The organism is Oribacterium sp. oral taxon 078 str. F0263 (genome assembly GCF_000469565.1).
Taxonomy (GTDB): domain Bacteria; phylum Bacillota; class Clostridia; order Lachnospirales; family Lachnospiraceae; genus Oribacterium.
Genome location: NZ_KI273116.1, coordinates 71,995 through 129,665 on the forward strand (window position 1 = coordinate 71,995; position 57,671 = coordinate 129,665).

The 57,671-nt window shown below is 55.6% G+C and carries 48 protein-coding genes, 1 other RNA gene, 1 pseudogene and 1 other annotated feature (1 of these 51 running past the window's edge); of the genes and pseudogenes, 19 read left to right on the forward strand and 31 right to left on the reverse strand.

What is annotated here, in order from left to right; all coding sequences use genetic code 11:
• Nucleotides 1–316, forward strand: a 316-nt coding sequence (locus tag HMPREF1986_RS13395; RefSeq protein ID WP_207636980.1) for a hypothetical protein, incomplete at its 5' end; no start/stop codon positions are given.
• A gap of 51 nt (nucleotides 317–367) precedes the next feature.
• Here the strand turns inward: HMPREF1986_RS13395 and ilvD are convergent.
• From ilvD to HMPREF1986_RS13150, 5 genes are all read right to left on the reverse strand, one after another.
• Nucleotides 368–2,044, reverse strand: coding sequence for a dihydroxy-acid dehydratase (gene ilvD / locus HMPREF1986_RS06265; protein ID WP_021773964.1), 1,677 nt, complete (start codon nucleotides 2,042–2,044; stop codon nucleotides 368–370).
• A 53-nt stretch (nucleotides 2,045–2,097) separates the two neighbouring features.
• The gene (locus tag HMPREF1986_RS06270; protein ID WP_021773965.1) at nucleotides 2,098–3,081 is read right to left on the reverse strand and encodes a bile acid:sodium symporter family protein; all 984 of its coding nucleotides are present in this window, start codon (nucleotides 3,079–3,081) and stop codon (nucleotides 2,098–2,100) included.
• Between the two features lie 86 nt (nucleotides 3,082–3,167).
• Nucleotides 3,168–3,406 (reverse strand) — a binding site (T-box leader).
• A gap of 95 nt (nucleotides 3,407–3,501) precedes the next feature.
• Nucleotides 3,502–5,382 carry a threonine--tRNA ligase gene (locus tag HMPREF1986_RS06275; protein WP_021773966.1) on the reverse strand — a complete coding sequence of 627 codons (1,881 nt, stop codon included), beginning with the start codon at nucleotides 5,380–5,382 and terminating at the stop codon, nucleotides 3,502–3,504.
• A gap of 118 nt (nucleotides 5,383–5,500) precedes the next feature.
• Nucleotides 5,501–7,279: a 1-deoxy-D-xylulose-5-phosphate synthase gene (locus HMPREF1986_RS06280; protein WP_021773967.1), complete on the reverse strand. Its 1,779-nt coding sequence runs from the start codon at nucleotides 7,277–7,279 to the stop codon at nucleotides 5,501–5,503.
• A gap of 108 nt (nucleotides 7,280–7,387) precedes the next feature.
• Nucleotides 7,388–7,702 (reverse strand): hypothetical protein, encoded by a 315-nt coding sequence (locus HMPREF1986_RS13150; RefSeq protein ID WP_021773969.1) that lies wholly within the window; start codon nucleotides 7,700–7,702, stop codon nucleotides 7,388–7,390.
• Between the two features lie 102 nt (nucleotides 7,703–7,804).
• Here HMPREF1986_RS13150 and HMPREF1986_RS06290 point away from each other — a divergent pair, with 102 nt between their 5' ends.
• Nucleotides 7,805–9,088: an O-acetylhomoserine aminocarboxypropyltransferase/cysteine synthase family protein gene (locus tag HMPREF1986_RS06290; RefSeq protein WP_021773970.1), complete on the forward strand. Its 1,284-nt coding sequence runs from the start codon at nucleotides 7,805–7,807 to the stop codon at nucleotides 9,086–9,088.
• A gap of 317 nt (nucleotides 9,089–9,405) precedes the next feature.
• Here HMPREF1986_RS06290 and HMPREF1986_RS12590 read toward each other — a convergent pair whose 3' ends face one another.
• The 8 genes from HMPREF1986_RS12590 to HMPREF1986_RS06340 form a co-directional block, all read right to left on the reverse strand.
• Nucleotides 9,406–11,745, reverse strand: a complete 2,340-nt coding sequence (locus tag HMPREF1986_RS12590) for a hypothetical protein (protein WP_051273885.1) — start codon at nucleotides 11,743–11,745, stop codon at nucleotides 9,406–9,408.
• A gap of 236 nt (nucleotides 11,746–11,981) precedes the next feature.
• On the reverse strand, nucleotides 11,982–13,184 hold the full coding sequence (locus tag HMPREF1986_RS06310) for a glycoside hydrolase family 88 protein (protein ID WP_021773973.1): 1,203 nt from the start codon (nucleotides 13,182–13,184) through the stop codon (nucleotides 11,982–11,984).
• 185 nt (nucleotides 13,185–13,369) lie between these two features.
• Nucleotides 13,370–14,791, reverse strand: coding sequence for a sulfatase family protein (locus HMPREF1986_RS06315; protein ID WP_021773974.1), 1,422 nt, complete (start codon nucleotides 14,789–14,791; stop codon nucleotides 13,370–13,372).
• A 27-nt stretch (nucleotides 14,792–14,818) separates the two neighbouring features.
• A complete protein-coding gene (locus HMPREF1986_RS06320) occupies nucleotides 14,819–15,700 on the reverse strand; it encodes a carbohydrate ABC transporter permease (RefSeq protein WP_036599622.1) in 882 nt (293 codons plus the stop codon).
• Between the two features lie 60 nt (nucleotides 15,701–15,760).
• Entirely contained in the window at nucleotides 15,761–16,669 is a 909-nt protein-coding gene (locus HMPREF1986_RS06325; protein ID WP_021773976.1) for a carbohydrate ABC transporter permease, read from the reverse strand.
• Nucleotides 16,670–16,699: 30 nt separating this feature from the next.
• A complete protein-coding gene (locus tag HMPREF1986_RS06330; RefSeq protein WP_021773977.1) occupies nucleotides 16,700–18,034 on the reverse strand; it encodes an ABC transporter substrate-binding protein in 1,335 nt (444 codons plus the stop codon).
• Between the two features lie 302 nt (nucleotides 18,035–18,336).
• Nucleotides 18,337–19,437, reverse strand: a complete 1,101-nt coding sequence (locus HMPREF1986_RS06335; RefSeq protein ID WP_021773979.1) for a substrate-binding domain-containing protein — start codon at nucleotides 19,435–19,437, stop codon at nucleotides 18,337–18,339.
• A gap of 444 nt (nucleotides 19,438–19,881) precedes the next feature.
• Nucleotides 19,882–20,904 carry an Abi family protein gene (locus HMPREF1986_RS06340; RefSeq protein WP_036599574.1) on the reverse strand — a complete coding sequence of 341 codons (1,023 nt, stop codon included), beginning with the start codon at nucleotides 20,902–20,904 and terminating at the stop codon, nucleotides 19,882–19,884.
• A gap of 349 nt (nucleotides 20,905–21,253) precedes the next feature.
• Here HMPREF1986_RS06340 and HMPREF1986_RS06350 point away from each other — a divergent pair, with 349 nt between their 5' ends.
• A complete protein-coding gene (locus tag HMPREF1986_RS06350; protein WP_021773983.1) occupies nucleotides 21,254–22,390 on the forward strand; it encodes a radical SAM/SPASM domain-containing protein in 1,137 nt (378 codons plus the stop codon).
• Between the two features lie 294 nt (nucleotides 22,391–22,684).
• Entirely contained in the window at nucleotides 22,685–23,842 is a 1,158-nt protein-coding gene (locus tag HMPREF1986_RS06355) for an acyltransferase family protein (protein WP_196806115.1), read from the forward strand.
• Between the two features lie 131 nt (nucleotides 23,843–23,973).
• On the opposite strand, the gene HMPREF1986_RS06360 is transcribed toward HMPREF1986_RS06355, so the two are convergent.
• The 3 genes from HMPREF1986_RS06360 to HMPREF1986_RS06370 form a co-directional block, all read right to left on the reverse strand.
• Nucleotides 23,974–25,338 (reverse strand): MATE family efflux transporter, encoded by a 1,365-nt coding sequence (locus HMPREF1986_RS06360; RefSeq protein WP_051273886.1) that lies wholly within the window; start codon nucleotides 25,336–25,338, stop codon nucleotides 23,974–23,976.
• A gap of 147 nt (nucleotides 25,339–25,485) precedes the next feature.
• Nucleotides 25,486–26,526 carry a LacI family DNA-binding transcriptional regulator gene (locus HMPREF1986_RS06365; RefSeq protein WP_021773987.1) on the reverse strand — a complete coding sequence of 347 codons (1,041 nt, stop codon included), beginning with the start codon at nucleotides 26,524–26,526 and terminating at the stop codon, nucleotides 25,486–25,488.
• Between the two features lie 63 nt (nucleotides 26,527–26,589).
• Nucleotides 26,590–27,456, reverse strand: coding sequence for a MerR family transcriptional regulator (locus tag HMPREF1986_RS06370; RefSeq protein ID WP_021773988.1), 867 nt, complete (start codon nucleotides 27,454–27,456; stop codon nucleotides 26,590–26,592).
• A 339-nt stretch (nucleotides 27,457–27,795) separates the two neighbouring features.
• Here HMPREF1986_RS06370 and HMPREF1986_RS06380 point away from each other — a divergent pair, with 339 nt between their 5' ends.
• Nucleotides 27,796–28,284: a hypothetical protein gene (locus HMPREF1986_RS06380; RefSeq protein WP_036599625.1), complete on the forward strand. Its 489-nt coding sequence runs from the start codon at nucleotides 27,796–27,798 to the stop codon at nucleotides 28,282–28,284.
• 52 nt (nucleotides 28,285–28,336) lie between these two features.
• The gene (locus HMPREF1986_RS06385) at nucleotides 28,337–29,476 is read left to right on the forward strand and encodes a C45 family autoproteolytic acyltransferase/hydolase (RefSeq protein ID WP_021773991.1); all 1,140 of its coding nucleotides are present in this window, start codon (nucleotides 28,337–28,339) and stop codon (nucleotides 29,474–29,476) included.
• Nucleotides 29,477–29,618: 142 nt separating this feature from the next.
• Here the strand turns inward: HMPREF1986_RS06385 and HMPREF1986_RS06390 are convergent, their stop codons facing one another.
• From HMPREF1986_RS06390 to HMPREF1986_RS06440, 11 genes are all read right to left on the reverse strand, one after another.
• Entirely contained in the window at nucleotides 29,619–30,632 is a 1,014-nt protein-coding gene (locus tag HMPREF1986_RS06390) for a Gfo/Idh/MocA family protein (RefSeq protein WP_021773992.1), read from the reverse strand.
• Nucleotides 30,629–31,639, reverse strand: a complete 1,011-nt coding sequence (locus HMPREF1986_RS06395; protein WP_021773993.1) for an ABC transporter permease — start codon at nucleotides 31,637–31,639, stop codon at nucleotides 30,629–30,631. Before HMPREF1986_RS06395 ends, HMPREF1986_RS06390 begins: the two co-directional genes overlap by 4 nt.
• A gap of 3 nt (nucleotides 31,640–31,642) precedes the next feature.
• Entirely contained in the window at nucleotides 31,643–33,136 is a 1,494-nt protein-coding gene (locus tag HMPREF1986_RS06400; protein ID WP_021773994.1) for a sugar ABC transporter ATP-binding protein, read from the reverse strand.
• 148 nt (nucleotides 33,137–33,284) lie between these two features.
• Nucleotides 33,285–34,412, reverse strand: coding sequence for a sugar ABC transporter substrate-binding protein (locus tag HMPREF1986_RS06405; RefSeq protein WP_021773995.1), 1,128 nt, complete (start codon nucleotides 34,410–34,412; stop codon nucleotides 33,285–33,287).
• 128 nt (nucleotides 34,413–34,540) lie between these two features.
• Nucleotides 34,541–35,563 carry an inositol 2-dehydrogenase gene (iolG, locus tag HMPREF1986_RS06410; protein ID WP_021773996.1) on the reverse strand — a complete coding sequence of 341 codons (1,023 nt, stop codon included), beginning with the start codon at nucleotides 35,561–35,563 and terminating at the stop codon, nucleotides 34,541–34,543.
• Nucleotides 35,564–35,624: 61 nt separating this feature from the next.
• Nucleotides 35,625–36,521 carry a myo-inosose-2 dehydratase gene (gene iolE / locus HMPREF1986_RS06415; RefSeq protein ID WP_036599628.1) on the reverse strand — a complete coding sequence of 299 codons (897 nt, stop codon included), beginning with the start codon at nucleotides 36,519–36,521 and terminating at the stop codon, nucleotides 35,625–35,627.
• Nucleotides 36,522–36,768: 247 nt separating this feature from the next.
• Nucleotides 36,769–37,554: a 5-deoxy-glucuronate isomerase gene (locus HMPREF1986_RS06420; RefSeq protein ID WP_021773998.1), complete on the reverse strand. Its 786-nt coding sequence runs from the start codon at nucleotides 37,552–37,554 to the stop codon at nucleotides 36,769–36,771.
• Between the two features lie 15 nt (nucleotides 37,555–37,569).
• A complete protein-coding gene (gene iolD / locus HMPREF1986_RS06425; RefSeq protein WP_021773999.1) occupies nucleotides 37,570–39,501 on the reverse strand; it encodes a 3D-(3,5/4)-trihydroxycyclohexane-1,2-dione acylhydrolase (decyclizing) in 1,932 nt (643 codons plus the stop codon).
• Nucleotides 39,494–40,540, reverse strand: coding sequence for a 5-dehydro-2-deoxygluconokinase (iolC, locus tag HMPREF1986_RS06430; RefSeq protein WP_021774000.1), 1,047 nt, complete (start codon nucleotides 40,538–40,540; stop codon nucleotides 39,494–39,496). Before iolC ends, iolD begins: the two co-directional genes overlap by 8 nt.
• A gap of 17 nt (nucleotides 40,541–40,557) precedes the next feature.
• Nucleotides 40,558–41,412, reverse strand: a complete 855-nt coding sequence (locus HMPREF1986_RS06435; RefSeq protein WP_036599579.1) for a class II fructose-bisphosphate aldolase — start codon at nucleotides 41,410–41,412, stop codon at nucleotides 40,558–40,560.
• Between the two features lie 185 nt (nucleotides 41,413–41,597).
• Complete coding sequence (locus HMPREF1986_RS06440) at nucleotides 41,598–42,359, reverse strand: DeoR/GlpR family DNA-binding transcription regulator (RefSeq protein ID WP_036599632.1); 762 nt, start codon at nucleotides 42,357–42,359, stop codon at nucleotides 41,598–41,600.
• 469 nt (nucleotides 42,360–42,828) lie between these two features.
• Here HMPREF1986_RS06440 and HMPREF1986_RS06445 point away from each other — a divergent pair, with 469 nt between their 5' ends.
• Both HMPREF1986_RS06445 and ssrA read left to right on the forward strand, forming a co-directional pair.
• Nucleotides 42,829–44,346, forward strand: coding sequence for a CoA-acylating methylmalonate-semialdehyde dehydrogenase (locus HMPREF1986_RS06445; protein WP_036599581.1), 1,518 nt, complete (start codon nucleotides 42,829–42,831; stop codon nucleotides 44,344–44,346).
• Between the two features lie 605 nt (nucleotides 44,347–44,951).
• Nucleotides 44,952–45,294: a transfer-messenger RNA gene (gene ssrA, locus HMPREF1986_RS12865) on the forward strand.
• A gap of 457 nt (nucleotides 45,295–45,751) precedes the next feature.
• Here ssrA and HMPREF1986_RS13845 read toward each other — a convergent pair.
• From HMPREF1986_RS13845 to HMPREF1986_RS06470, 4 genes and pseudogenes are all read right to left on the reverse strand, one after another.
• Nucleotides 45,752–46,720: pseudogene (locus HMPREF1986_RS13845) on the reverse strand (recombinase family protein); the annotation flags it as partial.
• On the reverse strand, nucleotides 46,720–47,157 hold the full coding sequence (locus tag HMPREF1986_RS06455) for a hypothetical protein (RefSeq protein WP_021774006.1): 438 nt from the start codon (nucleotides 47,155–47,157) through the stop codon (nucleotides 46,720–46,722). The gene HMPREF1986_RS06455 and the pseudogene HMPREF1986_RS13845, both read right to left, overlap by 1 nt.
• Nucleotides 47,158–47,438: 281 nt before the next feature.
• A complete protein-coding gene (locus HMPREF1986_RS06465; protein WP_021774008.1) occupies nucleotides 47,439–47,696 on the reverse strand; it encodes a hypothetical protein in 258 nt (85 codons plus the stop codon).
• Nucleotides 47,686–48,093, reverse strand: a complete 408-nt coding sequence (locus HMPREF1986_RS06470; RefSeq protein WP_021774009.1) for a helix-turn-helix transcriptional regulator — start codon at nucleotides 48,091–48,093, stop codon at nucleotides 47,686–47,688. The genes HMPREF1986_RS06465 and HMPREF1986_RS06470 overlap by 11 nt, the downstream gene beginning before the upstream one ends.
• Before the next feature lie 156 nt (nucleotides 48,094–48,249).
• On the opposite strand from HMPREF1986_RS06470, the gene HMPREF1986_RS06475 reads away from it, so the two are divergent.
• The 11 genes from HMPREF1986_RS06475 to HMPREF1986_RS06525 all read left to right on the forward strand — a co-directional run.
• Nucleotides 48,250–48,465: a helix-turn-helix transcriptional regulator gene (locus HMPREF1986_RS06475; RefSeq protein WP_036599583.1), complete on the forward strand. Its 216-nt coding sequence runs from the start codon at nucleotides 48,250–48,252 to the stop codon at nucleotides 48,463–48,465.
• Nucleotides 48,466–48,539: 74 nt separating this feature from the next.
• Complete coding sequence (locus HMPREF1986_RS06480; protein WP_021774011.1) at nucleotides 48,540–49,145, forward strand: hypothetical protein; 606 nt, start codon at nucleotides 48,540–48,542, stop codon at nucleotides 49,143–49,145.
• A gap of 312 nt (nucleotides 49,146–49,457) precedes the next feature.
• Entirely contained in the window at nucleotides 49,458–49,676 is a 219-nt protein-coding gene (locus tag HMPREF1986_RS06485; RefSeq protein WP_036599584.1) for a hypothetical protein, read from the forward strand.
• Nucleotides 49,673–49,924, forward strand: a complete 252-nt coding sequence (locus tag HMPREF1986_RS06490; protein ID WP_021774014.1) for a hypothetical protein — start codon at nucleotides 49,673–49,675, stop codon at nucleotides 49,922–49,924. Before HMPREF1986_RS06485 ends, HMPREF1986_RS06490 begins: the two co-directional genes overlap by 4 nt.
• A gap of 16 nt (nucleotides 49,925–49,940) precedes the next feature.
• On the forward strand, nucleotides 49,941–50,342 hold the full coding sequence (locus HMPREF1986_RS06495; RefSeq protein ID WP_021774015.1) for a hypothetical protein: 402 nt from the start codon (nucleotides 49,941–49,943) through the stop codon (nucleotides 50,340–50,342).
• Entirely contained in the window at nucleotides 50,332–51,495 is a 1,164-nt protein-coding gene (locus HMPREF1986_RS06500; RefSeq protein WP_021774016.1) for a DUF2800 domain-containing protein, read from the forward strand. Before HMPREF1986_RS06495 ends, HMPREF1986_RS06500 begins: the two co-directional genes overlap by 11 nt.
• 3 nt (nucleotides 51,496–51,498) lie before the next feature.
• A complete protein-coding gene (locus HMPREF1986_RS06505) occupies nucleotides 51,499–52,050 on the forward strand; it encodes a DUF2815 family protein (RefSeq protein ID WP_021774017.1) in 552 nt (183 codons plus the stop codon).
• 16 nt (nucleotides 52,051–52,066) lie between these two features.
• Nucleotides 52,067–54,031, forward strand: a complete 1,965-nt coding sequence (locus tag HMPREF1986_RS06510) for a DNA polymerase (protein WP_021774018.1) — start codon at nucleotides 52,067–52,069, stop codon at nucleotides 54,029–54,031.
• Between the two features lie 86 nt (nucleotides 54,032–54,117).
• A complete protein-coding gene (locus HMPREF1986_RS06515) occupies nucleotides 54,118–56,568 on the forward strand; it encodes a virulence-associated E family protein (RefSeq protein ID WP_021774019.1) in 2,451 nt (816 codons plus the stop codon).
• A gap of 274 nt (nucleotides 56,569–56,842) precedes the next feature.
• Nucleotides 56,843–57,190 carry a VRR-NUC domain protein gene (locus HMPREF1986_RS06520; RefSeq protein ID WP_021774020.1) on the forward strand — a complete coding sequence of 116 codons (348 nt, stop codon included), beginning with the start codon at nucleotides 56,843–56,845 and terminating at the stop codon, nucleotides 57,188–57,190.
• A 139-nt stretch (nucleotides 57,191–57,329) separates the two neighbouring features.
• Nucleotides 57,330–57,671, forward strand: partial view of a DEAD/DEAH box helicase gene (locus tag HMPREF1986_RS06525; protein WP_021774021.1) — the 5' end (the start) only. Its footprint extends 876 nt past the window's final position; only the first 342 of its 1,218 coding nucleotides appear in the window; it begins with the start codon at nucleotides 57,330–57,332; the stop codon falls past the right edge of the window.

Sequence of the window (57,671 nt, forward strand, 5' to 3'; positions counted from 1 at the left end):
GTCCCCTTCGGGGATATCGGTTCTTCTAATTATAATCTGGGTCTGCTTTGTTATCTCTTCCCGGTTTCCGTCCCCTTCGGGGATATCGGTTCTTCTAATCCTGTCCTCTGCAATGCAGCATTCATGCGGTGGAAAATGCAGTTTTGCGGCGCAAAAATATTTTTCTGCATTTTTATCGCCTGCCGCGGAAGAAAAGCTCTCCTTCCCCGCATATTTCCTATTGCGGCGCAAAAACCGGCTTTTCTCCTCTCCAAAATATTATACAAAGATTTCGGATGGGAAGAAAGGTCCTCCCATCCGGCATATTGTACTTTAAAAACACAAAGATCTCGAAACTATCAGGAGCTAGGAGCTTCTCCGCGCTCTCTCACTCCCACCCCTTCGGCAGCTCCAGGATCGCGCCGCGGTTTCCGCTTGTGACGAGTGCCTGGTAGCGGGCGAGGTAGCCGTCCGTGACCCTCGGCTTTCTCGGCTTCCACGCGGCTCTCCTCTTTGCAAGCTCTTCTTCTGAGACCTTCATGTTAAGTCGGTTTCCGGGGATGTCGATGGAGATGATGTCTCCCTCTTCCACCAGCGCGATCGGTCCGCCGACCGCGGCCTCCGGAGAGACATGACCGATCGCCGCTCCGCGGGAGGCGCCGGAGAAGCGGCCGTCCGTGATCAGCGCGACCGTGCTGCCGAGTCCCATTCCGACGATCGCAGAGGTCGGATTCAGCATCTCCCGCATTCCCGGGCCGCCCTTCGGGCCCTCGTAGCGGATCACGACGACATCTCCCTCATGGATCCTGCCGCCCTTGATCGCCTCGATCGCATCCTCCTCACAGTCGAAGACCCGGGCCGGTCCCTCATGCTGCATCATCTCCGGCGCGACAGCGGAGCGCTTCACGATGCCGGTATCCGGCGCGAGATTTCCCTTCAGGACCGCGATGCCGCCGTTTGGCAGGAACGGATTTTCAATCGGGCGGATGATCTCCGGGTCCCGGTTCACCGCGGAGCGGATATTCTCCTTCATGCTCTTTCCCGTGACGGTGATCCCGTCCAGCCGGAGAAGATCCCTCTTGCTGAGCTCCTTCATGACGGCGTAGATGCCGCCCGCCTCGTTGAGATCCTCCATATAGGCGGGGCCGGCCGGGGCGAGGTGGCAGAGGTTCGGCGTGCGGTCCGAGATCTCATTGGCATACTCCATGTCAAGCTCGATGCCGCACTCATGCGCGATCGCGGGGAGGTGGAGCATCGTATTGGTGGAGCAGCCGAGCGCCATATCGACCGTCAGCGCATTCCGGAAGGCATCCTCCGTCATGATGTTCCGCGGGCGGATATTCTCTCCGACCATCTTCATGATCGCGTAGCCCGCCTCCTTCGCGAGGCGGATCCGGGAGGAGTAGACCGCGGGGATCGTGCCGTTTCCGGGGAGTCCCATGCCGATCGCCTCCGTCAGGCAGTTCATCGAGTTTGCGGTGTACATACCGGAGCAGGAGCCGCAGGTCGGGCAGACATTTTCCTCATAGCAGCGAAGCTCCTCGAGGGACATCTTCCCCGCCTCATAGCTCCCCACCGCCTCGAACATCGAGGAGAGAGAGCGCTTCCTGCCCCTCACATGTCCGGCGAGCATAGGGCCGCCCGAGACGAAGACGGTGGGAATGTTGACCCGCGCGGCCGCCATTAAGAGGCCCGGGACATTTTTATCGCAGTTTGGAATCATCACGAGCCCGTCGAACTGATGCGCCCTCGCCATGCACTCCGTCGAATCCGCAATCAGATCCCTCGTCACCAGGGAATATTTCATGCCCACATGTCCCATCGCGATGCCGTCACAGACCGCGATCGCGGGAAAGAGCACCGGCATCCCCCCGGCCTCCGCGATGCCGAGCTTCACCGCATCCGCGATCTTGTCCAGATTCATATGTCCCGGCACGATCTCGTTGTAGGAGCAGACCACGCCGATCATCGGCTTCCGCATCTCCTCCTTCGTATAGCCGAGTGCGTTGAACAGACTCCTGTGCGGCGCCTGCTGGATTCCCTCCCGTACCTTATCACTGTTCATCAGAAATCTCCTTTATCTTCCTTCTCTTATCTTATATCTTATCCCATTTTATCTTACGCGAGGCTTTCCTTTTGGGCCTCCCGGAGATCCGGGCTCTTCTTCCTTTCACTCATATCGTTAAAGAAATTCGCGAGCAGGGCTCCGGAGATATTATGCCACACGGAGAAGACCGCTCCCGGGATCATCGCGAGGGGATACTGCGAAAAATGCGTGTGCGCAAGTCCCGTGGCGAGTCCGGAATTCTGCATGCCGACCTCGATCGAGATCGCACGGCACTTCGTCGTGTCCAGGCGGAGCGCCTTCGCAACGCCGTAGCCCGCCGCATAGCCGAGAAGATTGTGGCAGATGACGACGACGATGATCAGAAGTCCGTTGGAGAGGATCTTCTGGGAGTTCACCGAGACCACCGCTGCGATGATCAGGATGATCGCGAGTGTCGAGACCAGGGGAAGCGCCTTCACCGCCCTCTGCGTGAATCGCCCGAAGAAGTAATTCACGACAAAGCCCAGGAGGATCGGAAGAAGCACGACCTGGAGAACCGAGATGAACATGCCCATGACATTGACATCAACCGTCTTTCCCGCATAGAGCAGCGTGAGAAGCGGCGTCATAAACGGCGCGAGCACGGTGGAGACCGAGGTCATGCACACAGACAGCGCCACATCTCCGTGGGAGAGATAGGTCATGACATTGGAAGAGGTTCCTCCCGGACAGGTCCCGACGAGGATGACGCCGACCGCAAACTCCGGCGGAAGTCGGAAAAGCTTCGTGAGCAAAAAGGCGATGAGCGGCATCAAAGTGAACTGGCAGAGCGCGCCGATCACGACATCCTTCGGGCGCCGGAGGACATCCGTGAAGTCGGAGGGCTTCAGTGTGAGCCCCATCCCGAACATTACGACACCGAGCAGATAATTGATCCACTTCGTGCTGATAAAGCGCACCGCTCCCGGGAAAAAGAGCGAGACCGCCGCCGCGAGTATGACAAGGAGCGCCATCCATCGACTCACAAATGCGCTCAGCTTTTCCAAAACCTTCATAATCCTTCCCCTTTCTGTCCCCGCCTCATCTCTTTCACAGAATAAGAGAGAAAAAGGCCTGAACCCTGCCCCTTCGGCTTACGCCGATAAGAGACAAAGGTTCAGACCTCTGCGGTACCACTCTTATTGCCATCCTGAGATGGCCGCTCTTTCGCATCCATGGGAATGCGCTGCCCGTGATGACGGGGGCGTCCGTCCGCGCTTACTGCTGTTTCGGCGCGGCAGCTCGGAAATGATTTTCAAAAGGCGTTCCGCACTGACTCGCAGCTACCGTCAGCTCTCTTGAGCATCCCGCCTTCCTACTCCTTTTCGTCAAAGCCTTTTTCTCTGTGAAATTTTCCCTATCCTAAGGCCTGCCGAAAAATATGTCAATAGCACCCGCCATTCCTTTTTCCTATGAGAGCTATGTCAGATGGATCCTCAATCCGCGCTCTCTAAAAGCTCCAGGCTGTGCTCCTCATTCATCCTCTCGCACATCGCGAGGAAGCGCTCGATCGGGATATTATTGAGCTGTCGGTTCGAGCCCCTCATGTTGATGGAGACGGTATTCTCCGCTGCCTCCCGGTCTCCGAGGACGAGGATGTACGGGTCCTTGAAATTCTTGTACTTCTTGATCTTCTCCTTCATATTGCTCTCGGAGTAATCCGCCTCGACGCGGATGCCGTGCTTTTGCAAAAGCGAGAAGACCTTCTTCGCGTAGGCATTATGCTCCGTTCGGATCGGGACGATGCCGACCTGCTCTGGGGAGAGCCAGAAGGGGAAGACGCCCTTGAAGTTTTCGATGATAATTCCGATGAAGCGCTCCAAGGAGCCATAGATCGCCCTGTGAATGACGACCGGCATAGCCGATACGCCCTCCGCGGTCTGATAGCTTAAGCCGAAGTTATGCGGGAGCTGGAAGTCGAGCTGGATGGTCCCGCACTGCCATTCTCTCCCGAGCGCGTCCTTGATCTGGAGGTCGATCTTCGGCCCGTAGAAGGCCCCGTCTCCCTCATTGATCTCGAAGCCTCCCTCGCCGTACTTATTCGTGAGGATCCGCTTTAAGGCCGCCTCTGCCCTGTCCCAGACCTCGATATCTCCCATAAAGTCCTCGGGTCTTGTGGAGAGCTCCGCGCGGTAGCTCACGCCGAAAGTCGAGTAGATCTCATCCGCGATGGAGATGATATCCTTGATCTCATCCTCGATCTGCGACTCCATGACGAAGGTATGATCGTCGTCCTGCCGGAATTCCTGCACGCGGAAGAGACCGTTCATCTGCCCGGACTTCTCCTTCCGGTGGAGCACATCGTACTCGGAGTAGCGGATCGGAAGCTCCCGGTAGGAGCGGTTCTTCCTTTTATAGGTGAGCATGGCATTCGGACAGTTCATGGGCTTTGCCGCCATCGTATCCATCCTCTCCCGGTTATAGAGGACGGAGCCCGCCTGAATCTTTATATTCTTCGGCTCTTCTCCCTGCTCCGCGAGATTCTCCAGGATTCCCGGAATCTCCGCGTCCGCCTTCAGCCAGCCGGATACGCCGGGCACCATAAACATATTGTTGATGTAGTGCGCCCAGTGTCCGCTGATCAGCCAGAGCTTCTTGTTGTTGATGAGCGGTGCGGCGATCTCCCTGTAGCCGTGTCTCTCCTGTACCTCTCTCGAATACTTGAGGAGGGCCTGATACATCTTCCAGCCTCTCGGGAGCCAGTAGGGCATGCCGGGAGCGGTCTCGTCAAAGAGGAAGAGCTCCAGCTGGGCTCCGAGCTTCTTATGATCCCTCTCCTGCGCCTCCTTCACGAACTTAAGATGCGCCTTCAGAGCTTCCCTGTCCGGGAAGGCGTAGAGATAGATCCTCTGGAGCTGGTCCCGGTGCTCATCCCCTCTCCAGTAGGCCCCGGAGGTTGACTTGATCTGGAAGGCTGCATTCAAAAGCTCCTTGGAATTCTCCACATGGGGGCCGCGGCAGAGATCCACGAAGTCATCCCCTGTATGATAAGCGGTGATGACGGCGTCCTCCGGCAGATCCTCGATGATCTCCTTCTTAAAGCGCTGATCCTTAAAAAGCTCGAGCGCCTCCTTCCGGGAGAGCTCCTTTCTCGTCCAGGGCTCCTTTCTCCGGATGATCTCCCGCATCTTGTCCTCGATCTCCTTGAAGTTCTCCTCCGTCACAGGCCTCGGGAACACAAAATCATAGTAGCAGCCGTCCTCGACCTCCGGCCCGATCGCATACTGCACATCCTTCCCGTAGAGCTCAATGACCGCCTTAGCCAGGATATGTGCGAGAGAGTGCCTGTATACTAAAAGATATTGTTCCTTGTCCATGCTTTCCTCCTCATAAATAGATCAGGACGCTGCCGCCGGGGCTCCTGTCCCCATAAAAGCGTCCCCGGTCCTATCTATATATCATAAATTCTTCCGAAAATACAGAGGGGGCTTTTTCTCAAAGCGGACTCCGATCATTAAGCTCCTTCAGAATTCTCTCCGCGATCTGCTCCGGCGTGAGCTGCCGCTCCCTAAGGAGAGCTTCGATGTCATAGCGGTCATAGAACTTCTTTTCCAGCCCGAACTCCAGCACTCTCATATCGGAATCCGCGTAGAAGGAGCTGATCTTCGGGGCGAAGCCGCCCTCCAGGATTCCATCCTCCAGCACGGCGGTGATCCTGTGCTCCTTCTTCAGTCCCTCCAGCATCGCATAGTCGATATGAGAGACATAGCAGGGATCGATCAATGTGACCTCGTGATGAAGCTTCTCCCGGAGGACGTCGGCCGCTTTTTCTGCCGTCTGATAGAGCGCGCCATAGGCGAGGAGCGCGGCCTCTCTTCCGCTTCTCGCCATGCAGAATTCCCCGAGCCTTCCGTAGTCTTTTCGGACCGGATGATTCGTCGGATGCAGATCGTCCGCCGGGATCAGGATCACGACGGGCCTCTCCCTCTGCTCGATCGACCATTCCAGCATCGCGAAATACTCCTCCTTTCCCTCCGGCGCGAGCACGGCGAGCTCCGGGATATTGGAGAGCATCGGAAGGGCGTAGAGACCGAGGTGCGTCTTGTCCCGCATCCCGTAGATGGAAGCGCTCCCGGCGAGGATCGTCACCGGCGTATGGTTGATCGCGACATCCTGTGAAAGCTGGTCATAGGCCCTCTGGAGGAAGGTCGCGGAGGTGAAGTAGATCGGCTTTCCGCCGTTTTTTGCGATGCCGGAGGCTACCGCGACGCCGCTTTGCTCCGCGATCCCGACATCCATATATTGCCTTCCGGCTCTCTCCCGGAGCTCCTTCGTAAAGCCCAGCACGCCGGGGACGGCGGAGCTGACCGCGATTACGCTCGGGTCCTTCTCCATCTTTTCGAGGAGGAATTTTGCGGTCTCGCTCTCATAATCCTCCCCCTCATCCCGATACTCCTCCTTCGTCTCCCCCGTCTCGATAACGAAGGGGAGATGCCAGTGCCATTTCTCCTTGTCCCTCTCCGCCGGGGGATAGCCCTTTCCCTTTTCGGTATTGATGTGGAGCACAATCGGATGCCCGATATCCTTCACTTTCTCGAAGGCCGCAGCGAGAGATGCGATATCATTTCCATTCGAAAGATAGAGGTAGTCCAGTCCCATCGCCCGGAAGAGGTTATTTTCCGCCTTTCCCTCCGTATCCCTAAGCTCCTCGAGATTTCGATAGAGTCCGCCGTGATTTTCCGCGATCGACATCTGATTGTCATTTACGAGGATGATGAAATTCGTCGAGAGCTCCCCCGCGATATTGAGTCCCTCCAGCGCCTCTCCGCCGGAGAGGGAACCATCTCCGATCACCGCGATGATATTCTCCCTCTCTCCCTTCAGATCCCTGGCCTTCGCAAGTCCCAGGGCCAGGTCGATGGAGGTCGAGGTGTGCCCGATCTCAAAGAAATCATGGGGGCTCTCCGCGGGAGAGCTGTAGGGGGAGACATCATCGTAATGCTCCTCATAGAGATAGGCGTCCTTCCTGCCGGTCAGCATTTTATGGGGATAGGTCTGGTGCGAGACATCGAAGACGATCTTGTCCTTTGGAGAGGAGAAGACATAGTGGAGGGCCACCGTGGCCTCGATGAATCCAAGATCCGGACCCACATGTCCCATATGAATGCTGGCTCTTCGGATCAGAGCCTTCCGCATCTCCGAGGCGAGCTCCGGCAGCTCCCTTAAGGACAGCTTCTTCACATCCTCCGGTCCGTTGATTTTTTCAATATACATCTTGTTCGTTCTCCCTTCCTGCTTCGCCTGCCGTTTGATCCATCTCCCGAAGGGAGGTCGGCTGAGGCCTCCCAGGCGAAGCCGAGTCCCTAGCGCAGAAGTCTGCCATCAGGCAGACTCGGAGCGTTCTTGAGTCTTCTCGAAGAGAAGTGCCTCCCGGGCGAAGCCGAGTCTGTGAGCTTCGGACAGCGCGAAGCAGCACAAAGACTTACGGCCCGCGGTAAGCGCCGGGGCGGAAGACGCACGGTACGCAGAACGATCAAACGGCAGAGCAGCGGCATATGAATGCGCGATCAGGTACATGGCATCGCGCAGGATGGCGCAAGTAAACATCATGCCTGACAATATGTCAAGTATTTTTTTCGATCTCTTTTCGATCTCGCTTCTCGCAAGGGAAAAGCTGTGATAAGATGTTTCCTGCATTAAAGGTCTGCCCTCCGCTTCCCTTCCCGGGATGCGGAATTATGAGAAAACGCCCGGGAATGCGGGCATGGGCGTTTATTTTATTAAGGAAAGGAAGAGAGCATGAGCGATTATTCTATCGGCACCCGTTGCGTTCAGGCCGGCTATACTCCGAAAAACGGAGAGCCCCGCCAGGTCCCGATCATCCAGTCCACCACCTTCCGCTACGACAGCAGTGAGGCGATGGGGCGGCTCTTCGATCTGAAGGAGAGCGGGTATTTCTACACTCGTCTGCAAAATCCCACCAATGATTTCGTCGCCGCAAAGATCGCGGCGCTCGAGGGCGGCTGCGCGGCTATGCTGACCTCCTCCGGGCAAGCCGCGACTTTTCTCTCCCTCTTCAACATCTGCGAGTGCGGCGCTCATATCGTGGCATCCTCCAGCATCTACGGGGGGAGCTTCAATCTGATCGCCGTGACCATGAAAAAGATGGGCATCCGCGCAAGCTTTGTCTCTCCGGACTGCACGGAGGAGGAGCTGAACGCCGCCTTCTGCGAGGATACCTGCGCTGTCTTCGGGGAGACAGTCGCGAACCCGGCTCTCACCGTGCTCGACATCGAGAAATTCGCGAAAGCCGCTCATGCCCACGGTGTTCCTCTGATCGTGGACAATACCTTCCCGACCCCGATCAACTGCCGCCCGATCGAATGGGGCGCCGATATCGTGATCCATTCCACGACGAAGTATATGGACGGCCACGGCGTCGCCGTCGGCGGAGCGATCGTGGACAGCGGAAACTTCGACTGGCTCGCTCATGCGGATAAATTCCCGGGTCTCTGCACGCCGGATGAGTCCTACCACGGAACCTGCTATGCGGAGAGCTTCGGAAAGGAGGGGGCCTTCATTACCAAATGCACCGCGCAGCTGATGCGCGACTTCGGCTGCATTCCGTCCCCCCAGAACGCCTTCTACCTGAACCTCGGCCTCGAGTCCCTCCATGTCCGTATGCCAAGGCATGTGGAGAATGCCCAGGCCGCGGCGGAATTCCTGGATGCACAGGACAAGGTCCTCAAGGTAAACTATCCCGGACTCCCGGGGAACCGCTATCACGGACTCGCGGAAAAATATCTGCGTGGGGGCGGCTGCGGGGTCGTCTCCTTCGAGCTCTCCGGCGGGAGGGAGGCCGCGGAGCGCTTTATGGGAAAGCTGAAGCTCATCGCGATCGAAACGCATGTCGCGGACGCCCGCAGCTGCTGCCTGCACCCGGCGAGCTCGACGCACCGCCAGCTGAACGACTCTCAGCTTGCGGCGGCCGGTGTAGCCCCCGGTCTCATCCGCGTCTCCCTGGGACTCGAGGACAGGGAGGACCTGCTCGCGGATCTAAAGCATGCCCTGGAGGCCGTCTAAGCTTCGGCCCCTTCCGATTCCCCCGCGGGATAAGGTCCTGTCAGAAATATCCGAGGGCGGCGCTCTTTTCCTCACTGGGAAGGCAAAGCGCCTTGTGGAGATCGCGCGGAAGGAAGATGACGGAAGGCAGCGCTCTTCGCATCACTTGGGGAGCTGTGCTGTAATGCTGTAAACTGCGGCCGATGTGAACCGCGGCGAATCGAAACAAAAGGCTTCGGCCTCCCGACGGAAAATCGGGGGCCGAGGCCTTTCTCTTATCTTATCTCATCTCATCTTATCTTATCTTAACTTATCTTATTGTCTTAACTTATCTTATTTCAGGCTGTCCACTCTCCGTTGGAGTTTACCGTATAGCCTCCGATTACGGTGCTGACCGCGAGGGAGCCCTTTGTCCTTCCCCCCTCTGTCTTCTCATAGAGGTAGTACCACTTTCCGCTTATGAGCTGCCAGCCGGTCTGCATATAACCCTCGGAGTTAAAATAATACCAGTCCTTCTTCCCGTTGTATTCCAGGGAGAGCCAGCTGGACTTCGGGTAGGAGCGGTCCGGATTTCTGTACCACCAGCCCTTTTGATCCTGAATCCATTCTCCCTTGCTCCCGCTTCCTCCGTTTGCCCCTGTCCTTCCCGAGGCAGAGGCTCTGAGCGACCCGGATCCCTTGCCGGAGGACCCTCCGGAACGGGATCCGCCTCCCGATGATCTGCCGGAGCCTCCTCCAGAGGATCTGCCGGAACCTCCGCCGGAGGAGCCTCCCCTCTGCTTTGACGATTCCTCCTCCTTCGGGGGATTTGGCTTCGGTACGCTGCCCGGGGTTTCGGAAGCGTTCCCGGGATTTCCGCCTCCCGGTGCCATGGAGCCGGCATTTCCATTTCCGGAATTCTGATTTCTATTCCTGTCCGGTGCCGCTGTCCCCGGATTCTGATTTCCGTTTCCGCCCGGCGCCGCTGCCCCCGGATTCTGGCTTCCATTTCCGTCCGGCGCCGCTGTCCCCGGGTTCTGGCCTCCGTTTCCGCCCGGTGCCGCCGTACCCGGGTTCTGATTTCCGTTCTCCGCCGCCTTCACAAGGAGCTTCCCCTTTACGACGGCATTTGCCCCGTCTGCCCGGTAATTCTCCCGATAACTAAGAGGAGAGAGAGCTGTGATCTCGAATTCTCCCGCTGTCCTTCCATCCGTGGATGTCGTAAGGACCGGGCTCTGCTGAAAGACCTCCGCGCTCCCGTGCCCCGCGGCCTGTCCTTCCAGGCGGAAGCCAAAGCTCGGGAGAGGCTGTCCCGCCGTCATCGTCCGATCCTCGATCAGAAGACGGACCGGCCTCTTTGCGATCTCAAATTCCCCGAGCGTAATGGCATCCTCCGAGTAGGCCCCGGCCCCGCTTATGATGGCATGCACGAGGTATTTCCCGGCGTCTGACGGAGCTTCCTCCAAAAGTCCCGCCTCATTTTCCTTTTGGTATTTTATCGCGATGCTTTCTCCACCGGGAAGAGCAGCGGGCTCAATATGAGCTGTCCCCGTACAGGAAGCCGCGCTCCCGTCGTAGACCTTGTTCTCCGGGAGGGAAATCCCCTTGAGCTCTCCGATCTGCATGCCCGGAAGCTCACGGAAGCAGCTTCCGGAGCTTCCATTGATCTCGATCCCGGAATGTCCGTTTTCCGCGCCCCAGACCGCCTTTGCCGAAGCGGGCAGAACGGAAAGGTTCCGCTTTGAGCCTTTGAGATAATGCGTTCTCCCTGCTTCCGCGTATTTGTCGAAGGCGACAAGTGCGCCTCCGTCGATCTCTCTTCCCTCCCGGGCATCGACGAGAGCCTCCGCACTGCTCCCGTGCCCAAAGAGGAAGCCTCCGGAGATCCGGACCTTCTTCGCCGAAATCCCCTTCCCGCAGTGCGCGGCATCCTCGCTCCCGCTGAAGATCTCTCCTCCCTCGATCACGACATCTCCGCTCGAGTAGATCCCGGTCTTCTCTCCCCCTTCGGCGTCGATCCGTCCGCCGATCATATGAAGCTTCACATCATCCGCGGCATCCACCACATTTAACTCCGGATGATTTGAGGCAGAGGAGATTTCTCCCCCCGTGATTTCGACCTGCAGCCGGTCCTTAAAGCTGCAGACCGACATATCATGATTTCCGGAGCGGTCCGCCACAGCTCCTCCCTCCGCAAGCTCAAACACGCTGCCGGAGCCCCCGGATACTGTCAAGATCGCCTCCCCATCCTCCGGATTTGCGGATTCGATCTTCGCCTTCCAGACAAGCCTCCTCTGATCGGGGATGGAAAGCTCCAGGGAATGGATCCCCTGCTTGCTTCCGATCACAGTGACATCCTTCCCCGCAGTCAGAGCACTCTCTATCCCGGCCTTCACCGCGTCCCGGTCGGCAAGCCCCGTGATGTCGATCGTCTCGGTCTCCGACGCATAGAGCGCCGCCCGCGGCATCGGAATATTGCTGAAGCTCGCAGGCAGCAGATCCCTATCCGCTTCGGAAGAAGGAAGATCCTCCTCCATCTCCATGCTGTAGCCTGTTTCCCTTTGGATTCCTGTTTCCACGGAAGTCCCTCTTTCCCTGTGGAAATCCTGACTCCCGTAAGCGGACTGATCCGCGGCGGAAAGAAGCAGACAGGCCGCAAGCACTGCCGCTCCCGATCCCTTTCTCTTTTCTGATTTCACCCTACACCCTCCATACACAAAACAACCCTCCTGCCGCATTCCTCAGCAGCAGCATGCAAATCCGTCCCTTATTATACATATTTTTTTATTCTTTTCAACTTTTAATCATGATAAAATCTTTTCCGTTTCTTCCGCCGTCTCCCACAAGGCGGCAATAGCCCTTCCTCCGGCGGTATCCGAAGCATTAAAAAGCCGCCCGCAGAACGCGGGCAGCGAGAAGAGCGAAGCGGCAGCTCTTAAAAGTAGCTCATGCTCTCCGGTCTTAGAATTCGGTTCAGAGCCTCCATGAAGAAGTAATCCCCCCAGATGACGCACTCGTCCACTCCGCTGTTTTTACAGGTATTAAAGGGAGTTTTCTTCGCATAAGTGCCGTGGAGGAGCTGTCCGTCGGACTGCCGCCTGTCCTTCACCTGGTAGTGATCGATCAGGCTCTTCAGCAGCTTCTTCGAAAGAGAGCTGTAGTACTCCGCCTCCTCCCGGGGGAGATATTTGCTCATCTCCAGAAAACCACAGGCCGCGATCGCAAGAGAGGAGGAATCCCGCGGCTCTTCCTGATCCCCGTCTCCAAAGAAGAGATCCCAGTAGGGACAGAGGTCCTCCGGAAGGTGAGAGAGAAAATACGCGGAAATCCTTCGAAAATCCCGAAGATAATCGGCATTTTTCGTATTCCTGTACGCAATCGCCGTGCCATAGATCCCCCAGCTCTGCCCTCTCGCCCAGGCCGAGCCGTCCTGATAGCCCTGGCAGGTCGCGCCGTGCGAAAATTCCCCGCTCTTTGGGTCAAAGAAGAGGGTATGCCAGCTGGACCCGTCCTCCCGGAGGATGTGCCGCATGGTGGTTTCCGTGTGCATCTCCGCGATCTCCCGGTATTCGGCTCTCCCGCTCTCCTCGGACGCCCAGTACAGAAGGGGAAGGTTCAAAAGGCAGTCGATGATCAGCCTGGCATTTCCCTCGCTCCGCATCTCTCCCCAGGCCTGAATGTATCTCCCCTCCGCGCGGTAGCGGGATTTCAGCTGCTCCGCTGCAAGGAGTGCGGTCTCCCTCGCTGTCCTGTTTCCCGTTAAGCGCCATGCGTAGACACAGGAAGGAAGGAAGAGGAAGCCCATATCGTGATGATCGATATAATGCCGCTCCTCCATCCTGCGGGAAAAGGAAAGAACCGCCTTCTCCCCCTCCGAGAGGAGAAAGTTCTTTTTCTCCGGATCCTTCTCGTAATCATAGGAGATCCAAAGCTCCCCTGTCCAAAAGCCGCTCGTCCAGTCCGTATTTTTCCCCGTCGGGTAGAATCCGCCCACGCTGTTGGCCTCGGGAAAGGCCCCCTGATAGAGCCGGAGATTATCCTCTGTCTGCTTTACGGCCCTGTCCATGGCCCCTTCCAGCTCCTCGAAAGAGGCCTCCTCCCGCTCCCTGAGCGCCGCTTCCCCGATCCACTTTTCCATTCCTATCCTCTCCTCACTCTCTGTCCTTCTTCGTCCTTCTCTATGCTTTTCGCCCCGCTTCGCATGAGGATCAGATCTAAAGCAAAAGGACGATCGAATTTATCTCACTTCCCGTTTTCACAGGCTATCACAGGGCATTTTCCAGCTCCTATAGAGAAGGGTCGATTTTATCTCACTCCCAGCTCTCAAAGGCTGTCACAGGCTGTCTCCCAGCTCCTAGAGAAGCCGTCCTGCTGTCGGCGGAGCCAGTCCATGACCTGCCCCTCCAGCTCCTTCATCAGATCCCGTCTCTCCTCTTCGCTCTCCTCCCTCTCCTCCAGGGGATGCTTTCTGAGGTCATAGAGATGCCGCCTCGCCTTCTCCCCCGGATGATAGCCGAGCTCCATGATATAGGTATAGTCCTGCGTCCGGATCCCCCTCCAGCCAAAGTCCTGAGGGCGCAGGCTCTCCCGGGCAAATTCCTCCACAAGCTCCAGCCTCCCGGGGCAGGCGCAGAGAAAACAGACCCGCTCCCTGTCCTCGAGCTCCTCCGTCAGATAGCGGGAGAGGTCTCCCCCCTCTACCGTATCCGGAACCGGGATATCCAAGAGGGAGAGCACCGTCGGCATGATGTCCTGACTGCCGATGCAGGTACGGCATCTGTCCTTCCGGTTCTCCGGGATATGTATCACAAGCGGAATCCTTATGGCCTCCTCGTACCAGACGTGCTTTCCCATCAGGCCGTGCGAGCCCATCATATCACCGTGGTCTGCGGAGAGGACGACGATGCTCTTCTCGTAGAGACCGCTCTCCTTCAGGAAATGAAGGATCCGTCCGAACTGTTCATCCAGCCCCGTGATAGCCGCGTAGTACTGCCTTGTGGTCAGGCGGAGCTCCTCCTCGCTCATCTCGCTCCTCTCCCCCGTGTGGTGGTGGAGTCCCTTCAGGCTGATATTCTTTTTTAGAGCCACATCGTCGTACTGCTTCAGATAGCGCTCCGGGACCTCCGAATAGATGCTGTGGGGCGGATTCCATGAGAGGTAGAGAGCAAAGGGCCTTTCATCCTTCCCCTGCTTCTCAAGATACGAAATCACTTCATCCGTCTCATACTCCGGAGACCACTTTCCGGGACAGATCATTGTATCGTCATCTCTCCAGTAATGGGGTGAGAGATGATGATCGTAGGTCCCGTAGGAGCACCAGTAATCAAAGCCGTGCCTTCGGATCCCCGGAGGCGTGTAGGCATCCCAGTCCCTCGCGCCGGAGGCGGGAGCGGGGCAATGGTTTTGCTCCGGCTCATCCAGATGCCATTTCCCGATATAGGCCGTCCGATAGCCCTGCCCCTTCAGAACCTGTGCGATGCAAAGCTCCTCATCCCGAAGCCTCAGCGGAAGCCCCCTCTTGCAGTTTGTATAAAAGCCTGCGCTGAGCGGATATTTCCCCGTCATCAGACTCGCCCTGTGCGGGGAGCAGACGGGAAAGGTGCTGAAGGCGTGGTCGCAGTAGGTGGACTCCTCGCAGAAGCGGTCCATATTCGGAGTATATACCGGATCCTCTCCGGCAAAGCCCATCGCACCGGCTCTCCATTGATCCGCGAAGATAAAGATCAGATTCCTTCCGTTTGCCAAGATAAGACCTCCTCTCCTCTGCTTCCTCTAGCCCTTGATGCCTCCGCTGATCCCGCCGATGATCTTCTTCGAGAGGAAGAGATAGAGGATAAAGGTCGGCAGGAAGACAATGATGACCGAGGCGAAGAGACCGGCCCATTCCCCGCTGTACTTCATCCCGTTGATCATGGAGAAAAGTCCCAGTGCCACCGGACGGAGCGCATCGGAATTCACGAAGAGGAGCGAGAGAAAATATTCGTTCCATATCGCGATGAAGTTAAAGATCGTCACCGTGCTGATCCCGCCTCTTGCGAGAGGAAATACGATCCTCCAGAAGGTTTCGATGGGGTGACAGCCGTCGATCGCCGCGGCCTCCTCATAGGATTTCGGAATATTGGAAAAATACGTCCCGAGAAAGGTGGTCGTATAGGGGATCTTCGCCGCGACAAAGAGAAGAATCAGTATGATTCTATTGGAGGAGGGGTGCTTCAGCAGCCCCGCCCTCGCCACAACAGTATAGATCGGAATGATGACCATGACGATCGGAACCCCCATCGCCGCGGCGAGGGAGGAGCGGATCCAGCGCCTTCCCGGGAACGTAAAGCGCTCCAGAGCATAGGCGTAGGGGGCGCTGATCAGGATGAGAAGCGCGCAGGACACGCAGGCATAGAGAAGGGAATTCCCGAAGAAAACGGAGACATTCGAGCTGACCCACGCCTTGACATAGTTTTCGAAGTGAAAGCCCGTCGGAAATTTCAGCACCTCTCCGGAGAAGATCTCCGCCGTGGTAGACAGGCTCGCCGCGAGGACCCAAAAGAGCAGCGCCGCGGTAAAAAGAACCCAGGCGATGAGCACAAGATAGCCCGGTAAAAGTCTCAGCTCCCTCCCAAGATGAAGAGTCGAACCCCCTTTTTTCTCGATCGCTCTCATTCCCGTTTTCTCCATTTTTCCCCTCTCTTCCCGGATCTCCTCCGATGGGCAGTCCCCGTCTTAATACTCCAAATCATCATCCTTCAGCAGGCGGTTCGTCAGCTGGAATACAAAGAGAACGAAGAGACTCAGTATGATCCCGATCGCTGCGCCGCTTCCGGCGTCCCTTGAGATGGCATCCACGCTTTCCGCACCGAAGAGCTTGACATACAGATAGACCATGGGCACCACCGTGGAGGTGTCCGGCGTCAGAGGCGAGAAAAGCTGTGACCAGACGAAGAAGCCGGAGATGCTGATCGACCACATCACGATATTGGTCTTCAGGATCCCCCGGAGGAGGGGCAGTGTGATATGGAAAAACTGCTCTCTCCTCCCGGCCCCGTCAATGCACGCTGCCTCGTAATATTCCCTGCCGATCCTCTCGATTCCGCTGATCCAGATCAGCATATGATGCCCGATCATCCCAAAGCAGTAGGACAGAAGGAGAGCCCAGAACTTATGCTCCCCGTCCAGCCATTGGAGCTCCGCCAGCTGCTTCAGGCCGACCGCCCGGAAAAAATGAGTCAGGAAGCCGTAGCTTGGGTTAAAGACATACTGGATCCACATCGTCGCCATCGCGACGGCGCTGATGACATTGGGAAGGTAGATGGCCGCCTGGAAAAAGGACTTTCCCCGGATCCCGCTGCTCAGGATGACCGCAAGGAGCAGGGATATCGTCAGGGTGATCAGCCCTCCCAAGGTCCAGATTTTCAGTAAATTCCAGATCGACTGCCGAAAGAGGCTTGCCGAAAAAAGCGAGCGGTAATTCCCGAGGCCGTTGAAATGCCAGCGGGAAACCGGATCGGTGATTTCCATGATGGAGAAAAAGCTCATGAACACCGTCCGGATGAGGGGATACACGAACATTCCCAGAAAGAGTATCGTCCCCGGAAGCGTAAATGCCAGAAGCATCGCCCTGTTTCGTTTCATCTGTCCGTCCCCCTCTTCCCGCGGCCTTCCTTATTTCGCCGCAGCCTCCATATTCTTCGCAAATTCCTCCGCCGTGAGCTTCCCGGCGTAGAGCTTCATCAGATTTTCCTTGAGCGCCGGCGTGAGCTCGGGATTGTTTTCCGCACCGCCGGAGATCGCGAAGATCTCTGTGCAGTTCTCAAAATACGGCTTTACATCCTTGAGCTGCTCCGGCCAGGACTGGTTTTCCTTGTCCGCCGGAAGTCCGATCGTCTCCTTCGCGAGCATCGCATCGTACTCTCCCCGCGTGATCTTTTCGATCAGAGCGAAGGCCGCCTCCGGATTTTTGCACTTCGAGGTGATTCCGAAGCTCTGCGCCCCGATCACCATGGCGTTCTCCCCGTTGATCCCGTCCGGGACCTCCGGATAGTTGAAAAATCCCCACTCAAAGTCCGGCCCCGTAATGCCCTTCACCTCGTTGGGAAGCCATGTTCCCACACAGTACATTGCGACCTTCCCCGTAGCGAACTCCGTGTTCTGTCCCGTCGGCCAGACATTGGAACCGACCATGGAGGAGAAGTATCCCTTCGATGCCAGATCCTGGAAAGCGCCCGCGGCCTTGAGCACCGCCTCCTGATCCCAGCCTCCGTCCTTGACGAGCTTCTTCACCTGATCTGTCCCGATGAGCCTCGCCAGATGGATTCCGAAGGCCTGCGGCGCGTAGGCGTCGTCTGTGGTCAGCGGCGTGATGCCGGCGGCCTTCAGCTTCTCACAGGCGTCGAGGAACTCCTGCCAGTTCTTTGGAACCGTCTCGATGCCGGCCTGCCGGAAGAGCTTTTTGTTGTAGAGATATCCGTTCGCCTTGAACTGATAGGGAATCTCCCTCAGCTTTCCGTCCTCATAATAGCTTCTGCTCAGCGCCATCATGGTGGGATTCGTGCCCGCCTCATAGTTATGGGACTTAACCAGCTCCTCAAGGTCAATCACGCGGTCTCCGTAATTGCTCTTATTGCCCTGCCCATCGAAAAGATCCACCTGCTGGTCCGCGTCCAGAGCGGGGATCAGACCCTCCTTGATTCCCTTCCGGCCCTTAAATTCCAGGTCGACCTCTATGCCGCTCTCCTTCTCATAGGCCTCCACCGCCTTTGTGATGACCACGCCCTGCGGCTCTGTGGCCTCCCAGTTCGACCAGTAGACGAGCTTCTCTCCCTTTCCGGACTGCGCGGCCTCCGACTTTTCCGTCCCCGCCTCTCCGGAAGCGGCATCCGTCTTCGCCTCCGTCGTCTTTCCGCTCTGCTCCCCGCTGCCTCCGCAGCCGGAAAGCAGGTTCATGGCGAGCACGGCACAAAGCAGCGCTCCCGCAAATCTCTTTTCATTTTTTTTCATAATAACTCCTTCCTTATAGATAATCCCGGAGAATTCCGGGCCCTCCGCATCCGCTTTCCTTTTTTCTGACTTTATTCCTTTTTTCCTGTTTGCTCACTTCTCTGTTCCTTATTCCCAGCTCTTTTTTTTTCTTTTCCTGCCTTCTTCTCTTACTTCCTTCTTTTTTCCTGCTTTCTTCTTTTCTTACTTTCTTGCTTTTTTACTTTTTACTTTTTCCCCTGCTCCCCGTTCCCTTACTCCTTTTTTATAGCTGTCGCTCGATTTCCTTACTCTCTCCGCGGCATTCTGCCTCCGATATCCTCTTACTCTCTCAACCTCCACGGCGTGTGGAAGTCCAGATTTGCCTTCATAACGATGTCGATCGGCTGAGGGGAACAGCGGCGTCCCGGAAGGCCCTTCATGATCTGATCGCTGATCAGCTGAAAAGCGCGGTAGCCCTTCTGATAAGCCGCCTGATCGATCACCGCGTCCATCCGCCCCTGCCGAAGCAAAAGGATGCTCTCCTCATTGAGATCGGTCCCCAAAAGCCGGATCTGTCTTCTCCTTCCGCTCTTTTCGATCGCCTCTACAATGGCCCGGTTATCGTGTGAAGTCAGGGCATAGACCGCGCTGACCTCCCCCTTTTCCCGGAGCCTCTTCGCCATATTTTCGCAGAGCGGCACATTGGATTCCCGCTCTCTCGAATATCCCTCAATGATCTCCTCTCTTAAGTCCGGCCTCCTCTCCCGAAGAGCCGCGATAAAGCTTTCCCTCTTCCTCTCGTGAACCGCAGAATCCAGTCTTCCGCTGGAGAGAAGAACGGAGGAGTTCTCCGCGGCGACCAAAGAGACAAAGTCCGCCGCGACAGCACCGCTTATCGTCTCATTCGACGGAATGCAGCTGACATCGCTAAGCTCTTCGGGATCATCGTCGATCACGAGGACGGAGACTCCCGTCCCGGAAATCCTCCGCACAAGATCGAAAATCCGCTCATTCCTCGTAAAGAAAAAGGTAATAAGCCCGGCGTATTCCCCGCTCTCCGAATGCAAAAGCCTCTCCAGGATCCGCTCCTGCTCTCTCTCATCCTCGCAGATCAGCCTCTCCGTCTCTATATTCAGATAGCGGAGCTCCTCCGCACTGTCGGAAATCCCGAGCCAGAGATAGTTAAAATACAGGTTGAGCGTGCCGTGATCCCTCGGAAGAACGATGCCGATCCTTGAGATCCCTCTCTTCATGCTGGCCGCGGCATAATTTCGGATATAGCCCATCTCATCCGCCGTCCGGATCACCTTCTCTCTGAGGCTCTCACTGACCCCGCTCTTCCCGCTGAGCGCCCGGTGGACAGAGACCGCGGAAACACCGAGGCGCCTGGAAATATCCTTAAGCCTTATCTTCCCCCCGCGTTTATCCTCTCTCTGCCTCATCCAGCCCTCTCCGCACTCACATCAAGCTTTATCTCTATCAAATACTTAGATTTACTTGCATCAGCATCAGCACTAATGTAAACATCCGCATTAACGTAAACGTTTACGTTAATTGTATTGTCATTTTCCCCTCATGTCAATTCATTTTTTTAAATTTTGAGATATAATTCCAGTGTCGAAAGTCCTTCCTTCACGACGTGCCTGCACGGGAGGGAAGGAAGGACTTTATGACACGCCTCTCTATGAGCATGAAGCGGGGATACCCCGCGAAATGCGAATAGAAGGCTGCATGGTGTGAGCTGCTCCGCAGCGAACCCATGCGGAATTATCCTTTCAGGCCGAGCTCGAAAGTCCTCCCTTCACGACGTGCCTCTGCACAGGAGAGAAGGAAGGACTTTATGACAGCTCTCTTGGAAATTATATTTTGGTTTATAGAGTATTAAGCTATTTTCCAATATACGCCTTCAGCGCTTGAATTTTATGGTTATTATCGGTATGTATTATCTGACTATATGCACTCGTAGGAATCGCTGATCTCAGCCGCTCCTGCGCTTCAGAAAAGCCGGATATCAGTTTGCGCAGTTCTGTCTTGCTTATGCCAATCAGTTTTAACTGATAAATCAAAAGTACCAGATAATCTGTTATCGTATCGAAAGTAATCCCCGAGACATTCACTGCATTTGAAATGGCATTGCTCATCTGTTTATCAATGCTACCAGTCTTAAATCTTGTATCAAACACCACATCATTATGTGCAATGGCATTCCTCAGATCCTTAGTGGTATAGATTAGGCGCTGAGTCATCATTGAATTTGTGTCATCAGACTGTTGAATCCTGAGCTTAGTTGAAATTCTCTTTCTGCAGTGTTTGTTCAGGCAAGAAACAAAATGCCCAAACTCCCCGAGGCTAAGTAATTCAAAAATCCCCCAGATGGGAAGTGGTTTATCTTTCGACAAGAAATGATGGGCGATCTTATTATCATTTTTGAAAGCATTAGCCTGGACACCATAAATTCTGTTTCTCAGGTCAAGGCGCCTTTGAAGCTCTTTTTTGAATTTATCCTCGGCTCGTTTTCTATCTTGAAGCGTACGATATTTTGTCCCAGTTGTTGAATAGCACTTATAATTATCCAGCAGTTTAGAATAGACATCAGAAAAGCTGTCCGATTGTACGCTCTCAACAATAACCTCCAACACGTAGTTTTTTAAAGCCGTTTCAATCTGCATTACATATGGATAAAACAAAGCCTTTAGCTGCATATCGAAATCATAAACTGCAATTAGTTCCTCAAATTGCGTAAAAGGAGCACGATTAGCAGGTTTATCTATATAGCGATAACCTTTATATCCATGATAATAGCCTATATTCATCAGTTTTTGCTTCTGGGAAGAACCAGAAATATTGAGTCCCTTCGTATCACGAAGATACTTCATCAAACCATTTATTGTTTTAGGTTTATTTGACATCGAAAAACCTCTCAGTAATTTTTAGCAAAAAAGAAGGCCGGACGCATCCAACCTTCCTAAGTACGCTCCGCAGAGACGCACCGCAATTCACGTTTATAGTATAATGCAGGGCAGGCAAAAAGGCAATGGGAATCTCTCTTGACAGCGAAAGTTTACTGTAGAGTGCGATAGCGGAAAATCCACCAACGATGCGGAAAAGTGTCTGCGTAATCGCGATAAGCATAATCCTCTGAGCGTCTTCTTGCGCTCTTCGCAGCTCATGAATATAATTAGATTCTAACTGCAATTTATGCCATAATTCAGCTTATGAACAGCGCATCCTAAGGCAAAGATCTCCGGAGGTAATGTCATGCTCTCCCTTTTGCTGAAGCCGGTCTCCGGCCTTTGCAATATGAACTGCTCCTATTGCTTCTATCGGGATGAAATCTCCCAAAGAAACTCCGGGAATTCCGGAATCATGTCGGAAAAAACACTGGAAAATATCCTGAAAAGGGCACTGGACTACAGTCCGGATGCCCTGCTCCTCGGCTTTCAGGGCGGAGAGCCCCTGCTCCGGGGGCTTCCCTTTTATGAAAGGCTGATCGAGCTGGAGGAAAAGCAGGGAAAAAAAGGCCGGAGGATTCAGCACAGCCTCCAGACAAACGGCCTTTTGCTGGATGAGGCCTGGTGTCGCTTTTTCAAAAGGCATCATTTTCTCATCGGCCTGTCCCTGGACGGAGTCCGGGAGAGTCACGACAGATACCGAAGAGATCTCTCAGACGCCCCCAGCTATCAGCGTATCCTCGAGAGACTCCGTCTGCTGCAGCGCTGCAGTGTGGATTTCAACCTCCTCACCGTCATACATGAGGACAGCGCCGCCCGGATCACGGAAATCTATCAAAGCTATCGGAAGCTGAACTGTCTCTACCAGCAGTATATCCCCTGCCTGGACCCTCCGGCAGCTTCACATAGGGGATGCGGCTCTTACCTGAGCCCGGAATCCTACGGAAGGATGCTCATAGAGCTCTTTCAGCTTTGGTATGACGATTTTAAGAAAGGAGATCCCCCCCATATCCGAATCTTTGAGAACTATCTCTCTCTCCTCCTCGGCGCCCCTCCGGAGGCCTGCGATATGCTGGGGCACTGCAGCCTGCAGTACACCGTCGAGGCGGACGGCTCTGTCTATCCCTGCGACTTCTACTGCATGGACTCCTATTGCCTCGGGAACCTGAATCGGGATTCCTTCTCCGATCTGAACCGGCGCTTCCGGGATACGGATTTCGTCCAACGCTCTCTTCCCATACCGGAGGAATGCAGACGCTGCTCCTTCTATCCGCTCTGCAGGAACGGCTGCTTTCGCCAAAGGTGCATAGAGGGGGAAGACCCCCGCCCCAGAAACCGTTATTGCAGGAGCTTTCGAATCTTCTTTGAGGCCTGCCTTCCGCAGCTGATCGAGCTCTCCGAGCTTCTGATAGCACAAAGCGAAGGCATGCATAAAGTCCCATAGGACTGCCTAAGCCTCAGGGAGAGAGTCTATCACTCCCAAAGGCTTAGCCTGTGACAGCCCGAAGTCCGGAAAATCGGTATCCGGGACAGCTTCCCGATATCCGTTCCATCCTGCAATACCTCTTCTCCCTTGACTGTCTCCGGAAGAATAAACTAAGCTCTTTATAAGAAAAACAGTCATGCCGGAGATACCGATGCCGCAACAAGTATAAATCCCATGCGGCAGCCGGGGTGGGGACCGTCTCATCTTGCTCGGCAATGCTCCGCCAAAAAGGAGCAGAGAGGCAGAGGCATCATGAAGAAAAGAAGCTCTAATATTGAATTATTGAGAATCACAGCGATGATTATGATCATCGCTTATCACCTGTTCCTTCACTGCATCAAGGCGCAATTAACAGATTCAGGGTCCATTGCGGCTCCGGAGAATGACTGCTTCTGCCATCCCTATTTTTCAAAACGATTATGCATACTGGCTCTCATTTCCCCGATGGGACAGGCGGGAAATGCCATTTTCCTGATGATTTCCGGATATTTCATGGCGCATAAGGACTCGATTGATCTGACCAAGATCTCAAAGAAATTGCTGCTTCAGCTTGGCTTTGCGGCAATGCTGCTGGGCCTTTCATCGATATCCCTTTATACGAATATACATCCCTTTCCGCCCAGGCTGATACCCTTCTCTGTGTTTAACAGCCTGGCCTGGTTTGTCGGATATTATTTTATTGTAATGGTGACCGCGAAGGTATTTTTGAATCAATTTCTGAATAAGCTGGATCGGAAAAATTATCTTATGTTCCTGCTGGTTTTGTTTTCTCTTCTTCAGTTTGGCTGGAGTGCGATCATCCTTTCCAATTTATGCGGAGGGCTGGATGTCATAGCCACCGGCATATTTTTGTACTCCCTGGGCGGCTATATAAGGAAATATAATCCGTTTGAAAATATCCGCTTATGGGCCGTCCTGGCCGTCATCCTCTTGACGGATCTTATCGTTATCGGGAATTTCTATATTCAAACCGCAAGCAATATCCTGGAATACGATGCGGCAGGCGGCGGCGCATTTATCCAGTCCATTCCGGAATATGCGAACAATCATCTCTTCCCGCTTCTTCTCGGGATCGCTGTCTTCGAATTATTCCGAAGAATAAAGCTTCCGAGGAATGGCGTGATTAACTTTATCGGAGCTTCAACATTTATGGTATATCTTCTCCATGACAATGAGTTCGTCTATAAAGCCTGGTGCAGGCAGAATTGGATCACCCTCCTGCATGAAAATGTGATCTCATTTCTGATGATCTACATCATCTGGATCCTGATCACATTTTCGGCCGGCAGCTTATCCTACTGCATATTTTTATTGGGAGGAAGGCTGTTAAAGTTCTGCAAGCCTCTTACGCTAAAAAGAGCTGAGGCAAATGCGGAGAAAGCGTCTCCCGAAAAAGACGCGAAAATATAACCTGATCTAAAAGCATAGCCTGACCTAAAAGCATATCCTGATCTAAAACTACAGCGCGATCTTCTAAAATCTGACAGCCTGCCGTCAGGTATGAGTCTCAATGTCATCCCCCGGTATTGGGATTCCCTCCCCTAGCCGGACGGCTTTAAGCTCTGCATCCACCTCTTCTTCCGGAATACAAGGACAGAGATTCCGAAGCGGACGCATTCCTCCAGAGAGAGGATGAAATAGACATACGGGACCTCAAGCTTCAGGGTGAAGGCCGCAAAGAGTCCGAGGGGAACCCCGAAGATCCAGGTTCCGATGATATCGATGAACATGACATACTTCGTCCTCCCCCCGCTCCGGATGATTCCGCCTCCCAGTATCATATTGAGCACCTTAAAGGGAGCGACCAGCGCATAGGCGATCAGGATCTGAGCGGTGAGAAGCTTCACGGAGTCCCCCACCTGATAGATCCCCGCATAGAGGCGGCTTGTCAGGATAATCAGGACGGAGAGAAGCAGGGAGCCGCTCAGCCCGTAGAGAAGCAATCTCTTCGAGGCGGCGTAGGCTCCCTTATAGTCCTTATTTCCCAGCCTCTTTCCGACGATGACCCCCGCCGCCTGGGACAGGCCGCAGAGCGCGCCGATCATCAGGCCTTGTATGGGTCCGGTTAAAATCATTGCGGCGCTCGCCTCCGTTCTCATATGACCGTAGATCGCGGTATATACATTCTCGCCGAGACTCCACAGAAATTCACAGACCAAAACAGGGAGAAGCATGGCCATATACTGCTTCCAGCGAAAGCTCCCTCTCCGGCGGCTTCCCTTTTCTGTCTGCCCCGCTGCCTCGGCTCCCCTCAGCCGGAAAAACATAAAAAGCATCAGAAGAAAATTCATACCTTGCGAGAGCAGCGTCGCGGCGGCGGCCCCCCTTTCGCCCATCGGGGGAAATCCTGCCTTTCCGAAGATCAGAAGATAGTTCAGCGCGGTATTGAGAAGCGCGGCCGCAATACTCGCATACAGCGGGAGGCGCGCCTTTTCCATACAGCGAAAGAGGACGGAAAGCAGCGTCGCGCCTGCGAGCGGCAGGAAGCTCCCTCCGATGATGAAGAGATATCCGGCTGCCGCTCTCCGGACCCCGGGATCCTTTGTATAAAGCCCCATGATTCTCTCCGGAAAGAAAAGGCAAAGTCCGGAAAAAAGGACTGCCATGCCAAGGCTCAGAAAAAGATTCAGGAGAAAGCTGCGTCTTACCTCAAAGCGGTTTTTCTGACCAATGTATTGAGAGATCATGATCCCCGCGACAGTCCCGACGGCGGAGACCACAACGGAAAAAATAGAGGCGAATTTTCCCGCTATCCCAACAGCTGCGACGCTGACATCGCCGAGCTGTCCGATCATGATCTGATCCACGGCGGAAAAGGAGGACTGCAGGATAGACTGTAAGGCCACCGGCACCGCAAGGCGGCATACCGATGCGAAAAAGGGATGTTTTTCTTTTCTGTCTCTCATAAAATATCCTCCCGGCAGCATATCCCGCCGTTCCTTCTTCTCGTCCTTTTATCCTCTTGTTCTCTTATCCTCTTTTCATTTTACCTTTCCGAATGACAAAGCACAAAGGTTAAGCGCGTAACCACAGCCAAAAATGCGCGCGAAAAATCAGAGGAAATGACGAAATCCCTGCTGTCCGTCCTCTCTCATTCCCCCGCTGCTCTCCCGCTCGATCAAATGCACGGGAATCCGGATCTCCGGCTCCCGAATCCCGCCCTCCTTCAGAGCCAGGAGCTCCTCCAGGGCGAGCCTCGCCCGAAGCGCGGCGTCCTGCCGCAATGTCGTGAGAGAAGGGGAGATCATTTCGGAGAGCGGGATATCATCAAATCCGGCGAGAGCGAGATCCTCCGGGATCCGAAATCCCCTCCCCTTCAGAAAAAAGAGCAGCTCTATCGCATAGTAATCCGATACCGCAAATACCGCTGATGTCCTCCGAAAGCGCTCCTCCATGAGGAGATAGGCGTTACAGCGCTCCTTCTTTCGGATCGGAACCCGCATAAGCTCCGCTCTTCCGGGAGAAAAGCCCTCCTGAAAGCCGTCGATCCTCTCCCGGTCGATCCCGATTTCATTATCGGAAATGCAGATCGCTCTTCTGTGCCCAAGCCTCCGGAAGAGCTCCCCCGCCTGCCTTCCCCCTCCGAAGTTATCGAGACTGATATTGACGATCCGCTCTGTCTTCTCACATAGGCCGTCGTAGACCACAAAGGGAATCCGGATATGCTCCCTCAGATATCGGTAGTCCTGACGGCAAAAGCCGATCACCACCATACCGTCCATATTCCACATAGAGGAAAAGCGCAGGATTTCCTCCGCCCTCTTCGCCTTCTTCACCATCATGAACTGTCCCCGGCTCTCGATCTCCGCAGAGAGATGATTGAGGGAGGAGGCGATAAAGGCATCCTCCAGTGTATGCCCCTCGTACTTCTCATGGTCGTTGAGGAAAACGCCGATGATCCGGGAGGAATTCTGCGAGAGAAGGATTCCGGCCATGCTGGGGATGTAGCGCCGCTCCTCAAGGAGCGCCTGCACTCTCCTCTGCGTCTCATCCGAAACCTTCTTTGTCTTCCCATGGATCACATTGGACACCGTGGCGCTGCTAAGTCCAAGCTCCTCCGCGATATCGCTGATCCTCACTCGCCTTCCTTCCATGACGGAGCTCTGCCTCCTCTCTTTCCCTACTGCCGCTCCCGCTCCTCCGGGGAAAATGCGGATTTATCTTCTTCCTTGCCTCCTGCGGAGATCCTTTCCGTTCCTTCTTATGGGATAGCAAACCTCGACGACCGCCTCCCGCTCCGCTTTCGGCGCGACATGATAGATCGAAAACATGGGGCCGTCCGGCTCATAGTCATTTTCCATCAGCCAGCGAGGGAGGAACCGATTCAGCCCGCGGTAAAAGGACAGCTCCCCCCGCATGGTCACCGTCGCAGCGAGCACCGGGCCCCTGACAGAGATAAAATCCGCGGGAAGCTCTGCCCCGCTCTCTCCCTTTCTCTCCAAAAAAGACGCGGAGATCCCTCTTTGGACCTCGACATCGACCTCTCCTTCCCGGAATTCTCCGTCGTGATAGACCGCGATATTAAAAGGCGGAGAGGAGAAGGAGATGCGCTGCTTCGCGGCATAATCCGAAAGTCTTCTCCAAAGAGCGGATTCCATCTGATAGGAGGCTATCCTCCTACGGAGCCGGACGATCCTCCTCCTCGGAAATTCCTTCACCGTGATATTGAACGCATAGCGACAGCCTTCGTCCTCCAGATGCTTCGACGCCTCCTTCAGAAGCTGAAGCTGCTCTTCTTCCTTTAAGATCTCCGACTCCTTTCGCGCGATCCTCCGAAGAAGAAGCTCTCTGAGTCTCTCCTCGCTTTCATAGTCCTTTAAGATGTCTCCGATCTCCCGAAGACTAAGACCCATGGAGCGGAGCGCCTCGATCCTGTTTGCGAGCACCAGCTGCTCCTCCTTATAATAGCGGTAATTGCTCGCTTCATCGATATAGGCGGGCTCCAGAAGTCCGAGCGCCGCATAATAGCGAAGCGTCCGTATCCCGATATTGGATAATGCAGAGAATTTCCCGATCGGCAGCATGGCGTCCTCCCTCCCTGGGCTTTTATATCCTATAAAATAAAAAGCATAGTCCCGGGAACTTGTCAAATCCTTTCCGCTCGCCTCCGAGCTTTTCCGCCTGAGTTCGAGTTCTTTTCTCTCAGAATCGGAAGTATTTTAAACTCCGAGGCTTTTCCGCCGATCCCTGTCGTTTCCGCTTGACTCTACATCGGATGCAGAGCTTAGAATATTTCCCGAGAAACAAAATATTCCCCGGCGAACAAAAGCTTATGTGAAAGACAAAATCCTTCTCGGAAGGAAAGGAGAGGTCCAGCGCCTTCTTTATTAAAAAATGCGGAAAGGAGAGAAAAGATGAGTACAATCTGCGAGGAATGCTATTCCGAGAGGAGACGAATCACACCTTTGATCGAGCCCCGGCACTGTCTGGAAAAGCATCTACAGTACATCTGCGGATCCTGCGGCAGATGCATCTGCATCGACCGGGATGAAAAGAGGGGACTACAGCGATGGAACTTCCCCTTCCGCTCCCTGGAAATCGCAGGGCTCTATCTCCGCACTGCGGATGTGAGCCGAAAAAAGTCCTGCGGGATTTATGAGATAACTTCTCCCGGAGGCAGAAGCTCCTTTAAGATCTTCTGCGACTCTGAGGATCTCCGGGAATATCTTAGAAAAAACAAAGGGAAGCACTGTAAATCCATGGAGGCGCTGCTCACGATGAGCCCCTATCGGGAATTTCCGGACTCCCAAATCAGAAGGCTCTCTTCGGAAGAGGTGGAACGGTATCTGAAGGAGCAGCAGGAAGAGAAAAAGACGGATAAGACGGATAATACAAGGAGAAGAAAAGGATAAGAGAAAGGGAAAGGAACAGCGGAAAAGAAGAGGAGAGAAAGGAGAAGAAGAAATGGAGCAAAAATTCGTCTCTCACTGCACGGAGCTAAAGGGGAGTCATTATGCGATAGGCTACCAGCTCGGCCTTCTGGTACATTCTCTGGCCCCCTTAAGAGAGCGGCTTCTCTCCGAGAGCAGGCCGATCAGCGAGAGGAAACTAAAGCGCCTGAAGGATATCTTTCGCTCGTATTGCCCGGGGCTAAATGAAGAGCTGCAGGGCTTTTCGGATGCCAATGAGATTTGCAGCTCCCAGGTTCTCTATTATGCGGCAAGCTGTATCTCCCCCGGATGCAGCCAGCTCGTCCTGTCTCCAAAGCTCACGGAAAACGGCCATGTCTATCTGGCTAGGAATTATGATTATTTTCCGGAAATGGATGATTGGGTCCTCTGCAGGACAATGGTAAAAGGGCGCTATGCTCATCTTGGGACAAATATCATGCAGTTTGGCCGGGGAGAGGGCATCAATGAGCACGGACTCGCCATAGGCTGCAGCGCACTTCCCCCCTTCGATAAAAAAGAGTTCGCGGTCGAGGGACTGCAGTTCTGGGCCGTCACCCGAACCATCCTGGAGAATACAAAAAATGTCGAGGAAGCGCTGTGCCGAATGAAAGAGATCCCCATCGCCTGCAATGCCAACTTTCTCCTCGCTGACAAAGACGGAGAGCTGGCGATTTTTGAGAGCTTTGAGGGCCGGAAGGCATTTTTCCGCATGGAAAGGGAAAATCCCGAGGGCTTTCTCGCCGCCGCAAATCATGCCCATCTTGACGCCATAATCCGCCTTTCCCCCTTCGCCATGAAGCATTCCGTTCAAAGGATGAGGATCCTCCGGAGCTATCTCGAGAAAAAGCCTGTCTCTTCGGATAGACTTCGCTCTCTTCTTTTGACGGATTTTCCGGACGGATGGAAAATGAGCTATTATCCATGCTCCTTTGGGACATTAAAGAGCATGATCTTTGATTTAAATGAGGCCTCCCTGGAGATCTGCTGGGGAGGGCTCTCCGAGAATCGCTGGGAGCGCCATTTCCTGAGGGAAGAGCTCCCGGATTCCGAGCGGGAAATCAAAATCATCGACCGCCCCTGCCCGGAGGATTTCTCCGAGTCCGTGCGGCTTTCTCCTAAGGACGAAGGCTTCTCCCTTCCGCCGCGCAGTTAACCGCTCAGAACCCCCGCCCGACAAGACGAGCTCCTGATCGCTGTAAAACGGGAACGTGCTACCACAAAAAGGTAAAAACGAGCACTGCACAGGGCCGCGAAAAGGGAAGCTGCAAATATCCCCTTTCGCGGCCTTACTCCTCCTACAGCGCCACGGGCCTTTTCTCCCGGAAGGACTTCGTCGTCGCGAAGCTGAGCTCTGTGGCTCTCGTCCCGTCATAGACGGAGACCTCCGGCTGTTCCCCGCTCCTCACGCAGCGGATAAACTCCTGCATCTCATTTCGGTAGGCCTCCCGGAACCTCTCCGGAAATCCCTCGACGCACTCCGTCACGACGCCGCGTTTATCGTAGAGAAGCGCGAGATTCTTCGCCGGTGTCGGGCTGATCCGGATGCTTCCCTCCGTCCCGACGATCTCCGTCTCGATATGGTAGCCGTGGGCGGCTGTCCTCCCCACGTGCAGCATACCGATCGCGCCGTTTCGAAACTGGTAGAGCGCGCAGCCCGTCTCCACATCCCCCGCCTCCGGAAACTCCGGATGCTTGAAATTCGCACCCAGGGCATAGACCTCTCTGGCCTCGCTCCCCAAAAACCAGCGCATAAGATCGATGTCATGAGAGGCCATGTCGATATACAGTCCTCCGCTTGTGGGAGCGAAGCGGATCGCGCCCTCCACAGCGCTCTCCGGATCGATGCCGGTGGCTTTCACCAAATAGGGCCTTCCGATCGCGCCCTCCGAGATCTTTTTCTTCGCGTAGAGATAGGAGGGATCGAAGCGCCGCATGAAGCCGAGGAAGAAGATCCGGTCCGGATGCGCCTCCACGGCCTTCTCCGCCTCTTTGCATTCCTCTACATTGACACCGAGGGGCTTCTCCGTGAAGACATGCTTCCCGCACTCCAGGGCCTTTTTCAGCTCCTTGCAGTGGAGAGGACTGCTGGTCACGATGACCACGGCGTCCAGCTCCGCCTTGGAAAGCATCTCGTCGTAGTCGGAAAAGACGGACTCTGCCCCCAGGCGGTCTCTCGCAAAGGAGAGCTCCTCCGAGACGATGGAGCAGGCCGCTGTGAGCCTGACCCCGGGGATATGGAAGGCCAGATTCTCCGCGTGGACCTTCCCGAGTCTCCCGAGCCCCGCGATGCCGACTCTGATCTCCTTCATGCTTTTTTCCCTCCCTTCTCCTGTCCTGCCTCCTTCTGCCTCTTATTCCGCTGCATTCTCTCCCTCGTCACATCCAGAAGGACCGCCCCGATAATCACAAGGCCGAGGACCAGATTCTGCCACGCGGACGGCACGGAGAGCAGGGTGAAGCCGTTTCGGAGCACCGCGATGATCAGCGCGCCCAGCATGGTCCCCACCATGGTTCCCTTTCCGCCCATAAAGGAGGCGCCTCCGATGATGCAGGCCGCGATGGCATCCGTATCGTAGGGCTGGATCGCATTCGCTCCGTTGCAGATCCCGGAGCGCCCGATGGAGACGATCCCCGCAAAGCCCGCCATGAGGCCTGACATAATATAGCAAAAGGTCAGCACATTCTCCGCATGAATGCCGGAGAGCCGGGTCGCCTCCATATTTCCACCCGCGCAGTAGATCGACCTTCCGAGCGCCGTCCTGGTCAGGAGGATATGCATCAGGATATAGATGAAGAGGACTACCAGAAAGCTGATGGGAAATCCCCCCAGGATCGTCGCTGAACCGAGGAGCATGATCCCCTCCGCTCCGGTATTGCTGAAGCTGATCATCTGAGAGGCCGTGATGATGAGGGCCGCTCCCCAGAGCACGTTCTTCATGCCAAGCGTCGACACAAAGGGGTGGGGGAGATGAAGTCTTGTGAGAAGCAGCCCGTTGATCAGTCCTATCGTCCCGCTCACAGCGAGGACGGAGAAGAACAAAACGATGGGATTATGCACGCCGAGCCTCACCATCGCACCGGCCACACAGGCGCCGAAGGTCGCGGTAGCCCCCACGGAGAGGTCGATCCCCGCCGTAATCAATGTCAGGAGCATCCCGGTGGAGAGCAGCGCGTTAAAGGAGGTCTGCTTCAGGATGGACATCAGATTCGTCTTGTCCAGAAAATTCGGCGAAGCGATGGAGAGCGCCGCACAGAGGATGATCAGAGCGGCAAAGGTTCCGATATAATTCGTAAGTCCGTTCCATTTATTTTTCATCACTTATACCTCCCACGCCGCCTTCATCACATCTTCCTGATTAAAGGCATCGGTTTCCCGTCCCATCTCCCCGGTGATTCTTCCCTCTCTCATCACAATCACCCGGTCGCTCATTCCTAGGATTTCCGGCATCTCGGAGGAAACCATGATGACGCATTTCCCCTCCTTTACCAGCTGATTGATGACCTGATAGACCTCCACCTTCGCCCCGACATCGATGCCGCGGGTCGCCTCGTCAAAGATATAGATGTCCGCATCCGTGTTGATCCACTTCCCGATCACGACCTTTTGCTGATTTCCTCCGGAGAGCTGGCTGACCCTTTCCTCCTGCCCTGTCGCCTTGATGCTGAGCTCCGACATCCTCTTTTCTCCCTGCGTGCGGATCTTATTTTTGTTCAGAAAAAGCCCTCTGGAGAAGCCCTTAAGATTCGCTAGGATCAAATTGTTCTGGATGCTCTCCGCGAGAACCAGCCCCTGTCCCTTCCGATCCTCCGTCAAAAACGCGATCTTCTCCCGGATCGCATCCCTGGGGGAGCGGATCTTTACCTTCTTCCCCTTCACGAGGATCTCTCCGCTGTCGATGGGGTCCGCGCCGAATATCGCTCTCATGGTCTCGGTCCGTCCGGCCCCCACGAGCCCGGAAAATCCGAGCACCTCCCCGCCGTAGGCGCGAAAGGAGATGTCGTGAAGGACGCCGCTTCGGCTTAAATTCCGGACCTCGAGCATCGGCTTTTCGCTTCTTTTCCCATACTCCTTCGGAAACTGGTTGTCCAGAGAGCGCCCCACCATGGCCTTTATGAGCGCATCGTTGTCCCAGTCCTTCGTCTCCCTGGTATCCACATATTTTCCGTCCCGGATCACGGTGACGCGGTCACAGAGGAGGAAGAGCTCCTCCAGCTTGTGGGAGACAAAGAGGATCCCGATCCCCCTCTCCCGAAGTCCCCTGCAGATTTTCAGAAGCTGCTCCACCTCCTTCTCCGAGAGGGAGGAGGTGGGCTCATCCATGATGATGCACTTTGCATCTGTCAAGAGAGCCTTGGAGACCTCTATCATCTGCTGCACGCCCATGCCGTAGAGCCCCGCCGCTTTATGCACATCGACGTCCAGTCCCAGGCCCCTTAAGAGTTCCGAAGCCTTTTTGTGCATGGCGGCATAGTCCAAAAGAGCTCCCTTTCGGATCCACTTATTGATGAAAATATTGTCTGTGACGCTCAGAAGCTTCTCGATATTGAGCTCCTGGTAGACACAGGCTATCCCCGCCTCGATCGCCTGCTCCGGATTTCGGAATACCCTCTCCCTCCCGTCCACGATGATTTTCCCGCTGTCGGGGCGGTGAACGCCGGTGAGCACCTTGATCAGGGTGGATTTTCCCGCTCCGTTTTCGCCGATCAGCCCGAGAATCTCCCCCGGCTTTACGCCGAGCTTCATGGCATCCAGTGCGACTACACCGGGAAAGCTCTTCCTCACATCTCTTAATTCCACGATATATTCACTCATCGGCAGTCACCCTTCCGTATCGCTCCCTCTCAAGCGGCAAAGCTGAGGCCGCGCTCCCTTTTGCCGCCGATTCCTCCGTTTCGTCCGTCCTTCTCCACATCGCCCGGCGATTCGGCTTTTCTCATCGCCGGGCAGATCCGGATGCCGCTTAGCCTCCGAGGTAGGAATTCAGAGAATCCAGCCTCTCCTTTGCATTGTCCGCGGTGATGATGGATACCCCGGAGTTGATGAACTTCGGGAGCTCCTTCCCGTTCAGCTTCGCTACCGCGGCGGCCACAGACTTATATCCCATCTCATAGGCCTCCTGCGCCACGGACATCGTCTCGCTTCCCTCAAGGATTGCATCGCAGGCGGACTTGATTCCATCAAAGCCCATGAATACCGTATTCTTATAGGCCTCATTTCCCTTGGCCGCTCTCGCCGCGGCGATGGCCATGTCGTCATTGTTGCAGCAGATGATCGCGATCCCCTCCGGGTGGTTCTGCATGATCGCCTCCATGGAGGTGACAGCCTTATCCGCCACTGCATCCGCGTATTGGATCTCCGCCTCCAGGAAGCTGCCTCCCGCGGACTCGATCCCCGCCTGGTAGCCCTTTAAGCGGTCTGTCGCGGTGCCGTCTCCCTGCACGCCGGAGATGGAGATCGCCTCGATCTTTTCCCATCCGGCCTTCTTCGCGGCCTCAACCGCTGCCTTTCCGCCCTCCTCCGCCGCCGTCTTATTGGAGGTTCCGACAAAGGACAGCACCTCCGGCGCGTCGATATTGGTATCCACCGCGATGATGGGCTTCTTCTGCCCCGAGATCAATGTCTTCACAAGATCCGCCTGCAGAGGCGCGATCACATAGCCGTCGTAGGTCCCGGCGTTTAAGTCGGTCTCGATGATATTCTGCTGCTCGTCATAGGCCGTCTCGGAGCTCGCTCCCTTGACATCGACCTTTATATTGCTGTGTTCCTTTTCGAAGGCCTTGGCCCCCGCGACGACATAGCTCCAGTACTCCGAGGAGGTCGTCTTAAGAATCACGTCGATCTTGTAGCTTCCGGAAAGGTCCGCTCCGGCAAGAGGATCCTCTCCCTCCTGACTCTTTCCCTCCGCCTTCTCCGCGCTCTGTCCGGCGGAGCTCTCGTCCTTCTTCTCCTCCGTCATGGCCTCTGTCCCGGCCTTTGCCTCCGTCCCGCTCGTTCCCGCCTTCTCCGCGCCGCTGTCCTTGTCGCAGGCTGCGGCAGAGCCCAGAAGAAGCACCGCCGCCGCTATCACACAAAGTCCTCTCCTAAACATATCTCATCCTTTCTGTCCTCCCGGACCTTCCGCCGGCCTTCCCCCAGGAAATGCGGATCGATTTCCCATCTCCTGTCCCGGTGAAAAACGCCGCTCTCCCCGGGAAAGCCGGTCTTCTTCCTCTTTCGCTATGCCTCTATCTCCGACAGCTTCACGGCTCTCCCCTCTGAGAGAGACCTTCCCGCTGCTATTGCGACTCTCACGGACTCAAGCCCGTCCCGGCCTCCGACCGGAATCTCCCCTCCCTCCCGGACGGCCCGGATGAAGGCCCTGAGCTCCTCGATGAAGGCATCATTATATCGCTCCAGGAAGAACCAGGTCGGCTTCGCGGACTCCACTCCGGCGGAGGAGCTGATGAAGGCCTCATTCTCCAGGTGGTTTTTATCCTGCACACAGCCTTTCTCGCAGTGCACCTCCACTCTCTGATCGTAGCCATAAGGCGCCTGCCTGCAATTATCGATCACTCCGATCGCGCCATTTTCGAACTTCAGCGTCACGACCGCAGTGTCCACATCCTTGTACTTTGAGAAGTCCGGATTGATGAGGCAGGCTCCAAACGCGGAGACCTCCTCGATATCGCTCCCGGCCAGGTAACGCGCCATATCGAAGTCATGGATCATCATATCCAAAAAGATTCCCCCGGAGACCTCCACATAGGACATCGGAGGGGCCTCCGGATCTCTGGAGCAGACCTTGATTACGCAGGGCTTTCCGAGCCTCCCGGAGGCGACGATATCCCGGACCTTCTTATGGCTTTTGTCAAATCTTCTCACAAAGCCGAGCTGAAGCCTGACCCCCGCCTTTTCCACGGCGGAAAGTGCCTCCTTGATCTTCGAAATATCTGTGTGAATCGGCTTCTCACAGAAGATCTGCTTCCCCGCCTCCGCCGCTTTAACGATGAAATCCGCGTGCGTATCCGTCGAAGAGCAGATGAATACGGCGTCGATCTCCGGATCCGAGAAAATCTCCTCTGTATTTTTCGTGCATCTCGGAATGCCGATTTCCTTCGCAAAAAGCTCCATTTCTTCATTCAGAAAGGGGTCCGCCGCAAGCGTGATCTCCGCATCCGGGATCGCATTCTGAACATTCGCGGCATGCAGCTTCCCGATCCTCCCCAGTCCGAGAAGCCCGATCTTCAGCTTATCCTTCATCCTATTCCTCCCTTTTCATTGTATAGACGATATCGGCTCTGTCTTTCCTGCCCCGATCCTCTTATAGTCCCGTATGCTCCGCAATATACTTTCTCGCCTTGATTGCGTACTCCAGCGGATTCGCCCTTGCGGGATCCTGCTCCGCCTCCACGAGCACCCAGCCCTCATAGCCGGACTCCTCTATGATCTGAAAGAGCGGAGCGAAATCGACGTCCCCGTCCCCGGGCACCGTAAAGCAGCCCTCTCTCACACCCTTTAAGAAGCTCCACCTCTCCCTCGCGGCTCTCTCCGCGACCTTTTTCCTGAGATCCTTTAAATGGATGTGCCGGGTCCTTCGGATATATTTTTTCAGGACCTTCGTCGGATCAATCCCGGCAAAGGAGCAGTGTCCGCTGTCGAAGAGAAGAAATACAAGCTCCGGATCCACGCTGTCCATAAAGCGGTCGATCTCCTCCTCCGTCTGCACCACCGTTCCCATATGGTGGTGATAGCAGAGCTTCATGCCCCTTTCCTCCGCGAGCTTCCCGAGCCTGTTTAAGCCCGTGACGAGCCTCTCCCACTCCGCCTCGCTCATGACATACTTTCCCTCCAGTATAGGCTGATCCAGTATGCCCTGGGTGCTGTAGCTTTGCTCCGATACGCCGATTCGCTCCGCACCGACCGCCTTTAGGAAGGAGAGCTCCCTGAGGAAGGCGGCCTCCGTCTCCTCATACGGTCTGCTGATCAGAAAGGAGGAAAACCAGCGGTTGCAGATCCGAAGTCCTCTGAGATCCAACGCCTTTTTCAAAACGATCGGGTCGCTCGGATAATGACTCCCCACCTCTGTTCCCTGAAAGCCCGCGAGGGCCATCTCGCTCACGGTCTGCTCAAAGCTGTTTTCCTTCCCGAGATCCGGCATATCGTCATTTGTCCAGCCGATCGGCGCGATTCCCAGTGAAATTTTGTTCTTGTCCAGCATATCCTCTCTTCCTCCTCCTATCCTTTCTATCTCCCCGAAGAGACCTGCTGCCGCCTTCTCCGGCATCTGAGCGCCCGCCGCAGGGCGGTCTTAGTCTCGCCCCGGCTCTCCTGTACAGCGATGCGCGGGCACCCCGAAAGATCAAATCACAAAATGCCGGGACGGCAGACAGTCTGCTCAGGATCCGCAGCGGCGATGAAGTCTCCGGCATGGCCGTCTCCCGCATAATCCGACCGGAGACATATGTCTAAAACTTCGCATCGTGGAGCCAGGTATATCTTTCGTCCTCGCAGCGGTCTGTCTGAAGCCAGGGCCTTCCATCCAGATGCCGGATCATCCAGCAGGTATACATCTGAAAGCCCGGCGCGGCCGCCTGCGGATGGAGCTCGCCCCCCGGGATCGCGGAAAAGCTCCCGTCCACGCTCTTAAATACCCGGTCCCCGACGAAGCTCGCCCCGAAGCCCTCCGGCCTGTCAAACTTAAAATAATAGGTCTCCGGCTGCGCGTGCCGGTGCGGAAGATATCCGGACCAGTTCCCCGGATCATTCAGAACCTCCCCCAGCACCATATTGGACTTTGGGGAGATCTCATGGTCGAAAATCGTATTCACCCGCCGCTTCGCTGTATTTCCGAATTCTCCCACACAGCTGTACTTCCAGGGTGCCTCCTCCGGGCGGTAGAGATGAGACGGAAATTTCGCTTCATTCTTCGTGCACTGCACCAGGATCTCTGCCTGTGTTTCGGCCCGGACGCAGACCGGCGTCCCTCCGGGCACATGCAGGGCAAAGGGTCCCTCGTGGAAAACGTCCTTCCTCGATGCGATCTCCTCCCTTCTCTCCCAGAGATAGCGGATCTTCCCGGAGAGAAGGAGGATTGCCGTCTCCTCCCCCTCCCTGTGGAATTCTCTCTTCGATCCCTCCTTCATCCGGTAGACGCGGATGTCCATCAGCATATCCGCATACTCATTGTCATAGCTTGTGAGAAGCTGCTCTCCATTTTCGTCAAATTCCGGATATCCAAAGACCTTTTTCATGATGAGCTCCCTTCCCTAGTATTTTCTCGCCTCTTCCCGACAGCGTGAAAGCTCCCGATAGGCCTTCCTGACGCTCTCCTTTTCCGAGACCTCGGCCAGCCCGGTATCCCACCAGGCCTCATAGCCGTCCGTCATGGTCTTCGGGAGGACCTTCAAGTCGAAAAGGCAGCTCCCGCTCTCCTTCTTCGCATCCTCCAGCGCCGCCGTAAGCTCCGGGATCGTCCGGCAGCAGTAGCTCTTTAACCCATAGCCTTCGCCGATCTTCTTATAGTCCACGAGGATCAGCTCTCCGTCCGGCTTTCCCCCGCCGCTGTAGCGAAACTCCGTCGCGAGGCTTCCGATCCCCCTCGTCATCTCAAGGTTGTTGATGCAGCCGAAACCGCAGTTATCAAAGATCAGGATATTGACCTTCCTCTTCTCCTGCTGTATCGTCATGATCTCACTGTGAAGCATCTGGAAGCTCCCGTCTCCCACCACGCAGTAGACCTCGCAGTCCGGCTCCGCCATTTTGACGCCGAGTGTCGCGGCGACCTCGTAGCCCATGCAGGAGTAGCCGTACTCCGCGTGATAGGCTCCGCGCTTGTCCGTCGTCCACATCCTCTGCATGCAGCTTGGGAGAGATCCCCCCGCCGTGATGACGATGCCGTCCTCCGGCATGAGTCTTCTGAGTGCCGCTATCGCCGCGGTCTGCGTGATCTGCCCTCCTGTCTTTTCCAAGAACTCCGGAATCGTGCGGGGATCTCTCTCCCGTATCATCGGTTCAAAATCAGGGCCGGTACAGCGGATGCCGGAGAGTCTCTCCATCTCTCTCTCCCACATCTCCTTGGCCTCCCGGATCTCTGTCGTATAGGAACTGTGATATCCCCTCTCTCTCAGCTGTTCCGAGAGCAAAAGCAATGTCCGCTTCGCGTCTCCGACCGCCTTTACAGCGTCCATCTTGCAGGCATGAAAGCGGCTGTTGTTGATCGTCACGATGCGGATATCCCGCCTCCCGAAGAGCCACTTGGATGCGGTCGTGAAATCGGACAGACGGCTTCCCACCGCGATGACACAGTCCGCCTCCGCCGCAATTCGATTCGCCGAAAGAGTCCCCGTCACGCCGATTCCTCCGAGGCAGTTCTCATCCGAGGATCGGCACGCGCTCTTTCCCGCCTGCGTCTCCCCGAAGGGGATACCGAATTCGCGGCAGAAATTCTCCACCGTCTCCCCGGCCTCGGAATATTTCACACCTCCGCCCACGATCAGGATCGGCCTTTTCGATGCGGAGATCGCCTCCGCAATATCCGTAAGCTCCTCCTCCGCGGCGACAGGCCTTGTGATGCGGTGCACTCTTTTCCGGAAGAAATACTCCGGAAAATCATAGGCCTCCCCCTCGACATCCTGGCAGAGGGCGATCGCGCAGGCCCCGGTATCCGCGGGATCCGTCAGGACACGCATCGCCTGGATCAGCGCCGTCATGATCATCTCCGGGCGAGTGATCCGATCCCAGTACCGGCACAGAGGCCGGAAGGCATCATTTGTCGTAAGAGCGAGGCTGGACGGCTGCTCCAGCTGCTGCAGTACCGGGTCCGGACGGCGGCTCGCGAAGCTGTCGGCCGGGAAGACGAGAAGGGGGATATTGTTCACTGTGGCAGTCGCACAGGCCGGAAGCATATTGGCAGCCCCCGGTCCGATGGAGGAGGTACAGGCGATGATCCTCTTTCTGTTGCTCTGCTTTGCGAAGGCAATCGCCGCATGACACATCCCCTGCTCATTCCGCCCCTGCATCACGCGAAGAGAGCCCGGATCGCTGTCCAGCGCCTCCCCCAGTCCCACCGCGATCCCGTGTCCGAAAATCGTAAAGAAGCCCTCGACGAATTTATTCTCTGCTCCGTCCATCAGGATGTACTGCTGGTCCAGGAACTTTACGATGGCCTGCGCCACTGTCATGCGAATCGTCTTATCCATTGTCCTCCCCTCTCGCGATCCTCTCCCCGTAGACTGCCTTTTCTTCCTTAATGAAGCGCTCCAGCTCCTCCTCATCCGGAAGGTCGAGGGAACAATTATTGCTCCTCACCATCATCGCCGCCTCGGCGGAGCCGTACTCCAGGCAGTCCATGATCTCCCTTCCCTTAAACAGGGAGGAGAGAAATGCCGCATTGTAGCCGTCACCTCCGCCAAAGCCCTTCCTCGCTTCCACCGGGAACGGCTTTACACTGTAGCTTCTCCCATCGTCCGTGTAAGCGCTGGAGCCCTCCATGCCATGCTTTATGACGACAATTTTCGCAGTATGCCTCATCCAGTACGCGGCGCTCTCCCGGTCCGTCATCCCCTCCCGGATCAGGCGCTCTGTGAGGTCAAACTCCTCCCGGGAGCCGATGATGAGATCCGCCTCCTTTGCGACCGCGGCATAATAGATGGAGATCTCATCCTTATTCTTCCAGTTATAGGCCCTGTAATCGATATCAAAAAAGACCTTCACCCGATTCCTCCTGGCGAGCATCACAGCCTTTAAGGCGGCCTCCCGGGAGGGGCTCTCCGAAAGAGCCGTGCCGGAGATCAGGATCGCCTTTGCCTTTTTCAGATAGTCCTCGTCGATATCGGAGACATCCAGCTGCAGGTCCGCCGCCCGGTTCCGGTACATTAAAATCCTGCTCTCCCTGGAGGAAAGCATCTCCGTAAAGGTAAGCCCTATATTCTCCCCGTTTTTGCAGCGCCGGATATGACTGACATCAATCCCTCTCTCCCGAAAGAAGTGAAGCACGAAATCTCCGAGCTGATCCTCCGAGATCCTTGCGAAAAAGCCCGCCTTCAAGCCGTGCTTTCGGACACCGCAGGCGGAATTTGCCGGAGAGCCTCCCACAAACATCTCAAAATAATGCACCTCTCTGAGAGGCTTGAAGCCCTCCTTCACCTTCTCGCTGTACGCCGGATTGAAATCGACGGCGATGCGCCCGAGAAAAATGATATCCAGCTCCCTGTCTCTCTCGAAATCAAGATATCCCATGCCAGAACCTCCCCTATTCAAAGCTCTTCCCCATTGAAGACCCGGATATGATGCTCCGCCACCTCGCGTACCTCCTCCGCGATCCTTCCGCTCATCCGGTAGAAATCCGCCCTTCCATCGCACTTTACCGAAGAGAGATAGTCTCCGGAGGCCCGCACCACGGCATCCGCAATCGCCGTCGCGATATTGATCTTTGTGATTCCCTCCTTGATCGAACGCTGAAAATCCGCATCGGAGATCCCGCTCCCTCCGTGCAGTACCAAAATCTCATCCGGAATTCTTCTGTGGATCTCCCGGAGGATATCAAAGCGGAGCTTCGGCTCCCCGGTATAGTTCCCGTGCTTATTCCCGATCGCGATTGCCAGGGCATCTACGCCGGTCCTCCTTACGAATTCCTCCGCATCCTCCGCCCTCGTATAGAGAATTCCGTGGTCCTCCCCCCCTCCTTCTCCCTTTCCGATCAGCCCAAGCTCCGCCTCCACATCGGCATCAAAGCCCCTCGCCATCTCCACCGCTCTCCGGCTCCCCTCCACGTTTTCCTCAAAGGGAAGGAGGGACCCGTCATACATCACCGAGCGAAAGCCCAGCTCCAAGGCTCTCTGAATCGCGGAAAAGCTGGTCCCATGGTCCAGATGAACCGCGATCTCAAGCTCGGAATTCTTCGCTGCCGCGATCATCATGGGGCCCATCAGCTCCAGGGGCGCCGTCCCGAATCTCGCCTCCGCAAGCTGCAGGATGAGAGCCGTCCCGCTCTCCTCCGCCGCCCTCATCACGCCGATCAGAGACTCCATGCTGTAGACACTGAAGGATGCACAGCCTCTTCCATCCCTCCGAGCACGCAAAAGCAACTTACTCATTTTCACCAATGGCATGGTTATTTTTACCTCTATTTTCGCCCGACCAACTCTGATTTACGTTAATATTATCTGGAATACCCCTTTTTGTCAAGCAAGTTATGGGTATATATTTGTATTATATTTGTATTTATTGGGTATATTATGGATCTGAACGCAAAAAATCCCCCACTCCGTGCCTTCACGAATGTGGGGGGGAAGTCCTATGACAAAAGCTCTATATTCTGACTTCGGAAGTAGTCCCGATACTCCGCCGCCGGGGGCATATCCGTGATTACGGCGTCCAGATTTTCGAAATCGCAGAAGGTGTAGAGCGCCGTCTTTCCGAACTTACTGTGATCCGCCATCAGAAATCTTTTCCGGCTTCTGGAAATTACCTCCTTCTTGATATTATACTCGTAGACCGAGGCATTCGTCAGACCGCGGTCCAAAGAGAGGCCGGTCGCCGCCATGAAGGCCTTGTCGATATTATAGATCCGGAGCCGCTCCACCGTCTCAATCCCCACAAAGGACATGGTCTCTCTCCGAAGCGTCCCCGGCAGCATGATAAGCTGGAGCTTCTCGTAGGGCTGTGCATTGCATGCCACCCTGAGACTGTTGCTGACGATGCTGCAGGGGATCTTTCCGATATATTTCACAAGATTCGTGCAGCTCGTCCCTGTATCAATAAATATCGTATCCCCCTCCTTCACGAGGGCGGCCGCCTTCTTGCAGATCAGATCCTTTTCCTCCCTGTGTGAGATCGTCCTTTCATCGAAGGCGGAGAGCTCCACCCTCCCCGCCGCGTCTCCCGCGAGCTTAACCCCTCCATATACCTTTCGGATATTGCCCCGGCGGCTAAGCTCCTCCAGATCCCTCCGTATCGTATTCTTGGAGACCTGGAACTCCTGACAGAGAAGATCCAGACTTGCATTCTTCTTCTCAAAGATATATTGCTCTATCGCATCCAGCCGCTTCTCTCTCATCTCCTCTTTGTTCCATCCTTTCCGCCGTCCGATCTCCATTCCTCGGGAAAACGTCCGAAGACATACCGTAAAGTCCCTCCTCGTAGTGAAGTCCAAGCCTTGACGGCGTTCTCATAGGCTTCCTTTTCTCCTGCTCTTTCTATCATTATAATTTTCCTTTCGGAAAACTCAAGTTAATTTCCGGAACAAGGCTCTTAATTTGCTCATTTTTTTATTCTTTTATTGTTAAATTGTGCTCTTATTTTGCTATTTTATTCGAAAAATATTGACATATGACCATTTTATGATAATATTATACCCAATAAATACTCATTCCGGAATTTCCGGCATCACAAATATGGATAAGTCCCACGCGCGCCTGTGCAGGCAAGGCTGCTTCGCATTTACCCGCCGGGCAGGGGCTTATACACTTATATCCATGGCCGCCTTCTCGCGGTCAAAGGCTCTGTTTCATAAGGAGATCTGTGCTATGGGAGAAGTAAAACGATTAAAGTACTGCATCGACGGAGAATGGCTGGAATCCAAGGCGGAACGTTATATGCCGATCACCGACTCCAGCACCGGAGAGCTGATCGCCGAGGCGCCGTGCTGTACGAAAGAGGAGGCAGAGGCGGCCATCGAATCTGCGGACCGCGCCTTTCCGGCCTGGAGCTCCCTCTCCATCTCAAAACGCCAGCAGTATATGTTTACCTGGAGGGATGTCCTGGTCCGGCATAAGGAGGAGCTCTCCCTGCTCTGCGCAAAAGAGCTCGGAAAAACCATAGGAGAGGCCCGCGGCGACGTGCAGAAGGCCATTGAGCCGACAGAGCTTGCCTGCAGCCTCCCGGCCCTCATTCAGGGCGACGCCTCCATGAATGTGACGACAGGCTATGACAGCACAAGCTACCGCTTCCCGCTCGGCGTCGTAGCCGGAATCGTGCCGATGAATTTCCCGGCCATGATCCCCTGGGGCTGGATGGTCCCTCTCGCCATCGCCACCGGAAATACCGTAGTACTGAAAGCGAACAGTCAGACTCCCCTCACCTCCATCCGCATCCTGGAGCTTTTCTATGAGGAGGCGGGATTTCCGAAGGGCGTCGTCAATCTCGTGACCTGCGGCAGACAGGAGGCCGAGATCTTCCTCACGGACCCGCGCATCAAGGCCGTGACCTTTGTCGGGACCACCGGCGTCGGAAAGAAAATCTACTCCATCGCAGCAGAGCACGGAAAGAGAGTTCAGGCTCAGACCGAGGCGAAAAACCACGCCCTTCTTCTCGAGGACGCCGATCTCGAGAGTGCCGCAAATGCCATTATCAATTCCACCTATGGCTGCGCCGGGATGCGCTGCATGGCTCTCCCCGTGATCTGTGTCCAGGAATCCATCGCAGACCGCTTTGTCTCGCTCCTGAAGGAGAAGGCCCAGGCCATGAAGGTCGGCTGCGCCTATGAGGAGGATACCAGGCTCGGCCCTGTCGTCTCCGCCGCGCATCGAAAAAGTGTCTGCGACTGGATCCAGAAGGGAATCGATGAGGGAGCTAAGCTCGTCCTGGACGGAAGAAACTGTAAGGTCCCCGGCTATGAAAACGGCTTCTTCGTCGGTCCTACCATTCTCGATCATGTCACAGCGGAAATGTCAGTCGGAGACTGTGAGATCTTCGGGCCGGTCACCTGCATCAAACGGGTTCGGGACTATGAAGAGGGCGTCAGAATCATGAATCGAAACCCCTTTGCAAACGGTTCCGCCATTTTCACACAGAGCGGCTACTATTCCAGAAGATTCGTCATGGATACCGACGGAGGCATGGTGGGAATCAATGTGGGCATCCCCGTTCCGACCGCCTACTTCCCCTTCTCCGGAAACAAGGACTCCTTCTTCGGGGACCTGCATGTACTCGGAAAGGACGGTGTCCGCTTTTACACGAGGGCAAAGACCGTGACCACTCACTGGTTCGACGAAAAATCCGCGAAGCGGGAGGTCGGAACCTGGGAGGGGAGCACAGAGATCTAGGGAAATACTGATTTATTCATGACTCATGCGCCATGCCTTTTGCCTCAAAGGACACTCTCGTTCGGGGCTCCACGCAGCGGTACTAAATTCACACCTTTTTGCACTCGTGTTCATTAAGCACCGGCGTTCCGCACGTTTTTTCGGCATCACGCCCGTTGGCACGAAATTTTTCTGATTGAGTCAGTGTTTCCCTGGGGGAGCGCTGCTCCATCCCTCCCCCGGTCTACAGCCCGGTTCCAAGCTTTCCCGTTCGGCCTGTACAGCGGCGTCTCTGCATTACAGTAAATGCAAAAACGCCGCTTTTTTGATTCTTTATGAAATCCTCCCGGTTCCTCTTCCTTCTTTCTCGATCCTTTTAATGCGCCCCGTGAAATTTCACCTCCGGATTCCCGTGCTTTATCGGAGCACCGGACATTTTACGCATCCATTTCTCGGTGCTGTCCGTAAGATTCCACCTCCGCCTTATCGCATCCGCAGCTTATACCGCTGCCTCCGCAATATATTTTGCGGCTTTACAAATATTTGAAAAAAGTGTAGAATGCATTTAACAGAGCTTCAGGCAGAAGCTTATCCATAGGCCTCATGTCTTTACTCTGTATCTCTATGGGCTTGTACCGGTTTCGACGGGGACAATGCAGCTTTAGAAGCTATCCGAAAGACAGTCGCGTTAAACTTCAAATTAAATTTAAACGCTAACGACAACAGTTACGCACTGGCAGCCTAAGGGCCGCCGGCCAGCCTCAGTCCACTCATAGTCTGAGAATCTGACCTCATTTATATGAGAAACGACATGGGCGCTTCCCCTCGCTCATGGGCGTATCCGGGGATACCGGCCTCAGCAGGACGTGCGCATCCTTCTGCGGTGGGGAATCACAAAAGCGTACTATGATAGTAGAAGGAAAGGGAATTTGTTTTCGGACACGGGTTCGACTCCCGTCAGGTCCACTAGGCGCACCGTACTCGAACACCTCGAGCCGGTGCGTTTTGTTATGTTGTAGAAGATTGTGATCTCCTCATTCGTGAGGACCATGTCGGCCACGAACGTATCAAGAAGACGGGCGCAGAAAGCCGGGTCGTCAACATCTCCATCCCTGAAGCTATCCAGCCACTTCGCGATCACTTCCCTCGACAGCATTGGCTGCTCGATCTCTGCAGCGCGGATCCGCCTCTGCAGTTCCTTCTCTTCAGCCTCTAGTTCGGACAGACGAGTCACCAGGGCGGCACCCCCTCCGGCCTCGATCGCCTCCACAATGTTCCGCTGACGCTTCCGGCATCCATCGAGACGTGAGATAAAAGCAGCTGTCGGATCATCGGCGTGCTCATCCTCCTGAATCTTCATGATCCGGTCCGTCAGCTTCCCGATCATCTCGTCCGTCAGGACATCCGTGATCGTTGCTTCCAGTACGGCCATCTCCAGCTGATCCTTCGGGATCGCCTTCAGCTTGCATTTTGAGCCGCGTTTCTTCCCTCCGCACTTGTAATAGTTATATACTTTTCCGCCCTTTCCCGTGCCGGACTCTCCCTGCACCAGCTTCCCACAATATCCGCAGTGGCATCTGCAGCTCAGCATGTAGTCCACGTTCGCCCTCCCTGCCGCGTTGCATCGGCTCGTCTTAAAGTGGCGTGCCGCCTCTTCGAAGGTGGCCAAGTCGATGATCGGTTCCACGTCTAACGGGATGCCCTGGATCTCCCAGGTACCAGTATAGCGCTCCTGTCTCAGCATCCTATAGATGGCAGCATTCGAAACGGCGGAACCGCGACGGCCCTTCACGCCCGCCTTGATGAACAGCTCCCGAATCTCTGCCGTCTTCGCTCCGGCTATGTGCATCTGGAAGGCCTGCTGCACAAGAGGCGCGACCTCCGGATCCGGAACAGGATGACGGTCTCCATTCAGTTTGTAGCCGATCGGCAGCGTACCCCCATTGACACGGCCCTTCTTCGCGCTTTCGCGGATCCCTCGGTTGACCTTTTGCCGGAGATCTGCGCTGTAATACTCAGCCAGGCCTTCCAGGACTGACTCCAGGATGATCCCTTCCGGGCCCTCCGGCACGGCCTCCTGGGCGTAGTACAGCCTCACGCCGGCTTTCTTCAATCTCATCTTATTGATGGCAATATCCTGGCGGGAACGACCGAAACGATCGATCTTCCACACGATCACGGCCTCGAAGCGATGCTCTTGGGCATCGTGGATCATCTGCAGGAACTCATCGCGGCCTGCCGTGCTCTTGCCGCTGACATGCCGGTCGGCGTAAACCTTCACCACCTCGATCCCACTCCGCTCTGCGTAGGTCATGCAATCGGCAACCTGGCCTTCGATCGATTGGTCCGTTTGCTTCGGGCCCTCTGAATATCTCGCATAAATCACGCCCAGCATCACAGCCTCCTCAACTCGGCCACGCTGCGGCCGTATGCTCCCTCGATATAAGCAATATGCTCTGCGTCCATCCGAGAATAGAACGGCTGAAGCGACTTATAGAAACGGTCGAACTGGTTCCGTGTGCCCTTCAAGGTCTTTCTTTCTGCGGCAGTCTGCTCGACGCTCTCAAAATACCGATGCAGGAAGTCCATGGTCGCGGCATGCTCTTTTGCTGTTATCATGGCCACCATATCAGATGGGCTCGTGCCTTTCAATTTGATATACTTTGACAGCTCCAAGAGCCGGCTAGACGTCTCCTTCAGCAACTCGTAGCGGAAAAAGAAGACGTCTGGCTTCAGCGTCAGGTTAACAAGCTGACAGCTCTCCTCGATGATCTTCAACAACTGAGGGGCTAGGATCTGGGCCTCTTGTTTCTTTCTTGAATTAAAAAACATAGTTTTCACCCTCCGATCTTTCTTTCATGCTTGTCCTCGAGACTTCATGCTCCACACCCCCATGAGTGAGAATCGTATCCGGGCCTGTGTCATACATAGCGGTCCATTTCCCGAAGAGCTTCACCGCTGTTCCGTTAAAGCGGAGGCGATGCCCATTGATGACGGTGCGCTTTGTTTCCCAGCTGCAGACCATATTTTTCAGCCGATGAGCTGCAGGGGCCCTCCGTCAAAATAAGATTCATTCGATCCGCTGTAAGCGACTTGTACGTGTACATCTGCTATCATACCCCTTTTGCATGTGTCCTTTGTTCTATCTCCTGGACGGATTTTCCATCCCGAGTATCTAAATCATGGCTATGGATGTGTTTCTTCGCGTGAAGATAGGACTCCCGATTTTTCTCCCGGCTCATCCTGGAATTAAGAAGCACGGTATAGCTCCCGTCATCATTCATTCGAACCATTTCCGACACACCCGTTGTCTCAAAATCCACCAAATAGGTATAGACATCCGGGTCTTCATCGTGATCTTCAATCAGCATCTTCGCTTCCTCTTTCTTTCGCCAAAAGGGCCTTTAACACGTTTGTTGCGGTAGCAAGGTCCTCAGAACTGGCATTCCTTGCAGCATCAAATAAAACGCGAAGCTCTTTGTTATCATAGATCTCTTGTGCGACTTTCGCCGTCTCAGGATCGGTATAATAGGCAGGTGTATGCGCACCGTCCTTCTGGTCCTTCAACAAATCTTCCCTTGCCACTTTAAAAAAGGCACAGATCCGATCTATTTTATCCATTCTAGGAGTGTTATATCCCTTCGCCCAGTTGTTTACCGTCGTATTGCTGACTTTAAGATATTTGGCCAATTCAAGCTGCGTTTTTCCGTGGAGGGATAGCAAGCGATTTAAATTAGACGTGAAAATCTTTTGTATATTCTCTGGCATCGTTTAATACCTCCCCTTCTGAAATAGAAGTATAAAATATAGAGTTGATTTATTCAATACCAAAGGCAAAAAAAATCAACTTTTTGCTTGACGTCAAGTTTAAGTTGATATACAATACACTTGTCGCATAGGAGCGCGCGAAAGGAGGAAAGGACTTTGAACGGGAATGCGCTAAAGATCAGTCTGGCAGCGGCGAGAGTCAATGCCAAACTGACGCAATCGGATGTTGCCCGGAAATTGGGGAAAACCAAGCAGACGATAGTGAACTGGGAAAACGGAAGAACAGTCATTGATACGGCAAATTTTACGCTTTTGAGTGAAATCTACGGAATCCCTCAGGATAATATTTTTTTGCCCAATCAATCAAGTTAAGGTTTATTTATCGCCCCGTAGCAGAGCAGGATGAACGCCACAAGCACGAAGCATAAACAGGAGAGCACACCACCATGATGATCGAAGAATTTGAAGCCCGCGCTGGTATCTACCCCAGCGTTGAGACCTACCGGGTGATCGAAGAACACTACTACCAGTTCGATGGAAGCAAAGACGACTTCTGCAAAGCCTTTAGGGAGAACCACGACGGCATTGCCCAGAGGATCCAGTGCGACGCTAACAACAGGAGCCAGAGGAGGATGCGAGACTTCCAGGCTGACAGAAGCGAGGAGGAGAAAGAAGTCAAGGATCTGAAGGAAGAAGTCGAGAGACTGAAGAAAGCCCTGGATCAAGAGCAAGAGTGGCAGCCCTACGAGATGCCCGGGAACGTAAAGCAAGCCGACTACGAACACCTGAGGAATACCGACGACACGAGGATCATGTCAGACGCCGAAGCGAAGGAGCTGCTCTATGGCTGGTTTGGCTTCGCGAAGGAGAAGACCACGATCCACCACAGCGTCTCGACCTATGAAATCAACCGCCATAGGCACCTCAGGAGGACTGGCGTTGTAGAACGCCTGCCGCTCTACAACGCCACCGACTGGAACTACATCCGCTTCGACTGCGGCGCGATAAACTACGAGCTCTACAATGACCAGATCGTTCTGTTTGCAGACTAAGGGAAGGGACAGGGAGGAAAATCATGCCCAACACGAGGAGGCCCTCCATAATGACGACACGCGACGAAGCTCCGGATCTGACGCTGCTGGCCATGGCCGCACTGGCTGCGATCCGGAGAAGCATGGAAAAGGAAGATGCTCAGGGAGAACCTGATCAGCACCGCGATCGGCGCAAATATCGGGCTGCTGCTCGCAATCTACGGGGTCAGCCATAGGCTACCAATACGGAAGACATCGAGGAACTGACCGGCTTAGCTCAACTAAACGTTGACTTAGTTGAGTTAAGCGTTGACTAGGAAGGAGGGGAAAGAAATGAAGCTGTACAAATATTATCTCCTGCGGAGGCCGCCGGCACCGGGAGCGCTGCCGACAAAGGGGCTCTTCCGGATCAAGGATTTTAACGGGTGCAAGCTATGCAAGAGGATCATGAACGAAGCTTGGGGCCTGGCGCTTTATACCAGGCCCCTGGAGCCGGAGGAGATCCGGCAGTATGAGCTCGCCTATGGTGGAAAAGTGGAGGAGGCAAGATGAAGCTTACAGAACTGCAGATCCCTGATCTGAAGACAATGGCCGCAGGAAGGAAAGCTGCGGAGATGGCTAGGGAGCTCAAGGAGCTCAATAAGCTGAAAAGGAAGACCTCTCTCCTCGTATCGGCCCTGAGGGCTGCCGTTGATGATAGAAACACTGCATTGGGCAGAGCGATCCTCTGGCGATGGATCGCAGCCCTGGAGTGCATCGCGATTCTGTCGCTCTCCGTGTTGTGGATGATAAGTGCATAGAAAGGAGACTAGGAGGATGAAGATCACAGTTATTTTCGACAGCCTGGAGGAATTCCAGAGCTGCCTGCACCTGACGCCGGCAGTCGTCGACGCACCCGTCGAAGAGGTCAAAAAGCCCGCCGAGAAGAACGCAGAAACGCCCCGGAGGGCCCCTGAAGAGCCTGAGGCGATAAAGTCTACCCCGAAGGACGAAAAGCCCCGGGAAGAGGCCGCAGCGAAGCAGGAAGAGACGACCGCGAAGAAGGTCGACCGCGTCACCGTCCGTAAGATCCTGGCAACCCTCAACAAGAAAACGGGAACCAACACAGCCAGCCGCCTGATCGCGGATCTCGGCTTCGATAAGCTGACCAACGTGCCGGACGACCGACTGGCAGAGCTCCAGGCTAAGGCTGAGGAGGCCCTGAAAAATGCCGGGTAAGCATGCAAAGCTGTCCGCCTCCAGCGCCTTCCGCTGGATCAACTGCCCGGGCTCCGTGGCGCTGTCGGATCAGTGCCCCGCCCCCGGCTCGAGCAGTGACGCGGACAGGGGGACGCTGGCCCACTCCCTCGGAGAGCTGAAGCTTCGCCAGATCACGGGTGAGCTCACTCCGAAGCAGTTTGAGGCCAGGATGAAGAAGATTCGCAAAAACGAGTATTACTGCGGAGAGATGGAAGAGGCCGCCACCTTCTATGCTGACGAAGTTATTGAAGCCCTGGCGGCGGCAGGTGAGGACGCCGAGCTCATGATCGAGCAGCAGTTCAATCTCGACAGATGGGTGCCGGAAGGCTTCGGAACGTCGGACGCAGTCGTGATCGGCGGCAAAGCGATCCAGGTCATCGACCTGAAGTATGGCCAAGGCGTCAAGGTCGACGCCCACAACAATCCGCAGCTGAGGCTGTACGGCCTGGGCGCGGCGAACCTCTTCGGCGACCTCTACGACTTCGACACCGTGAAGGTCACGATCATCCAGCCCCGCCTGAATCACGTCAGCACGGAGGAGCTCCCGCTGAAGGAGCTGCTGCTCTGGGCGGAGGAAGAGGTCGCACCGAGGGCCCGAATGGCCATGGACGGCACAGACTACACGGCTGTCGGCGACTGGTGCCGCTTCTGCCCTGCGAAGGCAGTCTGCCGGAAGCACGCCGAGTGCAACCTTGAACTCGCCAAGCACGACTTCAAGCTGCCGCCGCTCCTGACGGACGAGGAAATCGGCGAAGTGCTCCGGCGGGCGGAGGAGCTGCAGCACTGGGTCAAGGACGTCAGTGACTACGCTCTCCAGCAGGCCCTGGCCGGCCACACGTTCTACGGCTGGAAGCTGGTGGAAGGGAGAGCGAACCGAAAGTATGCGAACGACATCAAGGTGGCCGAGAAACTCATGGAGGCAGGCTATGATGAGGCGATACTCTACGAACGAAAGCTCTACGGCATCACCGCCATGGAAAAGCTCATCGGCAAGAAAAAACTCACGGAGACTCTGGGAGATCTGATCATCAAACCGGTGGGTAAGCCAGTCCTGGTCCCAGAGAGCGACAAGCGCGAAGCAATCAACACGACAGAGGCCGCAAAGGCCGACTTCAATACAAGCGAGGATTAAATCATGAGTACAAAAGTTATCACCGGCAAGGTTCGTTTCAGCTACGTCAACATTTTTAATAGCCGCGCCTTCCAGGCCGGACAGGACGCCAAGTACAGCGTGTGCCTGCTGATCCCGAAGGAAGACAAGGCCACGCTCAAGAAGATCAAGGCGGCCATCGAGGAGGCCGTCCAGGAGGGCACCGCTTCCAAGTGGGGAGGCAAGAAACCGGCCAACTTGAAGCTCCCGCTCCGCGACGGAGACGCCGAGAGAGCTGACGAGGCCCCCGAGTACGAGGACATGTACTTCCTCAACTGCAACAGCACTCAGAAGCCCGGCATCGTCGACAAGGATCTGAATGAGATCCTCGACCCGGAAGAAGTCTACAGCGGATGCTGGGGCCGCGCGTCCATCAACTTTTTCCCGTTCAATACCAACGGCAACAAAGGCGTCGGCGTCAGCCTCAACAACATCCAGAAGCTGAAGGACGGCGACCGTCTCGGGGCGGCAAGAGCATCGGCAGAGTCTGACTTCGGCGATGACTTCGACGACAGTGACGAGGACGAGGATTTCTAATCACCGGGAGGTAAAGATGCACAGATTCATGGGCGTAGACATTGAGACGTACAGCTCCGTGGATCTCGTTAAGTCTGGCGTCTACCGATATGTGGAGGCGCCAGACTTTGACGTATTACTGATCGGTTATAAATTCGACGACGAGGAAGAAGTCAGGCAGATCGACACGACCAAGGATCCGCGCATGACCTGGGACGAGTTCCTGGGCGCTCTGCATGATCCGGATGTGATTAAGACCGCCTTCAACGCCAATTTCGAGCGGACCTGCCTGGCCAGGTGGACCGGGCAGGAAATGCCGCCGGAGCAGTGGCGCTGCACTATGGTCAAGGCACTGATGCTGGGGCTGCCGGGCAGTCTGGCAGGCGCAGGAATGGCCCTGGGGCTGCCGGAGAACAAGCTGAAGTATCCACAAGGCAAGGTCCTGATCCAGTACTTCTCGAAGCCGTGTAAGCCTACAAGGGCCAACGGCCAGAGAAGCCGGAACATGCCGGCGCACGATCCGGGTAAGTGGAGCCTCTACAAATCCTACAATCGTCAAGACGTCGTCACCGAGCAGGAGATCCTGAAGAAGCTGGCAATTTATAAGATCCCAAAGAAAGAGCAGGAGCTCTGGAATCTGGATCAGCACATGAACGACCACGGCGTGAAGCTGGACCGCAGCATGATCCAGAGGATCGTCGAATATGATACACAGCACCGCGAGAAGCTGCAGGAAGAAGCCAGACAGATCACAGGACTGGCCAACCCGAACAGCCTCGCGCAACTGAAGGAATGGCTCGCGGCCAGGGGCATCCATCAGGCCGACCTCACCAAGGACACCATCGCAGCCATGCTGCAGGAAGAAATCCCCGAAGAGGTCCGCCGCGTGCTGGAGATCCGCCGGGCACTGGGCAAGACATCGGTCAGCAAGTACAGCACCATGCTGGAGGCCATCTGCGAGGATGACCGCCTGCGCGGGATCCTGCAGTTCTATGGAGCGAACCGCTCCGGACGATGGGCGGGCCGCCTGGTGCAGACCCACAATCTCGCGAGAAACAGCCTGCCGGATCTCGATCTGGCCAGAGATCTCACAGCAGAGGGTGACTTCGACACACTGGAGACCCTCTTCGGCGAGACGGCCTTCGTCTTCTCGGAGCTCGTCCGCACGGCCTTCATCCCCTCCCCCGGCTGCCGCTTCGTGGTCAGTGACTTCTCCGCCATTGAAGCCCGTGTGGTCGCGTGGATAGCCGGAGAAAGCTGGGTATTGAACGCTTTTTGCGCCGGCAAGGACATCTACTGCGAGACAGCGTCCATGATGTACCACGTGCCGGTCGTGAAGCATGGCGTCAACGGTGAGCTCCGACAGAAGGGAAAGGTCGCAACACTTGCCTGTGGCTATCAAGGCGGCGTTGGCGCGATGAAGCGCATGGACAAAGGTGGGACGATCCCAGAGGAGGAACTCCAGGGCATCGTCGACGCGTGGCGAGCGGCCAACCCGAAGATCCAGAAGCTCTGGAGGACCTGCGAGCTGGCGGCCAAGACAGCCATCCAGGAGCACCGGACCGTCCGAATCCAGCATGGCATCGCCTTCCGCTACATCCATCATAACCTCTTCATAAGGCTGCCGAGCGGCCGTGAACTCTGCTACTGGGGCGCCAGGCTGAAACAGGATCCGCAGGACGGACGCGACCACATCGTGTACATGGGTACCAATCAGACCACGAGGCAGTGGGAGGAGACGGAGACCTATGGCGGTAAGCTCGTTGAGAACATCGTACAGGCGACGGCCCGCGACTGTCTGGCCGTCGCCATGAGGAGCGTGAGTAATCGCGGCTACAGGATTGTCATGCACGTCCACGACGAAATGATCGTCGATGTGCCGATTGAAGATAAGGATGCCCCGGAAATCATCAACAGCTGCATGGCCTACCCGATCGACTGGGCTCCTGGCCTGCCGCTGAAGGGAGACGGCTATTCTTGTTACTTTTACAGAAAGGATTAGCCCATGGGAAAGTTGATCGATCTAATGGGGAGAAGATACGGCAGACTAGGCAGATTCAACAATAAAGACGAAGGAGGTATGGGACGATGAAAAGCAGCGCAGTACCTTCGCTCGCAGATAGCGGCATGGCTGTAGACAACGACGGAGAGCTGATCATCGCTCTGGGAAAAAGCCGCTTCGAAACCTCCTGGAAGAACAAGACCATCTCCTGGTCTGCCCTCCTCCTGAGGCTCTCGAAGTCCGTAGAGACTCCGGAGACCCATGCCGAATATATGAAGCTCTCGAAGGAGCAGCAGGACCGGATCAAGGACATCGGCGGCTTCGTCGGCGGGCACTTAAAGGACGGACGCCGGAAGACCGGCTACGTCCTGGCCCGCCAGATCCTCACCCTGGACCTGGACTTTCCTCCGGCCGACTTCTGGGACGATCTCATGAACAACCTGGAGATCGAATGTGCCCTGGCGGTTTACTCGACCCATAAGCACACAAAGGAACGCCCACGGCTTCGCCTGATCATGCCGCTCGACAGAGCGGTCAGCCCGGACGAGTACGAGGCCATCGCCAGGGAAGTCGCGGGGAAGATCGGGATTGACTACTTCGACGACTCCACCTTCCAGCCGACGCGCCTCATGTACTGGCCGTCGAACAGCGCGGATGTGGAGCCCTTCTTCAAATTCTATGACGCGCCATTCCTAAATACTGAGGAGGTCTTGGCCGAATACCCGGATTGGACGGATACGAGCTTCTGGCCGGAGTCGTCCAGGATGGGCGGGATCCGGAAGCGCCAAGCCGACAAGCAGGGAGACCCTCTTGCCAAGAAAGGTATCGTCGGAGCCTTCTGCCGGACGTACAGCATCACCGAGGCGATCGCGAAGTTCCTGACGAATGTATACACTCAGACGGCCAAGCCGGACCGCTACACCTACGCTGCGGGCTCCACCGCTGCAGGCCTCGTGGTCTACGACGGAGACGTCTTCGCCTTCTCGAATCACAGTACCGATCCGGCAAGCGGCCAGCTCTGCAACGCCTTCGACCTGGTCCGGATCCACAAGTTCGGAGACATGGACGATGACAGCACTAAGAGCGGCAAGGACGCAGCCAGCTACAAGGCGATGGCGGCCTTCGCATCCGAAGATCCGGACACCAAGATCACAGCCTCAAAAGACCGGCAGAACTCTGCCTCGCTGGACTTCGAAAACGAGCTGCCGAAGGCAGCTGACGAGGACGACAGCTGGAAGGCGAAGCTCCTCCTCAACGAGAACGGCACCCTTCGGACAGTGATCACCAACGCGGCGCTGATCCTGGAGAACGATCCGGCGCTTCAGGGGATCCGCTTCAACGAGCTGACCAGCGCGATCGAGGTCCAGGGGAAACTGCCTTGGAAGCGCCCGAACAAATACTGGAGAGACGCCGACGACGCCCAGCTCTACATCTGGGTGGCTGACAGGTACAAGGTCCAGTTCCCGGAGAACAAGTTCACCCGGGCGCTGACTCAGATCACGGACAAGCGGCGCTTCAATCCGTTGCAGGACTATCTGAGGGGTCTGCCGGAGTGGGACAGCACGCCGAGAGTAGACACGCTCCTTGTGGATTACCTGGGGGCAGAGGACACGCCCTACGTCCGGACCGTCACGAGGAAGACCCTGATCGGCGCGATCCAGAGAGTCTGGGAGCCCGGCTGCAAGTTCGACACCGTGCTGGTGCTGGACGGCAAGCCGGGGATCGGCAAGAGCACCCTGCTCCGGAAGCTGGGCGGCAAGTGGTTCAGCGACAGCTTGAGCCTTGCTGACACCAGGGACAAGACGGCGGCCGAGAAGCTTCAGGGCGTCTGGATCATGGAGATCGGCGAGATGCAGGGCACCAGAAAGGCCGATATCGACGTGATGAAGGGCTTCATTAGCCGCCAGGTGGACGAGTACCGGGCAGCCTATGGCCGAGTGGTCGAAAGGCACCCGAGGACCGCGATCATTTGCGGCACCACCAACAGCACCACGGGCTTCCTCCGGGACACCACCGGCAACCGGCGCTTCTGGCCGGTCTCCGTCGAAGGCGGCGGCAGGCTCTCAATCTGGGACATGACAGAGGCCACCAGGGCACAGATCTGGGCCGAGGCGGCCGCCTATGCCGCGGAGGGCGAGGACAGCTTCCTGGATGCTGAGATGGAGAAGGAAGCTGCCAAGGCTCAACAGGCGGCGCTCCTGTACGACGAGCGTGAAGGTGAGGTGCTCGACTACCTCGACACCCTGTTGCCGGAGGACTGGTACAGCTGGGACCTGGACAAGCGGCGGGACTACTTCGCGCAGCGCGACGTCCTGGATCCGAAGCAACAGGAAGGCACCATGCAGCGGACGAAGGTCAGCGCAAAGGAGATCTTCGTCGAATGCTTCGGACGTCCGGGGGGCTCATGGAAGAAGCAAGACGGCTACGAGATTGCGGGCATCATGGCCAAGCTCCCGGAATGGGAAAAATCCGGCAAAAGAGACCGGATCGAGGGCTACGGACAGCAGAGACCATACACGAGAAAGTTGTCACACTGACACTTGTCACAAGGCAGACTTGTCACAACGACTACATCAGCAGAAGCTGAGACAAGTGACACTTGTCTCAGGACTTGTCTCAGCGTTGTCACGGCTCGAAAACCACATAAACAAAGGGGCAAGCACGAACATGTGACAAGTGTGACAACTTTTTCTTATACACTATTGATATTTTACCTATAACACGCGTAATAGGCGCCTGTGAGCGCCCGCGCGCGTAATACGCGTATATAGGCGGGCAAAAAAAAATGGAAGTTGTCACGGGAAGGATCAAATGAGAGAACGAGACATAGAGGATTGGCTCCGGCGACGGATCGAGGACATGGGAGGCTTAGCCTTCAAGTTTACCAGCACCGGGAACGATGGTGTGCCCGATCGGATCGCCATTCTGCCGGGGGGTCGGGTCTGGTTCATCGAGCTGAAGACAGTATCCGGGAGGCTGAGCGCTCTCCAGGGCTGGCAGATCGAGCGCATGAAGAAACGGAGCGCCAGGGTGGCCGTGATCAGAGGGATGGACGAGGCGAGAAGCTGGTGGATCGAGCGCCTTGGCGAGATGGCCGGAAACGGACGGGAGGCGGGAGCCGATGGCGTACCGGCCGCACAATTACGAGGAAGGAGGTGATGCCAGATGAAGTTCATACCTCACGACTATCAGAAGCGGGCAATTGAATTAACGATTGAGAAGCCGAAGATCGGTTTGTTTTTAGATATGGGCTTAGGTTAGCAAGACCGTCATCACGCTGACGGCGATCCAGGATCTCATGTATGACTACTTCAACATCACGAAGGTCCTGGTGATTGCACCACTGCGAGTGGCGGAGGACACCTGGAGCCGTGAGTCCGAGAAGTGGGACCACCTGAAGGACCTGCGGATCTCCAAGATCCTGGGCACCGCAGCGCAGAGGAAGGCAGCAGCCGAAGCAGAGGCTGACATCTACGTGATCAACCGCGAAAATGTGGTCTGGCTGGTGGAGAACTGCAAGCGCTGGGACTTCGACATGATCGTGATCGACGAGCTCTCGAGCTTCAAAAGCCCGCAGAGCAAACGCTTCCGGGCCCTTCGCAAAGTGATCGTCAAGAGCCCCCGCGTCATAGGCCTCACC

Excerpts from the sequence above, each read along its gene's own strand:
- ilvD (WP_021773964.1), bottom strand. The coding sequence starts at position 2,044 with ATGAACAGTGATAAGGTACGGGAGGGAATCCAGCAGGCGCCGCACAGG.
- HMPREF1986_RS06270 (WP_021773965.1), bottom strand. The coding sequence starts at position 3,081 with ATGAAGGTTTTGGAAAAGCTGAGCGCATTTGTGAGTCGATGGATGGCG.
- HMPREF1986_RS06275 (WP_021773966.1), bottom strand. The coding sequence starts at position 5,382 with ATGGACAAGGAACAATATCTTTTAGTATACAGGCACTCTCTCGCACAT.
- HMPREF1986_RS06280 (WP_021773967.1), bottom strand. The coding sequence starts at position 7,279 with ATGTATATTGAAAAAATCAACGGACCGGAGGATGTGAAGAAGCTGTCC.
- HMPREF1986_RS13150 (WP_021773969.1), bottom strand. The coding sequence starts at position 7,702 with ATGCAGGAAACATCTTATCACAGCTTTTCCCTTGCGAGAAGCGAGATC.
- HMPREF1986_RS06290 (WP_021773970.1), top strand. The coding sequence starts at position 7,805 with ATGAGCGATTATTCTATCGGCACCCGTTGCGTTCAGGCCGGCTATACT.
- HMPREF1986_RS06310 (WP_021773973.1), bottom strand. The coding sequence starts at position 13,184 with ATGGAAAAGTGGATCGGGGAAGCGGCGCTCAGGGAGCGGGAGGAGGCC.
- HMPREF1986_RS06320 (WP_036599622.1), bottom strand. The coding sequence starts at position 15,700 with ATGAGAGCGATCGAGAAAAAAGGGGGTTCGACTCTTCATCTTGGGAGG.
- HMPREF1986_RS06325 (WP_021773976.1), bottom strand. The coding sequence starts at position 16,669 with ATGAAACGAAACAGGGCGATGCTTCTGGCATTTACGCTTCCGGGGACG.
- HMPREF1986_RS06330 (WP_021773977.1), bottom strand. The coding sequence starts at position 18,034 with ATGAAAAAAAATGAAAAGAGATTTGCGGGAGCGCTGCTTTGTGCCGTG.
- HMPREF1986_RS06335 (WP_021773979.1), bottom strand. The coding sequence starts at position 19,437 with ATGAGGCAGAGAGAGGATAAACGCGGGGGGAAGATAAGGCTTAAGGAT.
- HMPREF1986_RS06340 (WP_036599574.1), bottom strand. The coding sequence starts at position 20,904 with ATGTCAAATAAACCTAAAACAATAAATGGTTTGATGAAGTATCTTCGT.
- HMPREF1986_RS06350 (WP_021773983.1), top strand. The coding sequence starts at position 21,254 with ATGCTCTCCCTTTTGCTGAAGCCGGTCTCCGGCCTTTGCAATATGAAC.
- HMPREF1986_RS06355 (WP_196806115.1), top strand. The coding sequence starts at position 22,685 with ATGAAGAAAAGAAGCTCTAATATTGAATTATTGAGAATCACAGCGATG.
- HMPREF1986_RS06360 (WP_051273886.1), bottom strand. The coding sequence starts at position 25,338 with ATGAGAGACAGAAAAGAAAAACATCCCTTTTTCGCATCGGTATGCCGC.
- HMPREF1986_RS06365 (WP_021773987.1), bottom strand. The coding sequence starts at position 26,526 with ATGGAAGGAAGGCGAGTGAGGATCAGCGATATCGCGGAGGAGCTTGGA.
- HMPREF1986_RS06370 (WP_021773988.1), bottom strand. The coding sequence starts at position 27,456 with ATGCTGCCGATCGGGAAATTCTCTGCATTATCCAATATCGGGATACGG.
- HMPREF1986_RS06385 (WP_021773991.1), top strand. The coding sequence starts at position 28,337 with ATGGAGCAAAAATTCGTCTCTCACTGCACGGAGCTAAAGGGGAGTCAT.
- HMPREF1986_RS06390 (WP_021773992.1), bottom strand. The coding sequence starts at position 30,632 with ATGAAGGAGATCAGAGTCGGCATCGCGGGGCTCGGGAGACTCGGGAAG.
- HMPREF1986_RS06395 (WP_021773993.1), bottom strand. The coding sequence starts at position 31,639 with ATGAAAAATAAATGGAACGGACTTACGAATTATATCGGAACCTTTGCC.
- HMPREF1986_RS06400 (WP_021773994.1), bottom strand. The coding sequence starts at position 33,136 with ATGAGTGAATATATCGTGGAATTAAGAGATGTGAGGAAGAGCTTTCCC.
- HMPREF1986_RS06405 (WP_021773995.1), bottom strand. The coding sequence starts at position 34,412 with ATGTTTAGGAGAGGACTTTGTGTGATAGCGGCGGCGGTGCTTCTTCTG.
- iolG (WP_021773996.1), bottom strand. The coding sequence starts at position 35,563 with ATGAAGGATAAGCTGAAGATCGGGCTTCTCGGACTGGGGAGGATCGGG.
- iolE (WP_036599628.1), bottom strand. The coding sequence starts at position 36,521 with ATGCTGGACAAGAACAAAATTTCACTGGGAATCGCGCCGATCGGCTGG.
- HMPREF1986_RS06420 (WP_021773998.1), bottom strand. The coding sequence starts at position 37,554 with ATGAAAAAGGTCTTTGGATATCCGGAATTTGACGAAAATGGAGAGCAG.
- iolD (WP_021773999.1), bottom strand. The coding sequence starts at position 39,501 with ATGGATAAGACGATTCGCATGACAGTGGCGCAGGCCATCGTAAAGTTC.
- iolC (WP_021774000.1), bottom strand. The coding sequence starts at position 40,540 with ATGGGATATCTTGATTTCGAGAGAGACAGGGAGCTGGATATCATTTTT.
- HMPREF1986_RS06435 (WP_036599579.1), bottom strand. The coding sequence starts at position 41,412 with ATGCCATTGGTGAAAATGAGTAAGTTGCTTTTGCGTGCTCGGAGGGAT.
- HMPREF1986_RS06440 (WP_036599632.1), bottom strand. The coding sequence starts at position 42,359 with ATGAGAGAGAAGCGGCTGGATGCGATAGAGCAATATATCTTTGAGAAG.
- HMPREF1986_RS06445 (WP_036599581.1), top strand. The coding sequence starts at position 42,829 with ATGGGAGAAGTAAAACGATTAAAGTACTGCATCGACGGAGAATGGCTG.
- HMPREF1986_RS06455 (WP_021774006.1), bottom strand. The coding sequence starts at position 47,157 with ATGTTTTTTAATTCAAGAAAGAAACAAGAGGCCCAGATCCTAGCCCCT.
- HMPREF1986_RS06465 (WP_021774008.1), bottom strand. The coding sequence starts at position 47,696 with ATGCTGATTGAAGATCACGATGAAGACCCGGATGTCTATACCTATTTG.
- HMPREF1986_RS06470 (WP_021774009.1), bottom strand. The coding sequence starts at position 48,093 with ATGCCAGAGAATATACAAAAGATTTTCACGTCTAATTTAAATCGCTTG.
- HMPREF1986_RS06480 (WP_021774011.1), top strand. The coding sequence starts at position 48,540 with ATGATGATCGAAGAATTTGAAGCCCGCGCTGGTATCTACCCCAGCGTT.
- HMPREF1986_RS06485 (WP_036599584.1), top strand. The coding sequence starts at position 49,458 with ATGAAGCTGTACAAATATTATCTCCTGCGGAGGCCGCCGGCACCGGGA.
- HMPREF1986_RS06490 (WP_021774014.1), top strand. The coding sequence starts at position 49,673 with ATGAAGCTTACAGAACTGCAGATCCCTGATCTGAAGACAATGGCCGCA.
- HMPREF1986_RS06495 (WP_021774015.1), top strand. The coding sequence starts at position 49,941 with ATGAAGATCACAGTTATTTTCGACAGCCTGGAGGAATTCCAGAGCTGC.
- HMPREF1986_RS06500 (WP_021774016.1), top strand. The coding sequence starts at position 50,332 with ATGCCGGGTAAGCATGCAAAGCTGTCCGCCTCCAGCGCCTTCCGCTGG.
- HMPREF1986_RS06505 (WP_021774017.1), top strand. The coding sequence starts at position 51,499 with ATGAGTACAAAAGTTATCACCGGCAAGGTTCGTTTCAGCTACGTCAAC.
- HMPREF1986_RS06510 (WP_021774018.1), top strand. The coding sequence starts at position 52,067 with ATGCACAGATTCATGGGCGTAGACATTGAGACGTACAGCTCCGTGGAT.
- HMPREF1986_RS06515 (WP_021774019.1), top strand. The coding sequence starts at position 54,118 with ATGAAAAGCAGCGCAGTACCTTCGCTCGCAGATAGCGGCATGGCTGTA.
- HMPREF1986_RS06520 (WP_021774020.1), top strand. The coding sequence starts at position 56,843 with ATGAGAGAACGAGACATAGAGGATTGGCTCCGGCGACGGATCGAGGAC.